General features: G+C 46.0%; 55 protein-coding genes. 25 read left to right on the top strand and 30 right to left on the bottom strand.

The window, feature by feature from the left end:
- The coding region (gene rplF, locus B7L70_RS02870) for a 50S ribosomal protein L6 (protein ID WP_081226397.1) at positions 1 to 414 on the top strand (414 nt) is incomplete at its 5' end.
- Positions 415 to 417: 3 nt separating this feature from the next.
- Here rplF and B7L70_RS02865 read toward each other — a convergent pair.
- Positions 418 to 1,020, bottom strand: coding sequence for a nucleotidyltransferase (locus B7L70_RS02865; protein WP_081226387.1), 603 nt, complete (start codon positions 1,018 to 1,020; stop codon positions 418 to 420).
- 45 nt (positions 1,021 to 1,065) lie between these two features.
- Here B7L70_RS02865 and B7L70_RS02860 point away from each other — a divergent pair, with 45 nt between their 5' ends.
- Complete coding sequence (locus tag B7L70_RS02860; protein WP_081226386.1) at positions 1,066 to 1,485, top strand: hypothetical protein; 420 nt, start codon at positions 1,066 to 1,068, stop codon at positions 1,483 to 1,485.
- Between the two features lie 3 nt (positions 1,486 to 1,488).
- Here B7L70_RS02860 and B7L70_RS02855 read toward each other — a convergent pair whose 3' ends face one another.
- The 3 genes from B7L70_RS02855 to B7L70_RS02845 form a co-directional block, all read right to left on the bottom strand.
- Positions 1,489 to 2,586, bottom strand: coding sequence for a DNA primase (locus B7L70_RS02855; protein WP_081226385.1), 1,098 nt, complete (start codon positions 2,584 to 2,586; stop codon positions 1,489 to 1,491).
- 71 nt (positions 2,587 to 2,657) lie between these two features.
- On the bottom strand, positions 2,658 to 4,187 hold the full coding sequence (locus B7L70_RS02850) for a VWA domain-containing protein (RefSeq protein WP_238376061.1): 1,530 nt from the start codon (positions 4,185 to 4,187) through the stop codon (positions 2,658 to 2,660).
- A gap of 82 nt (positions 4,188 to 4,269) precedes the next feature.
- On the bottom strand, positions 4,270 to 5,271 hold the full coding sequence (locus B7L70_RS02845; protein WP_081226384.1) for a MoxR family ATPase: 1,002 nt from the start codon (positions 5,269 to 5,271) through the stop codon (positions 4,270 to 4,272).
- Positions 5,272 to 5,448: 177 nt separating this feature from the next.
- On the opposite strand from B7L70_RS02845, the gene B7L70_RS02840 reads away from it, so the two are divergent.
- From B7L70_RS02840 to B7L70_RS02830, 3 genes are read left to right on the top strand one after another with little or no spacing between them, the layout of a single operon-like run.
- Positions 5,449 to 5,760, top strand: a complete 312-nt coding sequence (locus tag B7L70_RS02840) for a hypothetical protein (RefSeq protein ID WP_081226395.1) — start codon at positions 5,449 to 5,451, stop codon at positions 5,758 to 5,760.
- A 57-nt stretch (positions 5,761 to 5,817) separates the two neighbouring features.
- Positions 5,818 to 7,140 carry a Clp1/GlmU family protein gene (locus B7L70_RS02835; protein WP_081226383.1) on the top strand — a complete coding sequence of 441 codons (1,323 nt, stop codon included), beginning with the start codon at positions 5,818 to 5,820 and terminating at the stop codon, positions 7,138 to 7,140.
- Between the two features lie 53 nt (positions 7,141 to 7,193).
- Positions 7,194 to 7,472, top strand: a complete 279-nt coding sequence (locus B7L70_RS02830; protein WP_081226382.1) for an ATP cone domain-containing protein — start codon at positions 7,194 to 7,196, stop codon at positions 7,470 to 7,472.
- 31 nt (positions 7,473 to 7,503) lie between these two features.
- Here B7L70_RS02830 and B7L70_RS02825 read toward each other — a convergent pair whose 3' ends face one another.
- A complete protein-coding gene (locus B7L70_RS02825) occupies positions 7,504 to 7,842 on the bottom strand; it encodes a hypothetical protein (RefSeq protein ID WP_081226381.1) in 339 nt (112 codons plus the stop codon).
- Between the two features lie 58 nt (positions 7,843 to 7,900).
- On the opposite strand from B7L70_RS02825, the gene B7L70_RS02820 reads away from it, so the two are divergent.
- Positions 7,901 to 8,473, top strand: coding sequence for an ASCH domain-containing protein (locus B7L70_RS02820; RefSeq protein WP_081226380.1), 573 nt, complete (start codon positions 7,901 to 7,903; stop codon positions 8,471 to 8,473).
- On the opposite strand, the gene ileS is transcribed toward B7L70_RS02820, so the two are convergent.
- Together ileS and surE are read right to left on the bottom strand one after the other, a co-directional pair.
- Positions 8,470 to 11,472 carry an isoleucine--tRNA ligase gene (ileS, locus tag B7L70_RS02815; RefSeq protein WP_081226379.1) on the bottom strand — a complete coding sequence of 1,001 codons (3,003 nt, stop codon included), beginning with the start codon at positions 11,470 to 11,472 and terminating at the stop codon, positions 8,470 to 8,472. The genes B7L70_RS02820 and ileS overlap by 4 nt on opposite strands.
- A 21-nt stretch (positions 11,473 to 11,493) precedes the next feature.
- Positions 11,494 to 12,318: a 5'/3'-nucleotidase SurE gene (gene surE, locus B7L70_RS02810; protein WP_081226378.1), complete on the bottom strand. Its 825-nt coding sequence runs from the start codon at positions 12,316 to 12,318 to the stop codon at positions 11,494 to 11,496.
- Positions 12,319 to 12,397: 79 nt separating this feature from the next.
- On the opposite strand from surE, the gene B7L70_RS02805 reads away from it, so the two are divergent.
- The 3 genes from B7L70_RS02805 (at position 12,398) to B7L70_RS02795 (ending at position 14,510) form a co-directional block, all read left to right on the top strand.
- Positions 12,398 to 12,961 (top strand): exosome complex RNA-binding protein Csl4, encoded by a 564-nt coding sequence (locus B7L70_RS02805; RefSeq protein ID WP_081226377.1) that lies wholly within the window; start codon positions 12,398 to 12,400, stop codon positions 12,959 to 12,961.
- Between the two features lie 255 nt (positions 12,962 to 13,216).
- Entirely contained in the window at positions 13,217 to 13,909 is a 693-nt protein-coding gene (locus tag B7L70_RS02800) for a B3/4 domain-containing protein (protein WP_081226376.1), read from the top strand.
- Positions 13,910 to 13,952: 43 nt separating this feature from the next.
- Positions 13,953 to 14,510 carry a DUF996 domain-containing protein gene (locus B7L70_RS02795; protein ID WP_238376060.1) on the top strand — a complete coding sequence of 186 codons (558 nt, stop codon included), beginning with the start codon at positions 13,953 to 13,955 and terminating at the stop codon, positions 14,508 to 14,510.
- 62 nt (positions 14,511 to 14,572) lie between these two features.
- Here the strand turns inward: B7L70_RS02795 and B7L70_RS02790 are convergent, their stop codons facing one another.
- The 8 genes from B7L70_RS02790 to B7L70_RS02755 form a co-directional block, all read right to left on the bottom strand.
- A complete protein-coding gene (locus B7L70_RS02790) occupies positions 14,573 to 15,898 on the bottom strand; it encodes a cyclic 2,3-diphosphoglycerate synthase (RefSeq protein WP_081226393.1) in 1,326 nt (441 codons plus the stop codon).
- Positions 15,899 to 15,941: 43 nt separating this feature from the next.
- A complete protein-coding gene (locus B7L70_RS02785; RefSeq protein WP_081226375.1) occupies positions 15,942 to 16,340 on the bottom strand; it encodes a hypothetical protein in 399 nt (132 codons plus the stop codon).
- 174 nt (positions 16,341 to 16,514) lie between these two features.
- The gene (locus B7L70_RS02780; protein ID WP_238376059.1) at positions 16,515 to 17,714 is read right to left on the bottom strand and encodes a DNA double-strand break repair nuclease NurA; all 1,200 of its coding nucleotides are present in this window, start codon (positions 17,712 to 17,714) and stop codon (positions 16,515 to 16,517) included.
- Positions 17,715 to 18,050: 336 nt separating this feature from the next.
- Positions 18,051 to 18,554 (bottom strand): PaREP1 family protein, encoded by a 504-nt coding sequence (locus B7L70_RS02775; protein WP_202908668.1) that lies wholly within the window; start codon positions 18,552 to 18,554, stop codon positions 18,051 to 18,053.
- A 98-nt stretch (positions 18,555 to 18,652) separates the two neighbouring features.
- Positions 18,653 to 19,930: an NADH-quinone oxidoreductase subunit D gene (locus tag B7L70_RS02770; RefSeq protein ID WP_081226390.1), complete on the bottom strand. Its 1,278-nt coding sequence runs from the start codon at positions 19,928 to 19,930 to the stop codon at positions 18,653 to 18,655.
- Positions 19,930 to 21,144: an NADH-quinone oxidoreductase subunit NuoB gene (gene nuoB, locus B7L70_RS02765; protein WP_081226374.1), complete on the bottom strand. Its 1,215-nt coding sequence runs from the start codon at positions 21,142 to 21,144 to the stop codon at positions 19,930 to 19,932. Before nuoB ends, B7L70_RS02770 begins: the two co-directional genes overlap by 1 nt.
- Before the next feature lie 6 nt (positions 21,145 to 21,150).
- Positions 21,151 to 21,570, bottom strand: a complete 420-nt coding sequence (ndhC, locus tag B7L70_RS02760; protein WP_081226373.1) for an NADH-quinone oxidoreductase subunit A — start codon at positions 21,568 to 21,570, stop codon at positions 21,151 to 21,153.
- Between the two features lie 54 nt (positions 21,571 to 21,624).
- On the bottom strand, positions 21,625 to 22,074 hold the full coding sequence (locus B7L70_RS02755) for a RecB-family nuclease (RefSeq protein WP_081226372.1): 450 nt from the start codon (positions 22,072 to 22,074) through the stop codon (positions 21,625 to 21,627).
- A 75-nt stretch (positions 22,075 to 22,149) separates the two neighbouring features.
- Between B7L70_RS02755 and B7L70_RS02750 the strand changes: the two genes are divergently transcribed.
- From B7L70_RS02750 to B7L70_RS02740, 3 genes are all read left to right on the top strand, one after another.
- Positions 22,150 to 23,310, top strand: coding sequence for a CBS domain-containing protein (locus B7L70_RS02750; RefSeq protein ID WP_081226371.1), 1,161 nt, complete (start codon positions 22,150 to 22,152; stop codon positions 23,308 to 23,310).
- 208 nt (positions 23,311 to 23,518) lie between these two features.
- A complete protein-coding gene (locus B7L70_RS02745) occupies positions 23,519 to 23,806 on the top strand; it encodes an RpoL/Rpb11 RNA polymerase subunit family protein (RefSeq protein ID WP_081226370.1) in 288 nt (95 codons plus the stop codon).
- Positions 23,807 to 24,041: 235 nt separating this feature from the next.
- Positions 24,042 to 24,623 carry a hypothetical protein gene (locus B7L70_RS02740; RefSeq protein WP_143701510.1) on the top strand — a complete coding sequence of 194 codons (582 nt, stop codon included), beginning with the start codon at positions 24,042 to 24,044 and terminating at the stop codon, positions 24,621 to 24,623.
- Here the strand turns inward: B7L70_RS02740 and B7L70_RS12960 are convergent.
- Complete coding sequence (locus tag B7L70_RS12960) at positions 24,552 to 24,830, bottom strand: hypothetical protein (protein WP_143701509.1); 279 nt, start codon at positions 24,828 to 24,830, stop codon at positions 24,552 to 24,554. The genes B7L70_RS02740 and B7L70_RS12960 overlap by 72 nt on opposite strands.
- A gap of 83 nt (positions 24,831 to 24,913) precedes the next feature.
- Here B7L70_RS12960 and B7L70_RS02730 point away from each other — a divergent pair, with 83 nt between their 5' ends.
- Complete coding sequence (locus B7L70_RS02730; RefSeq protein ID WP_081226367.1) at positions 24,914 to 25,903, top strand: winged helix-turn-helix transcriptional regulator; 990 nt, start codon at positions 24,914 to 24,916, stop codon at positions 25,901 to 25,903.
- On the opposite strand, the gene B7L70_RS02725 is transcribed toward B7L70_RS02730, so the two are convergent.
- Positions 25,895 to 26,074 carry a hypothetical protein gene (locus B7L70_RS02725; protein WP_081226366.1) on the bottom strand — a complete coding sequence of 60 codons (180 nt, stop codon included), beginning with the start codon at positions 26,072 to 26,074 and terminating at the stop codon, positions 25,895 to 25,897. The two genes, B7L70_RS02730 and B7L70_RS02725, sit on opposite strands and share 9 nt — an antisense overlap.
- Positions 26,075 to 26,203: 129 nt before the next feature.
- Between B7L70_RS02725 and B7L70_RS02720 the strand changes: the two genes are divergently transcribed.
- From B7L70_RS02720 to acnA, 3 genes are read left to right on the top strand one after another with little or no spacing between them, the layout of a single operon-like run.
- Positions 26,204 to 26,857 carry a hypothetical protein gene (locus B7L70_RS02720; RefSeq protein WP_238376057.1) on the top strand — a complete coding sequence of 218 codons (654 nt, stop codon included), beginning with the start codon at positions 26,204 to 26,206 and terminating at the stop codon, positions 26,855 to 26,857.
- A gap of 41 nt (positions 26,858 to 26,898) precedes the next feature.
- Complete coding sequence (locus B7L70_RS02715; RefSeq protein ID WP_081226364.1) at positions 26,899 to 28,344, top strand: hypothetical protein; 1,446 nt, start codon at positions 26,899 to 26,901, stop codon at positions 28,342 to 28,344.
- Between the two features lie 53 nt (positions 28,345 to 28,397).
- Positions 28,398 to 31,118 carry an aconitate hydratase AcnA gene (gene acnA / locus B7L70_RS02710; protein WP_101940214.1) on the top strand — a complete coding sequence of 907 codons (2,721 nt, stop codon included), beginning with the start codon at positions 28,398 to 28,400 and terminating at the stop codon, positions 31,116 to 31,118.
- A 32-nt stretch (positions 31,119 to 31,150) separates the two neighbouring features.
- On the opposite strand, the gene tpiA is transcribed toward acnA, so the two are convergent.
- Positions 31,151 to 31,822 (bottom strand): triose-phosphate isomerase, encoded by a 672-nt coding sequence (tpiA, locus tag B7L70_RS02705; protein WP_081226363.1) that lies wholly within the window; start codon positions 31,820 to 31,822, stop codon positions 31,151 to 31,153.
- Between the two features lie 139 nt (positions 31,823 to 31,961).
- On the opposite strand from tpiA, the gene B7L70_RS02700 reads away from it, so the two are divergent.
- The 3 genes from B7L70_RS02700 (at position 31,962) to B7L70_RS02690 (ending at position 34,364) form a co-directional block, all read left to right on the top strand.
- Positions 31,962 to 32,345 carry a hypothetical protein gene (locus B7L70_RS02700; protein ID WP_143701508.1) on the top strand — a complete coding sequence of 128 codons (384 nt, stop codon included), beginning with the start codon at positions 31,962 to 31,964 and terminating at the stop codon, positions 32,343 to 32,345.
- A gap of 202 nt (positions 32,346 to 32,547) precedes the next feature.
- Positions 32,548 to 33,855: a M48 family metalloprotease gene (locus B7L70_RS02695; protein WP_162009077.1), complete on the top strand. Its 1,308-nt coding sequence runs from the start codon at positions 32,548 to 32,550 to the stop codon at positions 33,853 to 33,855.
- Positions 33,846 to 34,364, top strand: a complete 519-nt coding sequence (locus B7L70_RS02690) for a hypothetical protein (protein ID WP_081226360.1) — start codon at positions 33,846 to 33,848, stop codon at positions 34,362 to 34,364. Before B7L70_RS02695 ends, B7L70_RS02690 begins: the two co-directional genes overlap by 10 nt.
- Here B7L70_RS02690 and B7L70_RS02685 read toward each other — a convergent pair.
- Together B7L70_RS02685 and B7L70_RS02680 are read right to left on the bottom strand one after the other, a co-directional pair.
- Positions 34,359 to 35,216, bottom strand: a complete 858-nt coding sequence (locus B7L70_RS02685; RefSeq protein ID WP_081226359.1) for a metallophosphoesterase family protein — start codon at positions 35,214 to 35,216, stop codon at positions 34,359 to 34,361. The two genes, B7L70_RS02690 and B7L70_RS02685, sit on opposite strands and share 6 nt — an antisense overlap.
- A gap of 43 nt (positions 35,217 to 35,259) precedes the next feature.
- On the bottom strand, positions 35,260 to 35,985 hold the full coding sequence (locus B7L70_RS02680) for a P-loop NTPase (protein ID WP_081226358.1): 726 nt from the start codon (positions 35,983 to 35,985) through the stop codon (positions 35,260 to 35,262).
- A 98-nt stretch (positions 35,986 to 36,083) separates the two neighbouring features.
- On the opposite strand from B7L70_RS02680, the gene B7L70_RS02675 reads away from it, so the two are divergent.
- A complete protein-coding gene (locus B7L70_RS02675) occupies positions 36,084 to 36,614 on the top strand; it encodes a PaREP1 family protein (protein WP_081226357.1) in 531 nt (176 codons plus the stop codon).
- A gap of 72 nt (positions 36,615 to 36,686) precedes the next feature.
- Complete coding sequence (locus B7L70_RS02670; protein ID WP_081226356.1) at positions 36,687 to 38,144, top strand: DUF402 domain-containing protein; 1,458 nt, start codon at positions 36,687 to 36,689, stop codon at positions 38,142 to 38,144.
- Here B7L70_RS02670 and B7L70_RS02665 read toward each other — a convergent pair.
- Entirely contained in the window at positions 38,141 to 38,824 is a 684-nt protein-coding gene (locus B7L70_RS02665) for a translation initiation factor IF-6 (protein WP_081226355.1), read from the bottom strand. The two genes, B7L70_RS02670 and B7L70_RS02665, sit on opposite strands and share 4 nt — an antisense overlap.
- Before the next feature lie 106 nt (positions 38,825 to 38,930).
- On the opposite strand from B7L70_RS02665, the gene B7L70_RS02660 reads away from it, so the two are divergent.
- The gene (locus B7L70_RS02660) at positions 38,931 to 40,031 is read left to right on the top strand and encodes an ATP-binding protein (protein ID WP_081226354.1); all 1,101 of its coding nucleotides are present in this window, start codon (positions 38,931 to 38,933) and stop codon (positions 40,029 to 40,031) included.
- Here B7L70_RS02660 and B7L70_RS02655 read toward each other — a convergent pair.
- From B7L70_RS02655 to B7L70_RS02625, 7 genes are all read right to left on the bottom strand, one after another.
- Positions 40,006 to 40,290, bottom strand: coding sequence for a hypothetical protein (locus B7L70_RS02655; RefSeq protein ID WP_081226353.1), 285 nt, complete (start codon positions 40,288 to 40,290; stop codon positions 40,006 to 40,008). The two genes, B7L70_RS02660 and B7L70_RS02655, sit on opposite strands and share 26 nt — an antisense overlap.
- A gap of 71 nt (positions 40,291 to 40,361) precedes the next feature.
- Positions 40,362 to 41,417 (bottom strand): energy-coupling factor transporter transmembrane protein EcfT, encoded by a 1,056-nt coding sequence (locus B7L70_RS02650; RefSeq protein WP_081226352.1) that lies wholly within the window; start codon positions 41,415 to 41,417, stop codon positions 40,362 to 40,364.
- Positions 41,407 to 43,065: an ABC transporter ATP-binding protein gene (locus tag B7L70_RS02645; protein ID WP_081226351.1), complete on the bottom strand. Its 1,659-nt coding sequence runs from the start codon at positions 43,063 to 43,065 to the stop codon at positions 41,407 to 41,409. The genes B7L70_RS02650 and B7L70_RS02645 overlap by 11 nt, the downstream gene beginning before the upstream one ends.
- Before the next feature lie 8 nt (positions 43,066 to 43,073).
- The gene (locus tag B7L70_RS02640; protein ID WP_081226350.1) at positions 43,074 to 43,841 is read right to left on the bottom strand and encodes a hypothetical protein; all 768 of its coding nucleotides are present in this window, start codon (positions 43,839 to 43,841) and stop codon (positions 43,074 to 43,076) included.
- Positions 43,842 to 43,972: 131 nt separating this feature from the next.
- Positions 43,973 to 45,520, bottom strand: coding sequence for a radical SAM protein (locus B7L70_RS02635; RefSeq protein WP_081226349.1), 1,548 nt, complete (start codon positions 45,518 to 45,520; stop codon positions 43,973 to 43,975).
- A gap of 2 nt (positions 45,521 to 45,522) precedes the next feature.
- Positions 45,523 to 46,197, bottom strand: a complete 675-nt coding sequence (locus B7L70_RS02630) for a hypothetical protein (RefSeq protein ID WP_081226348.1) — start codon at positions 46,195 to 46,197, stop codon at positions 45,523 to 45,525.
- 58 nt (positions 46,198 to 46,255) lie between these two features.
- Positions 46,256 to 47,074, bottom strand: coding sequence for a tRNA pseudouridine(38-40) synthase TruA (locus tag B7L70_RS02625; RefSeq protein WP_081226347.1), 819 nt, complete (start codon positions 47,072 to 47,074; stop codon positions 46,256 to 46,258).
- A gap of 199 nt (positions 47,075 to 47,273) precedes the next feature.
- On the opposite strand from B7L70_RS02625, the gene B7L70_RS02620 reads away from it, so the two are divergent.
- The gene (locus tag B7L70_RS02620; RefSeq protein WP_081226388.1) at positions 47,274 to 47,633 is read left to right on the top strand and encodes an Sjogren's syndrome/scleroderma autoantigen 1 family protein; all 360 of its coding nucleotides are present in this window, start codon (positions 47,274 to 47,276) and stop codon (positions 47,631 to 47,633) included.
- A 41-nt stretch (positions 47,634 to 47,674) separates the two neighbouring features.
- Here the strand turns inward: B7L70_RS02620 and B7L70_RS02615 are convergent, their stop codons facing one another.
- Positions 47,675 to 48,691 carry a single-stranded DNA-binding protein gene (locus B7L70_RS02615; protein ID WP_238376055.1) on the bottom strand — a complete coding sequence of 339 codons (1,017 nt, stop codon included), beginning with the start codon at positions 48,689 to 48,691 and terminating at the stop codon, positions 47,675 to 47,677.
- Between the two features lie 216 nt (positions 48,692 to 48,907).
- Positions 48,908 to 49,330 (bottom strand): hypothetical protein, encoded by a 423-nt coding sequence (locus tag B7L70_RS02610; RefSeq protein WP_081226345.1) that lies wholly within the window; start codon positions 49,328 to 49,330, stop codon positions 48,908 to 48,910.
- A gap of 664 nt (positions 49,331 to 49,994) precedes the next feature.
- Between B7L70_RS02610 and B7L70_RS02605 the strand changes: the two genes are divergently transcribed.
- Positions 49,995 to 51,188: an MFS transporter gene (locus B7L70_RS02605; RefSeq protein WP_081226344.1), complete on the top strand. Its 1,194-nt coding sequence runs from the start codon at positions 49,995 to 49,997 to the stop codon at positions 51,186 to 51,188.
- 4 nt (positions 51,189 to 51,192) lie between these two features.
- The coding region (locus B7L70_RS02600; RefSeq protein ID WP_238376054.1) for a PfkB family carbohydrate kinase at positions 51,193 to 51,396 on the top strand (204 nt) is incomplete at its 3' end.

Below are 51,396 nucleotides of genomic sequence, written 5' to 3'. Positions count from 1 at the left end.
ATTATTGAGTCGTACATGGCAGGTAGGGAGGAGAGGGCTGTTGTTGGTACTGTGGCTGGGCATATAAGGAATATGATACTTGGCGTGACTAGGGGTTGGAGGTATAAGTTGAAGATTGTGTTTTCCCACTTTCCAATGAATGTTAAGGTTCAGGGTAATCAGTTGGTGATTGAGAATTTCATGGGTAGGAGGTCGAAGATTGTGCTCGAGATACCCAAGGGCATTAAGGTTAGTGCTACTAAGGATGACGTGGTGGTTGAGGGGATTGATAGGGAGTTGGTTAGCCAGTTTGCCGCGAGGATTGAGGAGGCTACTACGTTGAGGGGTGAGGAGAGGATTAGCCCTCATGGTCGTGAGGGTGGACCGGGCGTCCTAGACGGCATTTATGTATACGCTGTGGAGCACATGAAATAGGTTTCACTCAAGGTATATTCCGGACTTCTCGAGCCTTCTTTCTATTGAATTCTTATCATCTGGGTAGTAATTAATCGCCCTAACTAGGTAATTCTTGTCGATATTGATTTTACTATCTGGATCTGCCAGTATCTCCGCTACACGGGATAGGAATTCATCACCCTCCTCACTTGCCTCCCTCGCCTTTAACACTAATAGGTCCTCGAGCCTTATGCTCCTAACCTCCAGGTTATCTATGCTCACTTTCACGGCGTTTATCAGCATCTCCTCTGGTATGTATAGGTCGAGTATGTTCTCCATCAAGTCAACCCTAATTACGTGGGCATTCACGAGTAATTCGTAATACATCATACCACTCATGTCCGTACCCACATCCCAATCATTCTCCCTAGCGATCTCCTCGAACAGTTCAGGCTCCATTATTGTGGATTTGTTTGTTATGAATAGGTCTATGTCGTGAATATTCCAATCAATACCGTATAATAACGGTAGTATTGCACTACCTATCAGCACAAAATCGATATCCCTCTTTTTAAATTCAGAACCAACCTTAATCAAAACCCTCTTTATTAATTCCACAGTCTCCCTTGATTGTCCATCCCCCATGCGTAGACTTTAAAAGATAATCCAAATTTAAGTGTTTTTGCCAGTATGTCGGGTCTAGCATTTAAGGCTGTGGGTATAAGGTATGATTACCTACACGCAGAACGACTACAACTAATACCACAACAAACTCCCATAACCTTCAACGTAAACCTAGTCATAGGCCCAAACGCGTTAGTCAGGGGTGATGTTGTTGAAATACCGTTCTCGTTAGCCGCCAGCTCAAACCCATCGCTTGTGAACATTTCAATTAGAGGCGCATTGGTAATCCAGGGTGATGCCAAACAGATTGAGGATATTGCCAAGTCAATAAACTCAGGTAAGCCGCCCCAGTTTGTCCAAGTGATGATTGGTCAATACGTATTCTTCGAGGTTAACCTACTCCTTAAGGAGCTTGGTATACCACCAGCCATGCCCATTACTCCCCAACCACAGCAGAGGCAGGGTGAGGGAATAATGTATGCCTAAACCTCATCCTTGGGTGCCCTGCACTGACTGCATCCTGAGCGCCTTGATTGTATAGTTTAATGGGTTCTTCACGCCACAACCCAGGTTTGTTGGGCACAGCCCTAGGCTATTCATCTCCTGGCATGATGGTGGCATGTAGAATTTATGACCACCCCTAAGCCCAGCAATGTGCTCCACCTGATACCTGGTCTTCTTCTCATCAAAATCAGCCACAGTCCTGAAGAGACCAACAACCTCCTCGACACAATCCTCCATAGGTCTGCCCTCGATATCATGGCACTTCCTGAGCATGTACGCAGCCAACGCAAACCTAGCTTGGTGGCTAGGGTTCCCTCCCGATTTTATCTCATTAATTATTGCTTCAATACATGGTGGTGTAAGACCCCTTATTTGCACCTTAACCTTACTGGTAACCCCCATCCTATACTCCCTAAGCTCCCTCATGCCACCCAATGCATCGACTAATGATTTAGTCTCGTCTACATTCTCGAACGCCTTATTTATGAGTTCAAGGACCCTTCTCTCCACAGCCTCCTCAACAAGCCTTACCAGGTCTTTATACGTAGCCAGGACCCAACCCTTTAGTAAGTACCTGTTGACTAACTTCCAGTAAGGGTCATTCCTTGGCATGAACTTCAGGTAGCTCCATACCCTAACACCTACATCGTAGGCTAGGGCAAGCCTTTCATCATAGATATCCAAATCCCTAAGCCTAACAGCCTCTATACCAAATTCCCTAGCTATATACATCATGCAATCCGGATCCTCAAGCAATAACTTCCCCGAGAACCTTTTACTTTCAACATCAGCGAACCTCCTCCATAACGACTTATCCAGGTGTGCAGCTAATGCTATGGCTATGTAATGGGCAACCAATTCATCCTCACCTAAATCCACGTCGTCACTTATCGTATTCCTCATTATAGCCTCGCTCAATATCTCATAGGCCCTCCTGAGCAATTGCATACCCACTGGCGTGGTTGGTAAATCGTTTATGTATAATCCCCTCTCGCTGGTTATCTCCTTAAACCTATTGAGCCCCTCCTTACTGAATGGGTATTTCACCACGAAACTTACATAGTCGCTAAAGCATCTAAGCATTTAATCCACCACTACCATATTGACATAACAGTATATAAAGTAATTACGGTGAGTGTTTCAATAATATGCACCTACATACTGTGCAGTTTATCCATAATGAGCGCCTTGCCCAGGTCATGAATACTACTTATCTTTATGAACAATCCACCACCAATCTTCGACAGCCTCATGAGTAGCTCATCATCACTATTTTCTCCAATTGCTATTGTGGATATTGTCGTACCACCCCTCCTCAACCTAACAGCCTCCTTAATGCACATGCTGGAGTTGACTGTCCTACCGTCGGTCACGCAAATCACGTGCTTCGAACTACTCCTCGATCTAGTGAGAACCTCCCTAGACCTCTCAAGTGCGTTTGCCAGGTTCGTACCACCGCCGGCATATACGTACTTGAGCATGTAATTCATTTGCTGCCAATACCTCCTAACCTGGTGTAGGCTCCAGAGTACGTCAGCCCTGAAGTTGAATAATACCATGGCAAGCCTATCGTTCGTCTTTGATAGGAACTCTATGTATTGTGCCACGGCGTCCTTGGCTATCTCTATCTTGGGCATGCCATTGCTTAGTTCTCTCATGCTACCTGACACGTCTAAGCATAGCACAATATCTATCGTTTTAACATTTGCGTATTCCTTAACCACTATGTCCTTGTTTGTGAATAACTTGTGCATCATGGTTTTCCTACTAAGATTCATGGCTGTCTTCTGGAGGTCTACGTCGAAGTAGTTATCACCGATCTTGTACTCCCTAACACTTACCACGTAGGTTGGGTACTTATCAATATCTGTAAACCTCACAATCTTAACCTGCCCCATGCCACTCATGGCATTCCTAACGACATTCCTAAGGGCCTCGAAAACCCTCTCGCCCTCTCTACTCCTCCTGATGTCCGTGGGTAATAATCCATAGTTCCTTAAATACGGCTCCATCTTCTTAAGTACTTGTACCTTCTCGACTATGTTTGCATATGGATCTATGAACATATTTATTAATTGTGCCAGGTTTAGGAAGTTGACTGTACCAACGCCACCGTACAATATCTCATATATTGTCGATATTATTGAGTCGAGCCTCGCGTCCTTATTACGCTCATCAACATTCGCAACCAAGGTTTTACCGATGGTTAGGTCTTGGCTTTCTTCGGCACTAAGGTCAGAACCAAAACCACCACCAATACTACCACTTGTGTTCTCGGTCTCATCATTATTACCCCTCTCTACATTTTCAAAATTGTCGCTGGCGCCCACGTTAAAGCCCGAGACCTGCTGATCTAATGACTCAGGCCCAACCTCACTTTGCCTAGTCTCCAGGTCCTCAAATGCCCTCTCAAATGCCTCTTCCAGTACCCTCTTTTTATCCTCTGGATTTGTGGTTTCTACCGATAGGTAAAGATTTTCAATACCGACCCTGACCACGGTCTCCTTGAACTTGTCATAATCAACGCCTCCCTCAAGCATTATCCTCATCATTATATCATTAACGGCAGATTCAAAGCTCCTAACGGACCCTGGTCTAATGACCCTAGAATCTTCCTGTAAATATGCATATACCTTGCTAAGAACCCTAACTACTATATACCCAGGGTCAATGTTTATGCTCAAGCCCTAACCCCAGGTATAAATGGTGATTGCCACATTAAATAGCTTACTCATGTTGTTAAAATTAATTATTTAGCGAGCAAGGTCATTTCCTTGAATACCTCCTATACATCATCATTGCCTCATCAAACTTACGTACTAGGTAGTCCCTCTTTTCCGTCTCGTTTGCAAAGTTTCCACGTATTACATTAACCATGTTACTGATTATCTCCCTCTTCAGGTCGTTGAGTGTTACCTCCCTACCCTCAAGCCACGCCCTAGACATTGCCGTCGTTATGGCGAATATCGCAGACCTTATACTCGGTCCAACCTCAATATTGCTGTCCTGGGTTACTAACGTCATGAATGTGGCTGTAACGTCAGTAAGGGCATCCGGCGCCTTGAGCCCCAGGTGCTCCATGTACATACTACTCTTCCAGGAGAGTATCGTCTTGAGTAGGTCCTTGTCTGGGTATGGTATCTCCACAACCTTCATCCTATCAGCCAAGGCCTCACTAAGTTCGTAGACACCCGAGTACTCCGCAGGATTTGATGTGGCTATTACCAGGAAATCGCTCCTAATCCTGAACCCCCTAATGAATACGTAGTGCTCCTGAAGTACCTGGAGTAGTGCGGCTTGGCTGTATGGGTTCAACCTATTTATCTCATCGAGTATCAATATGCCGCCATGAGCCATGACCAAGGGGCCGGGTATATAGGCCAGGGGGTGATCGAGACCTGCTTGTAGTGCTACGGCTATGTCTATATCGCCGGTTAATTCCGTAGCCGTCATGTGGCTGTGGCAGGCAACCTCTATGTATGGCGGCTCACTTATATGGAGGATCTCGGCCAAGGTCTCCGCTAAGGTGGTCTTGCCAATACCCACAGGCCCCATTATTAATACGTGCCTACCAACAGCAAGGCTGCTTAATATGTCCATTGCTATGTCGTTCAACCCCTTAAGCTCCCTCTCAAGATCGCTCAATATCTTCTTAATGCCCTTCGTCCTTATTGCATCCGCAACGACCTTACTAACGTTAACCTCTTCTCTCTTAACCAGGTCTGAGAGGTGTGGCAATAATGCCATTAAGTCCTTACCTGTTGCCATTCAGTACACGTAAGTTATTGAGCTTTAAATTTTTAATGTTTCAACCATTTTAATCCAAACACGCAAATACCCACAAAGCAACCAATGAACTTGCAGTATTACCAAAATCCCATGAGGAGAAAGGTATTAATAACCTAACCACAACCACGTGCTAGTTATTTCAGATAGGTGGTTTTGGTGAAGTATGGCTACTCGGATGAGGAGGACTTAAACGAGTACGAATTAAAGCGAGAAATCAAGGACCCCAAACAACGATGGGTTATTAGGATAATTAGATCAATGAAAGACTACTACAAGAAATGCCCATACTACGATATAAGGTCTGGCGAATGCTTCATTAAGTTCAACGTGGAGGACAATAAATGCCCAAGGGATGGCAAATACGAGGGATGCCCCATACTTGAGGAGTTCCTTGCTGAGAGGTATGAAGAACTTAAGAAGAAGGGTAGACCGATACCTTACGATTTTAGGGACCTTGCCATATTTTAACATAGCTCACTTATTGAGTAAGCAAGCTTAAATATCTACGTTAGGTAATGCAATAATGTGGAGATAATCACCGTCGAACCTAACGAGCTATTAACCATAGATGGACCAGCGAGCGTTAGGGTAATTGAGGGCAGGTTCTACGTGCTAGGGGTTGATTACGGACCTGGCAATGCTTTTACCGTAATGAGGGGTAGGAGGGTAGTTGCAAAGTCACTTGAGAGGGGTAAGGTAGAGATTATAGTGGGGCCGGAGGGCAATTTCGAGAAGGTAGGTAAATCAAGTGATGAGGTAATCGAGATATGGGAAAGGGCACTGAGTGAGGTTTCGTTGAGGAATTCTGTGATTGTGGTATTAGGCGCGATGGATGTTGGAAAAACCACAATAACAACAATACTAACTAATAAGGGTGTCAAGGAGGGGCTAAAGGTCGGTATTATCGATGGCGATCCTGGCCAAAATGATGTAGGCCCACCGACCACGGTTTCTGCGGCAATTGCTAATGGCTTTATAACACACCTAACGCAGTTGAAGGCGCTAAAGTCCATATTTATAGAAACCACAGGTATTGAATATGTCTGGAATTACGCGTTGAGCTCTATTGTGAAGCTCGTTGATTATCTCAAGACAAGGCATTCCGTAGATTTCGTGATCATAAATACGGATGGCTGGATCTCCGGACCTGACGCCATAAAATTCAAGCTTGGGCTTGTGGATCAAGTTGGTGCTAATTATGCAATTGTAATTAAGAGGGAGAATGAGGCAAACGAGTTATTAAGCAAACTAAGTGAGTGGGGTGGAAAAACAATCGTCCTACCATCACCACCAAATGCCAGGGTTAGGGATAGGGATGATAGGAAGATACGCAGGGAGATGGGCTATAGCAAGTACATAATGCCACCCAGGGATTTGACAATAAACCTAAGGGATAAACCAATAATAAACCTGCCATTATTTAGGGGCCTAACCTACGACAGATCCATGCTTAACCTAATAAGAAGGGTTCTAGGCCCAACTATGTACATTGAGCAGTGGGGTGATGTTGCTGTAGCGATTGGTAATGTTAAGGAGTTTCACATGAAGACGCTTAGCAACGTCAACATAGCCGTACTACCAATGAATTGGGAGAGGGGACTTCTTGTCGCCCTTGAGGATAGGGAAAATTACTTACTTACGTTGGGCGTTCTAAAGAGGATTTATTATAATACTGGCAAGGCCGTAATAACGGTATCGAGGAATTTCGATAGGGAAAATGAGGTGAGCCACATAAGGCTTGGTATGATAAGGCTTAATGAGAACTTCGAGGAGGTTGAGAAGGCCCTTTATATAGGTAAGCTTGAATCCATGTTGCAATCACAGGGTATTCCCATTATAAGTAAGTAAAGTAATTTAGCGATGAGGGAAAGATTTTTCAAGTGTAATTTTATTCTAGGATAATGGTTACAAAGGTAGTGAAGAGGGACGGCTCCGAGGAGGACTTCATTATTGAGAAGATCGTTGTTAGTATTCTGAAGACGGGGGCCCCTGTGGATGTTGCAAGGAGGATTGCTAGGAAGGTTGAATGTCAATTTGCAGATGTGGATAGGGTTACCGCGAAGGACTTGACTAAGGCAATATTGACGGAATTGAGGAAGGTTAATGAGGAGTGGTATAGGAATTGGGTTGTTTTCGATAGGGCAGTTAAGCGTAGATTAACGGAGAAGGAATTGGAGTAGATCATCACGATATGATAATAAAAATCAAGGTCTATCTCTTTCTCCTTTCTTTTTCCTTCCTCTCTCTACGATGCTCTACCCTTCTAACTCCCTTCGCAGGTGGCTTTAGACTGTTTTCATAAAACATGTTGAGTATTACGATAGCTATGGTCAGTATTATCATCACGGCTAGTATTGAGGGGATTATGCCTAAGGCGGCAGGTCCTAATGAGCCAGATGCGAATAATTGATTAATGGTTATGAAGCCGCTTGATGATGAGTGTATAAACGTGTAGCCGTACTTAATCAGTACTATGAAGTACGCGGCTAACCCAAGCATTATCCCTGCATACGCAATATTTACGTACTTCACGATATCGGCAAGCCTCATACGAGTACCTCCTTAAATAAAGCCTTTTAAAATACCTCTCTCACCCATAGAGTCGTAGATGCATAGGGTCGTTTACCTAGGTAGGCATTTGATGCTTAAATCAAGGTATATGGATAAGGTTGGTAATGGTAAATTCACAACAATAAGGCTCGGCATAATTAGGCCTAGGTACAGGGAGGTCTTCATCCACAGCGGTGGCATGGTTGTGGCAAAGGCGAGGATAATAGGTACTACGTACAAAAGGGTTAGTGAGCTAACAGATGCCGATGCGGTAATTGATGGGTTCAATAGTAAGGATGAGCTGATTAGGGAGTTGAGAAGGATTTATGGTGATGTGAATAGCAATGATTGGGTTACAATACTGACGCTTGAGGTTGTGAAACTCATTGGCCATAGAGATGATGGGTCTGTGGGGCTTAGTCCCGTTGATATAGCTAGGCTTGCCCTTAGATATAACGTGCCCGTTAATGAGGAGGAGAGGAGGGTACTTACCGAGCTTGTTAATGAGGGTAGTGTTCGTAAGGTTTCGATGAAATTGTTTGGTTCCTTGAGGGGCAGGTATGTGGTTAGGAGGATTGTTAGGAGGGCATTGAAGCATTTAATTAGTATGGGTGTTATTAACACGGGTTAGGTTAATCGTTCAATTCCTATTTGAACCTTAATATCCTCGATATCCCAATCCATGACAAACGCGTTACCACCGCCTTGCCCAATGACTATGTCTGTGGCCCTCACCTCATTGATTATGTAATCCCTAAACTCGCTTATTGCGTTAAGCAGGTCCTCACCCTTGGTGCTTATGTAAACCCTTATTTTCTCATCAACCTTGAGATTCGCCTTAGCCCTCATTGTCTGTATACGCCTAACCACCTCCCTAGCCAATGCCTCGTAGTACAGCCTCCTATCCATAACCTTGCTTAGGCAAATCTCATAATCCTTACCCTGAGCCCTGACATACTCATCCTCATTGCAGGTCCCAAGTTCATTCACAAACAACACCTCCTTGACGTTGGCCAAGTACTCGAGTAACGGCTTAACTTGACTAAATCTCTCCGCATCACTAACCTTAACGATAGCCTTGGCCAGAGGCCACCTGAGTTTAACCTTGATCTTGTTCCTCAACTCGGCAATGTCGGAGAAGACTGCAAATAATGTGTCGAATACGTGCTCCAACTCCTCACTTATGTACTTATCATCCACCTTGGGTAATAGCGAGAAGTGAACACTTTCGGCTTCATCGTTCTCGAACCTCCTCACGAAGGCTTGCCATAGGTATTCCGTTACATGCGGCACCAGGATTGAGCCCATAATCAATGCACCCTTGATCACGTGATAAAGCACGGAGTAGGCTGCGTATTTATCCTCCCTACTCTCCTCAGACCAAACCCTACGCCTAATCAATCTAATATAGCCGTGACTCAAGTCCTCAACCACGAGGTTAACCCACTCCCTAGCGGCCATGTGTAATTCCATGTTATCCATATAATTGATGAACCTACGCAACCTACTATAGAACCTACTGAGTATCCATCTATCCTCAATCAATCCCTTACTTATTAAATCCTCGAGCCTATGCACCTTTGGGTTAAAGTTATCCAGTTCCATGTATGTACTTGCGAACTTAACCACATTCCACAGTATGGATAGTATACTCCTGGCGTCGGATATTTCGTCCGGATCAACCGACATCGTGTCCCAGGGTGCCGACTTAGTCAGTAGGTAGAGCCTTGTTGGATCCGCGCCCCACTTATTGAATAGGTCCTCGGCCCATATCACGTTACCCTTAGACTTGCTCATCTTCTGTCCATACTTATCAACCACGTGTCCACTGATTAGTATGGATTTGTAGGGTGCCTTACCCATCCATAGCACAGATGTCACGAGTAACGAGTAGAACCAACCCCTTGTTTGGTCTATGGCCTCCGTGACCCAATCATAGGGGTATAATTCATCGAATAATTCCTTATTCCTAAGACCGTTGATTCCAGCGATCCACGCCACACCACTGTCCATCCAAACGTCAATCACGAACGGCTCCCTAACCCACTCTCTACAATCCTCAGTCTCTATCTTGACTAGGTCTATCCATGGCCTATGGACAAGCATGTCATCCGGTACGTTTGGTACGAACTTCGCGTATTTCCTCAATTCCTCTAGGGAGCCTATTACTAGGATCTTTCCTGGATCATCCTTACAACGCCATATTGGTAATGGTGTGCCCCAAACCCTACTCCTAGATATCGTCCAATCCCTTGCATTGGCAACCCAATTATCGAACCTATCCCTCAGGAAGTCTGGATATATCTTGACCTTCTTCAACTCCTCAACCAACTTGCCCCTATACTCCGAAACCCTAATGAACCACTGCTTATCAGCCCTGTATATCAATGGTGTACCACACCTCCAGCAGTGTGGGTATGCGTGAACCACAGTACCCGAGTAAAGCAGTAAACCCCTTGCCTTCAAATCCCTAATTACCTCCTGCGACACATCAAGCCAGTACTTACCGCGAAACTCCCCACCTAATTCATTAAATATGCCGTTAATCTCCACAGAATTCGTCACAGGCAAACCATACTTTTTCGCAACCTCAAAATCCTCAGGACCGTGGGCAGGCGCTATATGGACTAAACCAGTGCCCTCCTCAAGCGTTACGAAGTCGGCTAGGACAACGTAATGCGCACCGCTTATGTGTTGTGCGTGTACCGGTACCTTATCCATGTAGATATGGTTATACCTAATGCCAGCCAGTTCAGAACCCTTAACCACCCTAACAATCTCATAATCCTTAATTCCAAATTTCTCCATAAGCTGCGGAACAAGCTTCTCCGCAAGCCATAGATACTCAACTTCATTATTTACCGTCACCTTAACAAGCGCATAATCAAAGTTGGGATTTACGGCAACAGCCTCATTATCTATTAATGTCCAGGGTGTCGTAGTCCAAATAACAAGGTATGTATTGCTTGATCCCTCAACTGGGAATTTCACGAATATTGATGGGTCCTCCCTATCCTCATATCCCTGGTCAACCTCTGCATCACTTAACGCAGTCTCACACCTTGGGCAGAAGGGTAATACCCTGTAGTCCTCAAAGAGTAATCCCTTCTCCCAGGCGTTCTTTAGGAATGCCCATACATGCTCTATATAGTACGCCTTCCTAGTCTCGTAGGCACGATCTAGATCTAGCCAAAGTCCCAATCTTTTTGTGCCAACTTCCTTCCACTTCTCTAAGTAGTAATCCACGAGCGAGTTGCATTCAAGGCTGAACTTCTCGTAACCAACCTTTTCAATGTCCTTCTTAGTCCTTAAGTTCAGCTTCTTCTCAACCTCTATCTCAACAGGTAAGCCCTGCTCATCCCAACCACCCTTAGCCCAAACCCTATAACCAAGTGATTTATGGTACCTAATGACAACGTCCTTGTACGTCCTACCCCTAATATGACCAACATGTGGGAAGCCGTTGGTTGTTGGTGGACCCTCTAGGAATGCGTACAGCCCCTTATCACCGCCGCTTTCATGCCACCTCTTCTCGATATTATTCTCATCCCAAAACCGCCTAACTAACTCCTCAATCCTCCTTACATCGAACTGGACATCCAGTGCGAACTGTGAATCAATAACGGACACCCATCAACGATAATATAAAGACTATTTAAGAGTTTTACGCAATGATAAGGACGTATTGAGCCTCGAGATTAGTTCATTGATTGCATTCTCATCAATCCGTGGCTTAGGTCCTATGGCATTCATGTCCAGCGTCAGTGGTGTCAGGGCTATGTTACCCTCCTTATGCACCACGTACGTATCCGTACCCTCCTCAGGCTCTATTAATGAACCAAAGAGCCAGTAGTACTTACCACCCCTTGGGTCAACCCTCGCATCAACCTGCTCCGCAAACTTCAGCTTTGATGCCCTCACGAGTTTAACCTCAATGTCCTGCTTTACCTTACCTGGGAAATTGAAACTAAGCACATCCACACCACCAGGCATACCCCGCTCAATGACGAACCTCGCAGACTCCCTAACCACAACCCTCAACACCTCATCAAGATCCTCATTACCTACCATCTCATCCTCCCTGCTCGCGTCCACGGAGTAGGCAATTGCTGGGACACCTAGTAGTGCAGCCTGGAATGCGGCACCTAGCGTTCCTGATGATAGAATGACTTGCAACGATGTATTATCACCAATATTGATACCGGATAATACCAGGTCTACCCTATCCATGATCTCGAGCGCAGCCAGGTATATGGTATCCGAGGGCGTGCCCGATGTGGCATACACCCTAAACCCACATAGATCCATTGTGTAAAACCTCAATGGCTTATGCAGGGTTATGCCAAGCCCTGACGCGGACTTAGGCGTTTCTGGAGCTACGACATACACATCACCTAAGTCCTTAACGTAGTCATAGAGCATCCTAAGCCCCGAACTGTAGATCCCATCGTCGTTAGTAACGAGGATCTTAACCACAGGCTACCGTAGGATTTAGGTTTATAAAGGGTTTCATAGACGGAGTTGTTGATAATCACGTGAATGTGGTGATCAAAGCATGAGCGAGGTGGTAGCCCCAGGCGATGTTATTGGTAAAGCAGAGGAATACCTGCCTGGAGAGAACGTTGATGTTGATAAGGACGGTAACTTAATAGCCCAGGTCATGGGCGTGGTCATTAGGGATAATAAGGAGCATGTGATCAGCATAAAGCCGTTGAAAGGTAATGGTTTGTTGAAAATAAACGATATTGTTTATGGTAAGGTTGTGGCAATACCAAACGATAAGGTTGTCATAGTGAGGATATTGGGTGTTGATGATAATGGTAATAAGGTCCTGCTTAAGGATGATATTACTGGAATAGTACCACCATCGCAATTATTAAACGGTAAATCAAGCAACGCAAGCGACCTGGTCGGTATAGGTGACGTAGTTAGGGCTAGGGTAATATCGAGAGGACCACCATACACACTAACCCTAAAGGATGCACAACTCGGTGTTGTACATGCAAGATGCCCTAGATGCGGGCACGAATTAGTGTGGAGGGGTGGTGAAATTCTACGATGCCCCAATTGCGGTGCAACGGTTAGACGTAAAGTCAGCCTGTCTGAGTATTGGGTATAGTACATACAGGGCAAAGCGACTTAATTACCAGAAGACGTATTTATCAGCCGTAATACCACTCCTCACGTGCTCAGGGGTCGAGGTGCTCATCACACAAGCAAGTATTATGTTAAATCTTAAAAGCATTAATTCACTAAGCCTAATCACGTGATGATAACTGGTATTTCTGACTAATGAGGAGTGGCACCAGAGCTGATGGCGAATAAAGAATCGTTGAGAAACACTTAATAAAGAACGCCTTAAGCACCCTCATTAATGAAACTAATTATTGATGGCAAGCTCAGGGGTAAGGTATTCGTTGGTGTTGGCATAGTTCTAGGCGTGAGAAATAGTGAGTACCCAGGGGAATTAATTAAAGTCATAAACTCAATAATTAATGAGGTTAAGGCAAAATACACACTCGATAAGCTTAAGGACGACCCAATAATAAGGCACTACAGGGACTTCTATTGGCACGAACTAGGCATAGACCCAACAAAGCAGAGGCCAGCCCAGGAGGCTTTGTTAAGGAGGGTGCTTAGGGGTGAGGAGCTGCCTAGGATAAACCCGATGGTTGATATTGGGAATATAGCTAGCATTAAGTACCTAGTTCCCATTGGACTATATGACATAGAGAGCTTTGGGGGCAAGGACCTGGTATTTAGGTATGCAAGGGACGGCGAGCAATTCACGCCAATTGGATCACCAAGAAAGACCCTGAGCAACAACCAGATAGTACTCTCCACAATAGACGGCTTAATACTCCACGTATACCCATACAGAGACTCGGAAAACACCAAGGTCAGAGTCGACACGAGGAACGTCCTTATAGTCACCGCGGGAGTACCAGGCGTGGATTACGAAAGACTTCTCAACTCGGCATCATTCATAATGGAGCTAGCAACTAAGTACCTAGGCGGTTCCATCGGCGCTGAACCCATTCTTATTAATGAAGAGACCTCACTTTAAACTAAAAATAAAAAATAAATACTCCCTTAACCTATAAAGGTCAATGAGCGCTCCGATGGGTACAAGCGATGAAATTAAATCTGCAGGCACGCTTGGGCTAGTTGGCGTAATATTGATGCTCGTGGGACTCATACCTCAAGCAGGAATCCTGAGCATTATTGGTTTAATACTCGTTTTAATAGCCCTGAACAAACTTTCCAAGGCCTATAATAATGAGACTATATGGCGTAATGCCTTGTATGGCTTCATAATGGGCATAGTGGGGGCTGTTGTGCTCGTATTTGCAGTGTTCGCCTACCTCATGCCCATGCTGGCACTACACGTCCCACCCATGATTGCCCCGTCCCCATACGGCTTCGGCACTAGTCTCCTAGTGTTCTTCATAGTACTGTTCATAATAGCCTACGTCTTTGCAATACTTGAGTATAGATTCTTCAGGGATGCCTATAGGGAGTTGGCTAGGTCGAGTGGTATTAATGATTTTAATGATGCCGCCAAGTGGTACTGGTATGGCGCTCTCTTATTTATAATACTTGTGGGTGCCATATTAATACTCGTTGGGCATGTATACGCACTACTAGGTTACAATAAGCTAAGGTAGTTTGTTGTTGCCATTGCCATTAAAATTGAAAGGAGATCTGACGATTGGTTAATTAGTTTCAATTACTTAATTCTTGCGCGTTCCAGGAACTCATCAATTAACTGGCTTATTGATGGTCCCTCCAAAACCTTGAGTCTCCATCTTGCCCTAACTATTGGCTTGTCTATCTTAACCACATCCTCAATGTGTGCCGGTGTGCCCATTATCACAACGTCGGCTGGTACCCTCCTTATTGTCTCCTCCAAATCCCTTATCTGCTCAGGCGTGTAACCTAGGCTTGGTAGTACTGGTCCCATGTGTGCGTACTTCATGTAAGTTTCCCTGATTATGCCCACTGCATATGGTTTTGGATCCACGATCTCCGCATTATACTTCTTAGCAGCTATGTAACCTGCAGCATACGGTAGACCACCGTGGGTTACCGTAGGCGCATCCTCTATCACGAGGACCCTCTTACCAGCCACCGCATTTGGGTTTTCTAGGTAGACCTCAAGGTCTGCCTGTGTTATTGATGCCCGTGGATTCACAGCCTTTACATTATTGATTATTGTCCTCACGTTCTCTGGTGTTGAATCCGAAACCTTGGTTATGATCACGGCATCAGCTAGCCTGGTATTCACCTCACCCGGGAAGCTACCAACTTCGTGCCCAGGTCTCCTAGCGTCTGTTACTGTTATTAGATAGTCTGTGTGGTAGAATGGGAAGTCGTTGTTTCCTCCGTCCCAGATTAATACGTCTGCCATGTTCTCGGCTTCGTTTAGTATCATCTCATAATCAACACCGGCAAGGACTGGTACGCCGATTTCCACGTAGTGCTCATACTCCTCCCTCTCCTCAAATGTTATCTTCATGAGATCCTCCTTGGTCCTGAACACTTGCACCATCATTTCGTCAGGATTCATGTAAATCATCGGGTGTCTAATCGATGCAACCTTCAAACCCCTCCTCACCAGCTCCAGCGTCACCTCATGAGATACCGTAGACTTTCCAGCACCCGTCCTAGTTGCAACAACGCCTATCATCGGCTTTGAAGGCTTTATCATGGTGTCCCTAGGCCCTAGTATTTCGAAGGTGGCTCCGTTGGCAAGTACTATGCTTATTATCCTACCAACATCGTTATAGAGTAAATCACTGTATGCCAGAACAACCTCGTCGGCACCAAGATCCCTAATTAAACGTCCCAGGTCTTCCAAGTCCTTAAGCCCAATGAGAGGTACCCCACCTGGTTGATATAGCTCACCCGAACCCTTGACGTATCGTTTACCACCAATACCCGGTATCTGGACCTGGGCTACTGCAACGACCTTATACTCAGGGTTGTGCCTAAAGTATGTATTGAATACGTGGAGGTCACGACCACCCGCACCCAGTATTATAACCCTCCGCAATAGGGACTCACCCAAGATCGGGTATTAATTGCCTATTTAACAATTACTCAATGCCAGGGACAAAGCCCCTTAATTTAACGCCAACATCGTTTGGTAGCGCGATTTCTGTACCATCATTGAAAATGAGGGTCACGGAGTTTATGCTGTTAGTTACGGTCTTAAGCTCATACCACGGGTAAAATATGTCCATGGGCTTTACATAGATGCCCTTCTCGTAAATTACGTATGATGATCCAACACTAAGCAGCTCCCTACCCCACATGTTACCCAACCTCCTATTGATCACCCTATTCAGAACAAAAACCAACACCGCCAACACAAACACGATTAATGGCGCAAAGACAGGTTCGACAAACCTAACACTGACAACCGCTACAACAGCCATACTCAGGAAAACCAAGGTCTTAATCAGCAATCCCCTCAACTTAAATCCAAATTGCATCTAGAATGGCAACAATAAACTTCTTATAAAACTATACTGCATGTTAGAATTCATACCCTTAAGTCCTGGATAAGTACTGCCATTGTGGTCAACAAGGTATCATTCTTGATCCTATTAAACCTGAAATTGAATTAGGGCTTAGGCTTTGTGTTGCTTTCTTGGTTATTTAAGTCGTTATGCTTCGAGCCTCCTGACTAGGTAAGCCTTTTGTGGGTTTGTCAGTTGTAGCATTGTTAGTAATGCGGTGTTTGCTTCCTTTGAGTCCTTAATTATTAGGTTTCTTACGTAATCGAGTATGCTCGGATTTAGCCTCACGTACTCATCAACCCTATCCAGTAAGAATGGGTATCCCGTGTCCGTAGTTTGCGACTCAAGGTAAGCCACCAAGTCCTCGAGCTTTATGGCATTGCCTGGGTTATAGACCTCAAGTTTAACCGCAGGTGCCCCATTGTGTGGTTTATAGAATATCACGTTGACCTCCCTTAAGTGCGACAGTCCTGAGTACACCTCACCGCTGAATACTCTGTCTAGGTTGCTCAAGCCCTCCTCAAGCCTCCTACTCATTAGGCTCCTTACGTCCGGGCAATCCCCGCCCTTACACCTCTTTCTCAATTCACAATCACCATAATTTACTCTAACCCACTGCGGCATTATTTCGCCGTAACTTCCCAACACTACGTACTCGCCGTTATTCAATACGAGACTAGCTATCAACTTATCATTAACTGGTAAACACTTACCCTGCAATATTGATAATAACCTTGACCTGACCCTCTTGACTACGCCCACAATTGGTGTACCTGTTTTACTTGCTAGATTGAGTAATTCCCCGATTACCTTAGTTATATAACTAAGTGCACCACCTTCCACAGGTAGGTTGTAGGGTAATGGGTGTATTGGTATTTCACCATCCAGCATCAAGACATCAATGTTCCTCCTACCCCTAGCCTTATCCCTAAGGAGCTTTATTGCCAACTCCCTCTCCCTGACCTGCGCCCTCCTCGTTATCACTCGCTCAAACTCGCCAACATCCTCGAAAACCACCTCACCAGTAACGTACTTATCATATGAACCGTTTAGATAACCCACATAACCGTAGGAAAGAACCGTGAGAACTCCACCAACAAGCTCTAGGGGCGGTGTTGGGTAGCTCGAGTCTATGGCATAGGCATTAAGAGTCTTCGACGCACCTGATATCCTTCTTACGAAGCCCCTAGTCTCAAGCGCATGTCTCAACTCCTTAACCAAAGCCATGACACGCCCACTAATCCCCTCCTCAATCATCCTCCTCACATCCGACTGTATCGAGAGTATTAGTGGTGGCTCTAGCCAAAACTCGATATCCTCGGGGTTGTACTCGTTTGGTAACACCATAATTACTAACTGCAGGCCAGTATATAAAGTCCTAATGATTAGTGCCCGCCATTACAAGACGGTACCTCCTTTGAATAGATAAGGTTTGGGTTTAGAACTTCTCGTAAAAATCAATGAATTTTCTGTACCACTCTTCATTTTTTCTGGTCACGACATGAAGCTCGAATGGATCATCGAACCTCATTTCCTCCTTGATTTTCGCAGATATCCAGGTCTTGTCCCATGGGGTTTGCCTTATCTGTTATTACCAGGGCATCAACATCACTATTTATTAACACTATAATCTCCATAATCTCCCCTTACCACAGAACCTTTTATTAGCAGCCACAGGAGGAATTAATTACTACCCAAAAGAACCTTCTCAGTCTCCTTAACCATTCTCTCTATGTCTGGTAGTCGTGCCATTACGTCCTCACTGTCTAGTTTTGCTTCGTGGAATCCCCACACGTGTAAGTAATTCACTTCATCCCATACCGCCCTAACCCAATCCCCCAAGTGCTTACTTATCCTGAGCACCGCCTTCTCTAGTTCGGTTACTGTCCACCTACCCCTCTCATTAACCCTGTTCAGGATGCCATCAAACCCATAATGTATCGCCAAGGCCTTAACGACCTCCTCAGCAGCTTTATAAAGCTTCTCGCTAGCCTGGACTGTGTCCTTATCCGCAAGCCCCCTACCTTCCTCAAGATACTTCAAAGCAAGCTCCACGTGGGCTTCTACGGCAATTTTAGGGTCTAGGTTTAGAGATTTTATTAGCAGGTTAATTACTAAGTCCTCAACATCCAATCCTCTTTCCCTTATACTTCTCACCAACGCCTCCGGCAACGTTATACTCTCCACAAAATGGTATAAGCTCGTTAATAACTAAAAACCTTGTATAGCCATGCATTATAAGGTTAGTAAAAATGAGCAGGTTCATTTTGCAGTGTATTGTCCACTTAACGATCGGCTTCGGGTGGGAAGTAGCCGAAGGAGCCGTAGATGGCTGGTACGTCAGCTAGCCTATAACCCTTCAGTGACTCCATGAAGCCCCTAAGTAATAGCCATGATGGTGTCACCATCCTCAACCTATATGGTACGTTACTATGCCCATCCGATACCAACGTGAAGAGCAGTAATCCCCTTGAGGCTTCAGTTAGTGTGGTTACCTCACCGGCACCTGGCGTTAGTCCTGTGTGGGTCTTTGTTAGGAATGTCCTTATGTCCCTGGCCGCCTGCGGTCTATCCTTCGGTGGTATCCTGGATAGTATCTTCTCACTGAGTATTGGTGTGTCTGGTATGTTCTTAACCGCCTGCCTAATTATCTTAATGCTCTGCCTAATCTCCTCAACCCTGACCAGGAACCTTGAGTAGGAGTCGCCCTCATCGGCCACGGGTATATCCCAATCAAACTCGCTATACACCTCGTAAGGCTCCACCTTCCTAACATCGTACTCCACACCAGATGCCCTTAGGAATGGACCCACCAACCCGTACTTGATGGCTTCATCCTTCGATAGTACACCGACCTCCCTGAGCCTGTGTATGGTTACTGGGTTTTTGACGAATATTGACTCCATATCCTTCATCTTCCTCTCGAGGTAGTTCGTTAATTCATAAACGAAATCCAAAACCTCCGGCTTAACATCCCACCTGACACCGCCTGGTATTGTGTAACTGAGCGTTGTTCTTGCGCCTGTTATTCTAATGAAGGCTTCGTTAATCACATCCCTGAGCCCAAAGGCCCACATGTAGCCTGTGGAGTGACCAATGAATACGGAGAGTATGCCCGTATCGTATAGGTGGGTTGCGATCCTACTTAGCTCCGCGAGTATTACCCTGATGTACTGTGCCCTCTTTGGCACATCGAGGTCTGCGAGCTTCTCCACCGCCCTCGAATATCCCAGGTCAAAGTTTGCCGAGTCCTGTATTGTGGGTCTCTCTATGAGTGGCAGTATGTGTATGTAGAGCCTCGTCTCTGCTAGCTTCTCGACACCCCTATGGACGTAGCCCGGGTCCGGTATTGCATCCACTATGTAGTCACCCTTGAGCCTGAGTATTATCCTCATGTGACCACTACCTGGGTGCTGCGGTCCTATGAATACCAGGTATTCATCACTCCTGTACGCCTCCTCCACGTACTCCTTAGGTATTGGCACGAAGTTCTTAACGAACTCCTCAGGTACCTCCATCCCCATCGACAATTCCACATACCTCTCCTCGCTACCCACGCCAATCACCCCGAACCGGATTCCTGCTTTGCTGCATCGGCCTGCGCTGGCTTTGACTGGGGCTGTTGAACCTGTGCTGGTTTCTGCTGTGGCGCTTGCGGCTTCGCTGGCGCAGCTGGTTTGGCTGGAGCCGTTGGTATTGCAACACCTGGGAACTCCCTATCGACTAGGTAGAACTCCCTCACTATTGGTACGTCCTTCCTCAACGGGAACTTAACCGGTGTGTCTGGGTCTAGGAGGAAGTTTCTACCCATCCATGGATTACCCTCAAACCAAACACCGAAGAAGTCATACATCTCCCTCTCCATGTAATCCGCACTGGTCCATACATCAATTAGGCTGGGCACCCTCGGGTTGTCCCTGGGTATCTCGGTCGTTAATGCAACGAGCACCGGCATTAATTCCTTCCTACTGTAGCTGGATACCCAGTACTCAACATAGAACTTATTCTCGTGCGGCACGTCGATTACATTCACCGACTTAACGTGATCAAAACCCAGTTTATACAATGCTTGGGCAGCATCCCTTATCTTATCTGGTGTTACTTCAATGCACACTCTATTGATGTCCGTTACCACAATCCTCTTTGCCGATTCCTTCAGTGCGGGCATTAATTGATTATTAACGTAATCATAACCGAAGGCCCAATCAACCTTCTTCTCGGTACATACCGGTATATGCGGGTTTGGCGTAATCCTATGTGGTGGGTTTGGCGCTGGTTGCTTTGTTGGTGATGGGGTGAGCACCTTGGTTAGGTCTATCGTCCTCGGCTTAACGTTAGCCCTGGCCTCGCCACTCTCTATCTTCCTCTGTACGATCCTTATCATCTGGATCACGGACTCGGGCGTTGGTGGGCACCCAATTGCGTAGGCGTCCACTGGTACGATCTTACTAACGGGAACTGCATGGTAGCTATTCCAGAATATGCCTCCCTCGGCGGCGCAGGAACCCATGGCAATTACGTACTTGGGATCACTCATCTGCTCCCAAATGAACCTCAAAACCCTCGCCATCTTGAAGGTTATGGTACCCTCCACCAGGATTAGGTTTGTCTGTCTCGGTGCATGCCAGGGAAGTGAGCCGAGCCTCTCGGCGTCGTAGGCAGGGTTCCAGGTGTGTGCCATCTCAACTCCGCAGCAGGCTGTGACCAGGTGTATTGGCCAGAGTGAGTATTTCGTGCCCCACTTCTTGTATGGCTCTACTATCTTATCAATTGACATTCAGGTTCACCTACCTGCTCTTCTTAAAAATTCTTTGGGATAAGCCATCTTCAGTGCGTATTTATAACCTACATAAACGCTCGGTAATGCTATTAATAAAATCACAAGTATCATGATCACTATATGTAGGTTATAAATACGCACTGAAGTGGGCATACCAACCACCGCAGCTGATGATAAAATCAGCAAAATGACTATGACAGGCTCCATGCCCAGGAACACCAGCAGGAAGCCAACGTACTGTATTGGGAATACGTACCTAGCCTCACCAACTGGTGGGTTGCCGGCCTCGTACCTCTGCAGCTTAACCACGTTTGGGTTTTTCGCGGCTAGTCTACGGGTTACATATATTATTGCCGCGTCTGTGATTAGGGCTATTACCAGGAGCACGATCATTATGGCTAATGCATCTGTGAATGCCGACATTACGACCAAGGCTACTTGAGATGGCGTATTTTTAAGTAGTAACCCATTTAGCGCTCATTCAATACATGAACCAAGGATTTTATTTAAGGCCAGCGTTAACAATGCGGTACTACCCACGTCCCTACCCAAAACCCTAACCTGCCTACCTAAATTCAATTCACTCGGCATAAATTGCTGATCCGAGGCTTGAACAATAAGTAACACCCTACCATTGAGATCACCCATTATTTCGCCCTTGGTGCTTAGGAAGTATATATGATCGGGCTTTAGTAACTCCACAGCATCCCTAATGTCGGGAAGCACTATTAATGATGCCCCAACCCTCATCACCAACCTAAAGGCCTCTGGAATGCCCTGCTGTGCCGCTGAACCTACGGCCTTGGTGACGACTATAGTCCTCACCCCAAAGCCGAGTGATACCTTTATTGCATCGAGTAATTTCTGTACACTGGCTGGATTGTGTATGACCGGTATTACATTATTTACGGCTTCCTGGCATTCCACGCGTCGCCCATTGCAACAACGGCTTATAAAACTATACCCATTAAATTATTAAAAGGGCTTCATAGTTACACATTGATGAGTCTACCCACTGTTGGTGAATTGATGGATAACGTGATCATTATCGCGAAGCCCAAGGATGTAATTTCAAAGGTTATCTCCGACATGAGGGATTTCAAGGCTTGGATCGTACCTGTGATTAATGATAATGGGAAGTTAGTGGGTGTGTTAAGTTATAGGGAGCTGCTTGAGCGTAGGGTTGGTCTTAAGTCCAAGGTCTCCAGTGTCATGTCACCACCCTATTCCATAAACCAGGACTCGGATTTCGTTAAGGCAATGGGTAAGGTATTAACGTTGAGGGCTAGGGCATTGCCCGTTGTTGACTCGAACATGAACCTGGTCGGTATCCTAACTCGGGAAAAAATGCTTGATTACCTATTGAGGAATCAAAGGTTGCCTAGGGTCTCTGTCTCCTCGGTGATGTCTAAACCGGCAATAACCATCGATGGTAATGAGGCTGTGGCTAGGGCTAAGTGGCTCATGATTAGGCATGGGATAACACGACTACCTGTCCTAGACTCGGGTAAGCTGTATGGTATAGTCAGTATGCGTGATATAGTCGAGAGGCTGTACTACGCATCAATACCAAGGCGTAGTAGGCGTGGTGATGTGGTGGGTACTGAGGATGACATATTAGCGGCGCCCGTTAAGGCTATAGCCACAACCCCCGCCATAACCATAGAAGGTAATAATGAATTGAGTGAGGCTGTCCGCGTGATGCTTGAGAATGGGGTTTCCGGGTTACCGGTTATTTCCGGGGATTCGGTGGTTGGTGTTATCTCTGGTTATGACGTTATTAAGGCTGTGCTTAGGCCGTATGAGGAGGTGCCCATAGAGGCTAGGCTTGTTGATGTTGATGAGGATACTAAGGCTTTGATTGAGAAGGTTGTTAGTAATTACGTCGCTAAGATAAATAGGATGGTGAATGTGATAGACCTAAAGATAAACATTAAGAAGTATGAGAAAGGTGGTGAGAAGAAAAGGAGTAAGTACTCGGTTCACGTGATGCTTAAGGATAATGTAAACACGTACACGGTAAATGAGGTTGATTGGGATCCGGTTAATGCAGTTAGGTACGCGTTCGAAACCCTACTTAAGAGGATCGATAGGGAGATAAATAGGATGAGGGATACGAAAAGGAGGGGCAGATTACGTGGAGGCTCACCAACCGGTGAGTAGTTTTGCAGAGGGTGATGAACGCACCCTTTCATGAACGGTGATTAATTCGCCAACGACTGAGAATTAAAAGGAACAAATCGCTCAGCCGGTACGTGAACTCTTCATTATCCGCTACGGGGGTTCTCATCACTTAAAGGACCTATCTTTATGATACTAATAAAATTTAGGGCTAAAGTTTTTATTTCCAGAAGTTGTACCGTGTGATTTTGTGATTAAAATAAGTGTTGTTAAGGTTGAGGATAACTATCTAGAGGCTGTGGCCCAAGGTGAAACCTACACATTATTCGCACCCTTGGTAGAGTATTTACTCAAGAGGCCTGATGTTGAGTATGCAATGTACGATGTGGACCACCCACTCACGCAGAATGTTAGGTTTAGGATAAAGACTAAGGGTAAGCCTCCACTTGATGTTATTAAGGAAACCGTAAGCGAGATAATGAGGGATATTGAGGATATGGAGAAGGGATTCTTAGGTTACGGCAGGAACTTTTCCTAAAAGCTTAAATACCCCAGGCTGATTTTGATGCTGACCGCCTGCCCGAGGGGAATCCGGTGAAGGGGGTGGTCCAAGACCCAGCCCCGTGGGCACTGAACGTTGATGCTCCGAGCATGGGGGCAAGGCCCGACAAGAGATGAAGGATGATTAGACACGCCGGGATGAAGGGAACGGGGCATTAGGAGCACCCAGCTAATTGGGATGTGTTGATTTTTAGTATATGCGGTGATAACGATTGATCTATGTGTATGGTGATGCACCCCAGTGGTTAATGGAGATAATAAATGAGTTAGGTTACAGCATGGTCAAAATTGACGATTGCGCATCGCAACAACGCGCCATAATTATTGACGCCCATGGGGACTGCCACGCTAGGGGCTCCATAGTGCTGGCACTGATACCACGTAGAGGATCAATAACAATTGATAGACATAATGTAAGGGGTATCTTGAAATCATTAACCACGTTATTAAGCACGATTAATGGTGCAAAGACATTCGAAGATTCATTGTCAATGCTAGGCTTTGTCAGGGCTTTCGTAAATGATTACCTTGGGTTTTCTGAAATAACCGCTGGTAATGTTAGGGTAGAGGTTGGCGGTGTTTACTCAATAGTTGCCCCGGGACAGGGAACTACGTATCGCGTAACCCTGGGTAGAGGTAGTGCGAGGGGTACATTAGTGATTGATGCTAACCTTGGTTGGTTGTTGGAGTTTAGCCGCGATATCTATGTGGCGAGGGGTGATTTAATCCTGGAACTTGTTGCCCTTTCCATGATCTTTAGCGTTAGTATTGAGCTCCCGAACCCTCCTTACTAGGTTCATGGCTGATAATGCTGTGGCTGCACCGTTGAGTATTAGAAACACTAAGTTCCAGTTAATTAATGAGTATATTGTTAGTAAGGCGCTACCTATTAGGTATGGTATTGTTAGTCTTAGCGGTGGTACATCGCCCAGAGCCAGTATCCACCCTACGGCGATTGCTATTAATCCTGCAACACCAATTATTAGTGATTGGAATGTCACGGCTTTATACAGGAATGACCAGGTTATTAATAAGTAATTATTCAAAAAGTTAATATACGGTAACTTCAGTTCAGTTGTGGGTTATGAGGGGGTTGATAGTATCGATGCCTAGCATGATTAATGAGGTTAGGAGTTACCTTGGTGATTATTCATCATTGTTCGATGTGGTTACAGAATTAGATAGTGAGTTGAGTGGTTATGATGTTATTGGTATTGCTGGTACGGATAAGTTCATAATAACGAACCTCCATAAGCTGAACTCCTGGGACGGCCCAATCCTAACAATAGGCTTTGATCTTGGCTTCCTGAACTCTGTTGACTTGCCGAATTTAAATAGGGCTATTTCGGCGGTGGTTAATGGGGATTACGATATTGAGAATATACTGAGACTAGCCGTAAACATTAAAGGCAAGAGATTGCCTGATGCTATTAATGAGGTTGCAATATTCCCAATGAGGAGTGCAATAACACTTGAGTACAGCCTTTACATAAATGATGAGTACCTATGGCACGATGTCGCTGACGGTTTAATAGTGGCTACACCAACGGGTTCCACGGCATACGCCATGTCCGTTGGCGGACCTCTGCTTCATTCAAGGGCTAGGGTTTTCGAGGTCGTCCCTGTCAATAGTACTAACCTGGCGCGCGTGCCTGTTGTGGTACCTGAGGACGCTGTGGTGCGTGTTAGGGATATAGTGTCTAGGTCTAGGGTTGAGGTTATCATAGATGGTAGTGTTAGGTCCCATGTAGGTAATGAGGTTAGGGTTAGTGCTGGAAAGCCACTTAAGCTTGTTAGGGTTGGTGGTGTTTCGAGCACGATTGGTCGTTACGAAAGGAAAGTCAGTCTCATGGCTAACATGGACCTGCCACCTAGCGCTAAGTTCATACTGAAGATCCTGGAGTATGAGGGTCAATTAACCCAGAGGGAGATTGCCGAGAAGACTATGCTTCCGAGCAGAACCGTTAGACACGCGATAAGCGTGCTCATGCGGAGGGGGTTAATAAATAGACAGGTGATTTTGAGGGGCGGTAAGGAGGTTGTTGTGTACTCATTAATACTTACATCACGATAGTAGGGGATTACTCGAAACCTTAATTGCCGTGCATCTAAGATACCGACCTTCATCCCTATTTGATTTATTTAACATTATTACATATGCGACATTATTTCTTACCTTAATACCTATCCTAGGCCATAGCAGTAATTGGGTGTGGGTTACGTACCTCCTTAATTCATTCATCATACATATTAAATACACAACCTGCCACTTAAAAATTGTTTGTAAGGTGCAGAATCTGCACATTTTCCATAGAACAATATTATCATTATGAACCATAAATTTAATAAATTCTATAGTAGTGATGAAGTATTGATGAGTGTTAATGAGGAATCGAGGAAGGATATTAATGAGGAATTGATTGAAGAAGGGCGGGATTTCATAAGGAGAATAATGGAACCCTCACCCGCCATAGTCAGGATTCACTGCTATAATTGTAATTTCGATAGTATCAAGATACCAAACGGTGTCGAGTTTAGGTTTAGATTATTAATGCCATTCATGGCAGCCGTGATTAGGTATAGGCAATCAATCAAAGACTTGCTCATACTCGACTCAAAACCCGTCATAACAGCCATCTACCAATCAAGGGTTAAGGATAAGAAGACGGAGAGACCCGTGGTAATTATCTACGGGGAGATAAACCCAACGAAGAGGATATGGAGGGTCCTAGGTATATACAACCTCGTGCTCAATGATTATAAGGATTCAATAGTTAAGCAATTCAACATAATAACGAAGAAGGAGGTTTGGCACTACCACCAAAGCGTATCCCTAAATGGCAAGACGCAGCACGTGGGCATAGTCATAGCGAACAAGGTCCTCATAAGGTACCTAACCAGGTTCGGTGAGGATGGGGCATCAGTTAAAATGGCATTGCTAACCCCAGATGGCGTACAAATCAGGAGATTACACGTTGACTCTGAGGAGGAAGTTACTGCTGAAGAAAAATCAATGATAGGCGAATGATACAGTAAAATTAAAATATACATGATTACTCATATTGAATAATGATAGGACACAGACTGAGCACCACAGTAATTATTATAACGATAGTGCTCGTACTCGCAATAATCATATCACCATACATAATACCTACACAGCGGAATAATTATGGCTTACGCGTACATGAACCAGTACCCAGGTTGACACCAACTGCATCTCTGGTTGGCGCCTTCGCCTACGTTTCAAACTTCGAACTTGCACATGAACCCTTGACCTACTATGGATGGGAAGTAATCAGTGGTGAGGCATCGATAGTAACCACACCGAACTACTGGGGTGAACCATCGCTGAAGTCAACCGCTGTAAATAATGTCCCACAAATCAATATTGTTAATCCAAATCTAATCGTTAGGGGCGATCAATTCCTATCCTTCCAGGTAGCTATCTACTATGGTTCTGGTGGTAGTGGATTCTTTGGCTTGGTTAATGCGAATTACCAACCCGTGGCAATCGTCGGTGTGGCCAACGGTTATGTATGGGCTGGCCCAAACCTAACTGACTTAAAGCCTGTCGTTTCATTATCGAGCCTATCCAACGCCCTCTATCCGCCTGGCTGGGTCTTCATAATGGTTAACGTGTATAACGCGAGCACGCCATACAATAAGACCGCGGGTTGGGTGATGCAGGTGTTTGTTGATGGAACAGACCAACCACCCTTTGAAGTGAGGGTTCCTGACGCCGGTAATTATTACACCGCAGCAATAATAACCGAGAATGGTACGGTGTACTACACAGACATAATAGTCACGAGTCTCGAGATACCCATATATCTACAGAAGTATAATAACATGGAGGGTTACGGACAGGGTTCTGGATTAATAACGACATTATTACCACCATTTTACAACCTAACGGCTCTCGTATTACTTAGGTATTGGAATACACCACAGGTTGGTATACTGAGCTTCCAAATAAACGCCATGAACTACTACGGAACAACTAGGTCGACCTGTGTTGGATTCTTCCAGATAGGAGTTGACCTGGACCCGAATGGCACAATTGCTCCCTGGTACGTGCCAGGTAAGAACTGCATAGCCCATTACTACTTCAACGAAACCACAATGAACCCGGCAGTACTGCCTGGTGTGCCAACGCCTAACAATACGTTACTTAAGTTGATGATTTACTACAACATGAGTGCTAAGGAGATAGTCTTTGAGATTTATGATTACAACACGAGCGAGTTATGGATACATGAGATACCGTATAGTGGAACGCCATTTTACGGCACGTACACACAGCTGGAGTTTCAATACGCATACACGAAATACCCAATAACTGATTACATATTCAATGGCACAATGTTCGATATTGAGGTTACGTTCCTAAACGGAACAACAGCCACCCTACCCGCAAGCTATATGATACCCTTCGAATTAAGTGCACCACTAACCTGGGACTTAACGTACTATAATGCCAACGCGTCCGGCTACAACCAATTCGCCAAGTAACGCAGAATTTGCATAAGCAAAATAATTAAAAACCATTGACAATCATACAACCCGTGCCTAATACCCTACCTAATCTATGGAACACACTCAGTACGATGGAGGTTGGCGGCGTTAGGGTGCGTTACTACTCATTAAGAGCCCTTGAGAGGGCTGGTTTTGATATTGTGAGGTTTCCGTACACGATTAAGGTGTTTATAGAGAATCTGCTCAGAAACTTCGATGGTCAAGCCATAACCGAGGAAGATATCGAGAACCTGCTACATTGGAACCCAAGTAACCCAGGTACCAAGGAGGTGCCTATCAAGGTTGCCAGGGTCTTGATGCAGGACTACACAGGTGTGCCTGCACTCGTGGATTTAGCTGTTATGAGGGAGATCGTGAGTAAGTACGGTATTGACCCCAAGGTGATAAACCCGCAAGTCCCAACTGACCTAATCATAGACCACAGCGTACAGGCTGATTACTGGGGTAGGCCTGATGCGTTGAGACTAAACATAAAGCTTGAGGTTCAGAGGAACGCGGAGAGGTACGAGTTTCTCAAGTGGGCTCAGAACGCCTTTAAGAACTTCAGGGTCTTCCCGCCAGGCACCGGCATTATCCACCAGGTACACCTTGAGCACATAGCCAGGGTTGTGATGACAGAGGATCTAGGCCCGAGTGAGAAGCTTGCCTACTTCGACACCGTAGTCGGCATGGACTCACACACAACTATGATTAATGGCCTCGGCGTTGTTGGTTGGGGTGTTGGTGGTGTTGAGGCTGAGGCTGCACTGCTCGGCCAACCAATCGCGGTGCTACCGCCACAGGTTGTTGGTGTTAATCTCTATGGTAAACCAAGACCTGGTGTTACAGCGACGGACATAGTCCTCTACATAACGGAGACCTTGAGGAAGTACAATGTTGTTGATAAGTTTGTTGAGTTCTTCGGTGAGGGTGTTAAGGAATTACCTGTGCCTGATAGGGCAACGATAGCCAACATGGCGCCTGAGTATGGCGCAACGACCGGCTTGTTCCCAGTTGATGAGCAGACCCTGGCTTACCTGAGGTTGACTGGTAGGGATGAGTGGTTGATATCCCTTGTCGAGAGATACTACATGGAGCAGGGCATGTTCGGTTCACCAAGGGAGGGTGATATTGAGTATAGCCAAGTGATTGGTATCGACCTATCAGCAATAGAACCAAACCTGGCTGGACCATCACTGCCGTGGCAAAGGAGGGGGTTGAGCGAGGTTCCGAAGAGTATTGAACCTATTATTGAGGATAGAAATAAGAGGAGGAACATAACCGGTAGAAAGAAGGTCATTATAGAGATTGATGGCAAGAAGGCGGAGCTTGAGGATGGCTTCGTTGCCATAGCCGCAATAACAAGCTGCACAAACACAAGCAACCCATACCTACTAATGGCAGCAGGTCTGATAGCCAAGAGGGCTGTTGAGCTTGGCATAGCACCACCACCCTATGTAAAGACCGTGTTAGCCCCCGGTTCGAGGGTTGTTGAGGGGTACCTAAGGAGGTCCGGTTTGCTGCAGTATCTTGAGAAGATAGGCTTCTACATAACTGGCTTTGGGTGTATGGTGTGTATAGGAAACACGGGACCCCTACCCGAGCCTGTTATTAAGGCCATTAGGGAAAATGATGTGATTGCCGCAGCCGTTCTCTCAGGCAATAGGAACTTCGAGAATAGAGTGCACCCGGACGTTAGGGCTAATTACTTGGCATCGCCACCTATGGTTGTGGTATACGCCCTGGCAGGTACGGTAAATAAGGACCTCACAAGGGAACCCGTAGCATACACCAACGATGGGAAACCGGTTTACCTAAAGGATCTATGGCCCAGCGATGAGGAGGCCAGGAAGTATGTTGAGAAGTATGTAACACCTGATGAATTTGTTGAGAAGTACACAAGGATCGGCGACCTAGTGCCTGATGAGTGGAACCAGCTTAAGGCACCAGGTGGTGATCTATATCAGTGGAATCCAAATAATACGTACATAAGGAGACCACCATTCTTTGATGACTTTGACCCTGACAGGCTTGTTGAGGTTAAGGACATAATCGGCGCTAGGGCTTTACTTGTGCTTGGTGATAACATAACAACAGATCACATATCACCTGCCGGCTCAATCCCAGTTGATTCGCCCGCCGGTAAGTACCTATTATCGCTCGGTGTAAAGCCTGAGGAGTTCAACACGTTCGGCACCAGGAGGGGTAATTGGGAGGTTATGGTTAGGGGAGCCTTCTGGAATAAGGGTGTTAGGAATAGGATGGGTGGTAAGGTCCTTGAGGGCGGTTACACGATACACTGGCCCGATGGGCAGGTAATGACGGTGTTCGATGCAGCAATGAAGTATAGGGAGGAGGGCAAGCCCTTAATCATACTGGCTGGCCAAACATATGGTGCCGGTAGCTCGAGGGATTGGGCGGCAAAGGGACCGAAATTGCTAGGCATAAAGGCGGTGATTGCAAAGAGCTTTGAGAGGATTCATAGGAGTAACCTAGTTGAGATGGGGATACTACCGCTCCAATTCATGGAGGGTGAGGGTGTGGATAAGCTCGGCATTACGGGAGACGAGACCTTCGACATTATCGGTCTATCGCAGGGATTAAGGCCTAGGCAGGTTGTTGATCTCGTAGTACACAAGCCGGACGGTGGGGAGGTCAGGACTAAGTTGCTTGTTAGGCTCGATACACCAATGGAGGTGCAGTACTTCCTAAACGGTGGCATACTTCAGTATGTGCTTAGGCAGATAATAAAGCGTGAGCTTAAGAAATAAGTTAAAAAGTAGTTTATTTTCAATTAAAAATCTTATAAAAGTGCCTTCGCAATCTCCATGATCTTAGCCCTCCAATCCCTAGCCCTAACTATTGCACTGGCGACCAACACACCCACCGTCCCAAGCTCAATAGCCCTCCTAACATCATCACCACTCTCAATACCAGCACCGGTAATCACGGGAACATCACCACCAACCTTCTTAACCAACTCAACAGTCTTAACAATGACGTCAGGCTTCTCCCTACTCACAGCCTTACCCGTACCAATCAGCTCAGGCGGCTCAACAGCAACAGCCGTAGGCCCAAGCGCTGCCGCCGCAGCACTTGAGAATGGATCGGGGGCGCAAACTATTGTTTCTAACCCCAGTCCCTTAGCCCTACTCACCAACCACGCTAGGTCATTCAGCAATAACCTATTCTCACTATGGTTGAGTATAACCCCGGAGGCACCGACCTCCTTTATGAACTCAAGCGGCACATGCCCAGTCCTCGCCCCAGGCTCCACGGGGTCGGCGCCCTGCGCAAACGTTGGTATCTCCACGTTCTCAGCCACAAGCCTAAGCTCGGTCATTGGTGGTGCAACGATTATGGAGACGCCGAGCTCCTTAGACACGGCCTCAGCGACCTTAGCCAACTCCAACGCCCTCCTACCAAGTACCTCGGGGTAAACCTTCATGTTTATAACCAGGACCGGGTACTTCACGATACATCTAACCACCCCGGATTAATAACGTTGCCGGTTAAGCAATTAAACCCTCTATACCTAACCCGCATTATCCCAAATCGAACATTTACTCAGAAACCTCAAAAGTCATTATTTTGTCTATTAATCACAATTAATAATGATTAATAATGAGAAAAATTTAAAAAGAAGAAGAAGAAGAACAAACAAAATGATGGGCAGGCTAAAACTAAGCAACGAAACAAAAACCTCACTAATAGCACTAACACTAATAGCAATAACAGCCCTAGCAAACATAGGGCCAAGCTTAATCGCGGCTTTCGCTGCTTTCGGTTGGATTCACATACCTAATCCGTCTGTAGCTGCGTATAGCGGAGTTGGAATCGCCGGCGTTGGAGCGACCCTCTGCATGATTTTTTGTCCTGCTGCGATATCTGGTTCGGCATCTGCTGCTGTAACTGCAGCAGCCGCAGCATCAACAATAGCACTAATTGGTTGTACAGCCGGATTGGCTCTTGTAGGTATAGGTGTAGCAATCGCGTGATTAAAAAATGCGACTAACACAAACTCATTTAAAAATCCTCAATTATATTCTTGGTATATCAGTATTAGTAGTAATTGGATTATTTGTAATAACGGTTATATTAGGGCTTGAGAAAATGCTTTCTAAAACCCTTGGTTATGCAATATTTTATACGGTAATAACATTGATGGTAATAATTATTAGTATTATTATAATTTCTACAATGTATTCTATTAAGCAATCAAAGTCCCAGAAACTAATTATCCAGGGAAGGAGCGGAGTTGCGCAGTCATTAACTCCGGTGAGGTTTTTGCTTGAGGTTGTGTTCGCGGTCGTAACTTCCTTCGTAATATGGATTTTGATTATAATCGATGGGATACCGTTTCTCTTCCACGTGCTCAACCTCTCCCCGCCTAGGGGCGTCTTTGGTGCGTTGGGTCTTACGGTCCTCTTTTTCGCTCTATGGCTGGTTATATATGGGTCCATGGCTTCCTACATCATTGAGCCGATTAGGGGTGCGAAGCCTGGATCCATTACGTATATATATGATGAGGGGGTCTATGGGGGATATGGAGGAAAAGTGATAGAATTTTTCGCGTTATCCCTCAAATCTCCCTACAAGGCCTTAATATTCATTAGAAAGGGCCTTCCCACACCCGTATTCGATCTTGTGAAGGCTCATGAGGAGGCTCATGTCCGTGGGCATCACTCGCTTATTCTTATTTCATCAGTTCCGTTTATATATTCACTTCTCTGGTCATTGTTTATGTCGGGAATACTTACTGCGCCGCCGAGGGGTCCGGTGTTCGTCTTTATAATGTTTAAACTGTTTCTTTTGTTATTAGCGTTGGGTTTCCTATCCATTCCTGTTATGAGGGTGTTTGAGTCTAAGGCTGATGCCGCTACGTATCGAGTGTTTGGTGATAGGGCGTATGATTACTTGGTTCAGGCGTTGAGGTTAGCGTATGGGGATCGTGTGAGGTCTCCTAGGGATGCGCCGTTTATGGATAGGCTTATGCATACTTCGTCTAGGGATGCTGCGAGGACTGGTGATCCTCTTTCGTCCATTGGTTTGTGGGAGTTCCCTGTCGTGTTTTCGTTCCTTGCCGCCGTGCTTGTGTCGATGAGGGCTAGCTCTTTGGCTGTGCTCTCGTTGCTGCTTCCTGCATTTCTTCTTAGTTCGTTAATTGTCATAGTTCTTCTGGGCCTTGTTTTCTTGCCTGTGACGAAGAGGTTTTATGGTGGGACTAGGAGGGGTTATTATAACTTCTCGTTCCTTTTGTCGGGCATTTACACCATCATTAGTTATTTGGGCGCCCTCGCCTTCCCTGACTTTGCCGTTATGGTATTAGTTCTCGTGGTTGGGCTTGCCCTTGCCTTCCTGGTTATTCGCTCTTTCCTGGGTAGGGCGGGCAGTGCCCTGAAGCTCCTCCTTATTACGTACTTGGTTTTTGTTGGTGTTAATGCCCTCATTTTCTCGCTCCTCCTCGTTAGGGTCGTGTTCCTTAGGGGTGTTGTGCCGTGGATTTGAGGAGGTTGTTGATTATTTACGCTGTGTTTTGGGTTGGCATCTTCATTGGGGCTTTGTTGGATTTGTTCCTTGGCTTTGGCTTTGTCTCGGTTAGGCATGTGCGTACTATGCTTCCAATTCCTGATTTTCGGCTTTTCCTGGGCGTGATTATTGTGAATTTCGCGACCTCCATCATTATATTCGTGCTCGGTGTGCTTAGTGTTGTTGTTCAGTTGGTTGCCATCTTGGCTGTGAGCGCCTACGTTGGTGAGCTTGCGTTTAGGGCCGGCCTTGTTGTTGGGCTTGTTGGGATTGCGCCTCACGCTCCATTGGAGCTCCTGGGCTTTAGTTTCATTGCGTATGCTGGCCAGTGCCGTGGGCATGGTTTGCCCTATGCTAGGTATCTTGCTCTTGGTTATGTGTTGCTTCTTGTGGCTGCTGTTGTAGAGTCGACGCTTTCGATCTACGTCCTTCGCCTATACTTAACATCAACGCTTAATCATCGAGCTGGTATATTCTGCGTTTCATAGCCAGTCTATGTCGTAGCCTCCCTCACCGAGTTCCTCCCTAATCCTGGCTAGCACATCCATTGTGCCTAGGTAGGTCATGTCTGTCAGGTAGACCTCCACGTCGTTGAGGCGCTCCCATGTGCGTGCGTAATGAAGTATTGTCTCTACATCGACTAAGTCCTTGGCGAAGATTTCGAACACGTCCATGCCTACGGTTAATGGATTGTATACTGGGAGCACTATCACATTCATTACGCCTTTTACGTCCAGCTCACCATCATAATTATACATATTCTTACCAAAGAACGCCTTATCAGTGCGAACCTTAACAATCACCGGGGCCCTCATTACATAACCCGTTATGTCCTGAATCAATATTGCCGGGTGGGTGTGGCCCATGATTATCACGTCAGAGCTCACGAAATCTTCAAGTCTTGGTTTTGAGTTACCGTGGAGTAATAATAGGTTCTTGCCATCCCTACTCCTCAGTATGAAGCCCCTTGAGTCGATTAGGTAAACATTGGACTTAGCATCACTGCTTAGTATTAGGTCTAGGTTGCCATCATGGTTCCCCCTGACTAGGACAACCTTGTTGAATTTGGCGCTGACCCTGTCAATGAATTCCCTAACCTCCCTGGCACTCTCGACTATGCTCGCTATCTCATGCTTTACATCACCAAGTATTGCTAGGGATGTGGCGCCAACGCCCTCGGCCACCTCAATTATCGACTGGGCTATCCTGACCGACTGGCTCGGTATCCTAACACCCCTCTTACTAAGTTCGACCTCGAGACCGACGTGGGTATCCGCAATCAACAACCACCTCTCCCCATCCTCACCCTCAACAGTAATTCCTCTAAAGCCCTCAGACACGGCAGTTATGGATTATTGAGAGGACTAACTTAAGCATTTTGCGTTACTTCAGTATATCCTTAAGTATGTAAGTCAACGCCTCCTTAACACCAATCCCATAGTGACCACCTCCATCATTAACCCACCTAATCAACCATGGGTCATAATGAACAACACTAGGCTCAACACCAACCAACTTACCAAGGGCACTAACCCATTGCCTACCCAGGGACTCCCTAAACATGTTAAGCAATGGCCTGCCAAGCTCTAACGAGTTCCTCCTAGCGAATTGGGCTAGGTTCTTGACGGCAATTAGTGAGCCTGGATCCTGGGTACCGATTGGGTATACTGTGTCGCAAATACTCAATGCACTACCGAATACTTCATCGACCTCAGGCTCGAATGCTGGGAAATCAACTAGTACGTAATCGACACCAACCCTATCAATTAAGTAATTAATAATCTCACCAAACCCCTCAACCAAACCACCATAACTACTCACGAGGGCTAGATCACCGCGGCCTGATGGCACGAGGTATATGGGTCCATGCTCCGTGGAAACGACGTGAACAACTTCACCAAGCCTTGATGCGTTGATTACATACGTTGCCAGGGTGTGCCTAGGCACCTCACCAAGAAGTATTAGTGATGTGGTTGGGTTGCCAAGGGCTAAATCAACAACGCCAACCCTAATGCCCAATGCCGCCGATGCCCTGGCGGTTAGTATGGTTATCGTGCTCTTACCAACACCACCCTTACCACCACTTGCAATGCACTTAACAGCACTCACGTTTATTATTGTATCAGGCCAATTAATAAGGAACTACATAGATAACCTACGGAATCACGTACACAAGGTTTAAAACCAAGAGATCTGTAAAAATAATTATGTGTGAGGATAGGTTGATTTCTCCGAAAATTGATAGAATGGCTTACGTTAGGGCGAGGACAATGGAGGTACTTAGCGACTTAAATGTTGGTATAAACATGTGGCTAGCCGGTGGCACCAGGAATGCTGCTGGGAAGGTTTTCGGCGCGGTTAAGGCCCTCGTCTCAGCCCTAGTGACGAAGAATCTCGATAAGTTGTCCACGAATGAGTGGTACCTCAAGCGTGGTTATGCCGCACCAACGCACGCGCTCAAGGGGATATCAATAGACTTGGCCAAACTGGGCTACGCAGATATTGAGGACTTGGTCGACAAAGCATTCCTACTTCATGGCTATCAATACAATGGTTTCGACCCGGACTTCTCCGTGTACAAAACAAAAGACGAGGTCTTACACGATATAATCATCGTGACCGAGACCATACTACGTAATGTTAAGGACTGGTTTAAGGATGAGTGGGGCCCAGACCTGGACAGGCTTTACGCAATGGTTGAGTCCGAGTTCAAGAAATTATCATCATCGACTCATTAAATCGGCACTGCTCAATTAACCGCCAGGGCTAATGAGGCTAAAAATAATATTTCTAGCAGCCAATTAATAACAATGCAGTTTAATAATAATATAAAGGTTAGGATTAGGGGCAAGTACGCAACGGCGGTCACAAAGGCAATCCTCGACCTTGGATTTAGCGTTGTTCAGGCCTCGGACGTGATAATGAGTAGGTTTAACCTAGGTGTCGACAATTCGGCTCCCAACGTCACGATAAAGGACTCCGGGAAGGTGCCTGGCGGTTTGGTGTTTATGGGTGATTGTGACGCGGTTAATGAGGCGCTTAGCGGCTTCCTCAGGGTCATTGAGTATAGGGCCCTTGTCTGGAGGTCGGTTGTGCCGCTTCATAGGGTCGTTATGGGGGTAATCAAGGGCGAGACCGGCAATGGCTATGTCGTGGATATGGGCGGTACTGATGCAGAGTTGAGGGGTTTCCCTGGCTATTACAGGGTTGGTGATGTCATCCCTATGTACGTCATGAGGACCAGGGTGCTCCCTAAGGACATAATCATGGTCATGCCTGGGGTTAGGGTTGATACCCACTATGTCAGTATCTTCCCAGGTAGTGGTAATGTCCTCTTTAGTAGTCATATTAAGGATCCGGAGACTAAATCCACGTTGCTTGAGGTTGGTTTGAGGTACGTTAATGGATTGCGTGGTTACAGTATTAAGTGGAGGAGCAGTGCCCAGTTCCTTAATAGGGAGGAGGCTGTTAAGGAAGTCGAGTACGCAGTAAGGGTATTGAACGAGGTTGAGGTTAGGAGTAGGGGTTCCGAACCATACACGGTTTTACAGGATGGTGAATGTATCGTAGAGGTGATCCTCGGTGGTGATGCAAAGATCATCCTCGATAACATGAGGAATAGCGTAATGCCGACAATAATTGGTCACCACACATACAAAACCTTCAGGAGGAACACCGCATTGCTCGATCTAGTCGAAGCACTACTCAGTCATTGTAGTGATAGGGTTGGGTTTAGTAGTGAGTTTATGAGACAGTTAATGAGTGGGAGGTACAGGGTTGGTATTGTGCACATTAGGCCCAATGGCGATGTTCTCAGGCTTGGCGTGGCTGATGTGCTGAGACTCGAGCCTAGCGAGATAGTGCTTGTGCGTAGGTTGAGGGATGGTGGTTACCTGGATGGGCTTGGCATACCAAAGGCCGAGGGTGACCTGGCAATAACCTGCACAAGCCTCGGTAGCAACTACCTCATCCACGTGTATACGGATGGCTCCCTAAGGCCCAAGGGCATCTACGCCAACGTAAACACTCCAGTCGAGTTTACAGGGAGCAACATACTCTATGTCGACCTAGCCGTCGACGTGGTTAAGGCGTGGGACTCCGGTGAGGTTAGGGTTGTTGACTATGATGAGTACATGTCGTATGTGAAGATGGGCATTATACCGCAGAGGATTCAGGATAGGGTTAGCGATGTAATGAGGGAGCTGCAAACCAACATAGGTAAGCTCGGTGAGGACTGCCTGAGGAGGGCTAGGGATTTAATGGGTTAAGTTGTTCCAAAGACCTGCATTATCCTGACTATCTCGAAACCCGTCGTGTCATTACCGACCAAACCACCGTTATCATTTACGACAAGACCTCCTCTGATGAAGCTCCTACCCCTATTCACGGTGCCAACGTCGACGTTTAGGTTGAAGTAATCCCTAACCTTCTTCACATCGTCATCCTTAGCATCAGGGCTTAGTAAAACCCCTCTATCATTAGCGACGGCTATTGAACCCACTAGGTATGTTCCGCAAATCTCGTCAACAACAACCTCCGTGCCTAGGATGTCCCTGATGAGGTTTACGTACTCCCTCTCGATTATTGGCGAGACAACGGTCTTCCTATTGTTGGTTAGCACCAGGTTCGCTATTGCCGTGTACTTCGTCTTAAGAACAGCCACGTTTAAGCCAAGCCTCCTCAACTCATTGACCTCCTCCTCAACCGCTATGCTTGACACCAGCACGCCATTGTCGTTGCCGACCATGAATATGCCGATCAGCGGTGACTTGGCTAGGGAGGCCTTGATGACCTCCGTGCCCAGGGTGTCCCTTATTGTGTTTATAACCTTCTCGGGCGTGTCCATGGGTGCCACAGTTATGGAGTTATTGGCGAATAGGTAAACGCCTATCGTCGATGTCCCGTAAATGCTTATTGGCGCAACCTCAAACCTACGCCTACTACCCATTCCAGAAACCAATGCCAACCTCCCTTTTAAGTTTGAGCAAGATACGGAACGCCCAAGTTAGGCATAAAAACAATTAGGTGGGGGTAAGTTACTTAGGTGGGGGTAATTGATATTCGACCCAAGGCCTAAAGAGAGATTGAGGGACCTCTTCGATAGGGAGGTTGAGATCAATAAGTTCGTGAATGCCCTGAATGATCCCGCGATCGTGGTCCTTGGGCTCAGGAGAACTGGCAAATCATCACTGATAAATGCCGTGCTGAATGACTACGGTTACAGATACATCTACGTCGATACCAGGGTGCTTGAGCAGAAGCCGTATGCTGCCTACCCTGACCTGGTTAGGTTACTCGAGAGGGCGTTTAATGATGCTGTGGGTAGGTTTAATGAGTTGATTGAGGTGTTTAGGCGAATTCGCGGTGTCTCCGTGGCCGGCTTCTCAATAAGCCTGTCCTGGTCACGTAGGAATGGTGTGGATATTGCCGAGGTTTTCGACAAACTGAATGACTGGGCTAGTGATAGGGGGTTGAGGTTCGTGGTTGTGCTTGATGAGGCGCAGGAGTTGGTCAAGGTTAGAGGCGTCAATCTACTGCCCGTGCTGGCCTACGTTTACGATAACCTCAGGAACATAACTATCGTGGCCTCCGGGTCTGAGGTTAGGGTTTTGAGTAGATTCTTGAGGCTTAATGACCCTGAATCTCCATTGTTTGGCAGGTACGTGGCTAGGCTGGAGCTTCTGCCATTCACTAGGGAGCAGGCAGTGGAGTTCCTAAGGAGGAGTTTCGAGGAGGTTGGCGTTTCGTTCAGCGATTACGATAAGGTTTACGATGCTATTGGTGGGATCCCGGGTTGGTTAACGTACTTCGGGTTCACGTACATCAGGGAGGGCCCTGAGGGGGCTATTGATAGGGTTAGGGAGTACGCAATGTCAATACTGCGCAGGGAGTTTTGCAACTTCCTGATGGAGGGTAGGTACGTGAGCAAAGATAGGTATATTAGGGTGATCGAGATGTGTAGGTTTGGTTGTACGTGGAGTGACGTTAAGAGGACCTTGGAGGCTCTCGAGGGTAGGTCTATCAACGATGCCACTGTGAAGTCCATAATCGATTCGTTAATTGACCACTCAATTCTTATCAAGAGGGGTGATACGTATTACCTAGGCGATCCGCTCATTGCCGACGCCCTTAAGGATAACGTATCGTGCACTTAATAGTGGGCCAAACGATTTTGTTGGAACATGTACTTTCTTGTTCATAATTCAATAACATGAACAGGCTCCTTAAAACCAATGGGCACTGAGGTCTCGTGATGGGTAAGTACGCCTTCGTAATACTATCCAACCCTGAGGATCTCTCGGAGACAATAAGGGCCTCACGAACAATGCCTAGGTACACAGACTCAACGGAGCAAAGCAACCTATTGAGCTCCTTAGCGACCTCAAGCTCAACAGCAACAGACCTACGCAACATCCACAAGAAAAGCAGCAACCAAAAATAAAAACCACTCACGACAAGAAGGGGCAAGGCTTGTTCCATTGCCATCATGGGTTGTAGGGCACTGCGCCCATGCCGGGCAGCCCAGATATGTATATACCGGCTGCTAGTAAGGCTATTAGTACGGCTAGTGCTATATAATCCATCCTGGTCATCCTGATGTCCTTATAATACGTCCTCTTCCTAAACGCCCTAAAGGCCCTAATGTCGGCAGCAATGGCTATTTGCCTGGCATCCCTGAGTGTTAGTATTACAATACCAACGAGGGCCATGATAACCACCCTTATTATGAATAACGATTCCCTAATGAACATTATGGGATTCCTACTCCTTGGTCTAAAATCAACACCCCTAGCCCTTAGGGAGTTGAGCACAACCATGGAGTTCTCGAGAACCTTTGGCACAGAACTTACGGCGAGCAATAACGTGAAACCAAGCTCAATGGGTAAACCACTCTTCTCGAGAGATCTAAGTATGTCCGAGGGTGGTGTACTGAATATTAGCAGTAGACCAGAGGCTATGGCTGCCACGGCCCTGAAGGTTATCTGGAGACCATAGATAATGCCCTCCCAGGTAATACCCACTGGGTTACTTACGTAGCCCAGGTATGGAACATAGAAGGAACCACTACCCTGGGTAACACCGAAGATTGCTAGGGATTGTGGAAGCACGTAGAGGAAGGTTACATGGTGAAATATAACCTGTAGGTATGAGTACGGCGCGAACATGGATTCTGTCCAAGCGGTTCCTATGAACGAAGCTAGGATAAGTGGTACAGCTATCCTGAGCTTCTCCCTAATGTTGCTCAATAGTGAGTATAATGCCATGACGGCAATAAACATTATTGCCGAAATCCACCAAATCGTTATTGCGGCAACCGTGGTGATCACTATCGATAATAGAATCTTGACCCTAGGATCTAACCTATATATTACCGATTTACCCTCTATGAACCTAAACAACGACATATAGCCCTGGAAACCTATTAACTTGAATATTAGGTAGATAACGAGGACGGGCCCGTAAAGCAGCATTACTAGGGTTATTGTCCAATTAACGATGGGGTTATAGAGCACCTGCCCAATTATTGGGCTAGGCTGCATGAACCCTCACCCTCCTAATACTTGCTGTGGGCTTATTAATCCTACGTGTAACCTCAAAAACCTGTGGTGGCGATATTCCCCACTCAGGATGCCTATGTGACCCCTCAAAAACAATCTCCGGCGTCCCACTAAATACCACATTGCCATCATACATTACAAAGACCCTATCGCTATACTCACCAACCTGCCTCATGTTGTGCGTAACCATGATGAGTGTCATACCCCTCTCCTCCTTAATGGTCAGTAGCAGGTCCATTAATGATGTACTGGTCTCATTATCGAGACCCCTCGTTGGCTCATCAAGAATTAATATGCGTGGCTCAGCCACAAGGACCGAGGCAACGCTCACCAACCTTCTCTGACCAACAGATAACTTATGCGGGCTTTGGTCTAGTAGATCATTAATACCAAGGTAACCACTTATCCTTTTTACTCTCTCCTCAGCCTCCCTCCCACGAATACCCGCAAGCTTCAGTGTAAATTCAAGCTCGCCCTTAACAGTGCTTGATAGGAGCATTTGGTCTGGATCCTGAAATACATAACCAATCAACCTAGTCCTTTCCTTACCAACGAGCCTTGTTGAGTCATAACCAAGGATTTTTATGGAACCACTGCTTGGTTTGTAGATACCCGCCAATAAATACATTAGTGTTGATTTACCCGATCCATTGGGACCAATTACACTCACAACCTCCCCATCCTTAATGACCAGGTTTACACCCTTCAAAACCTCCTGAACGCCACCTGGGTATGTGAAGTGCACGTTATTTACAAGTATCGCATCTTCGCCAACACCATCATCAACCTTATCAACTACATCAATTCTATTAGCCACGCCCAACTCCATGAACTCATCGACAGAGATTGGGTAATACTCGGCATTCTTATTGATCATCCTATATAACGTGGTTACCTGAGGCTCCTCAATACCAAGCTTTGGTAACTCCTTAGCCACAGCCCTATGTGGCTCATCATCTATGTATATCGTGCCATCCTTAAGACCAATAACCCTATCCACCATGCCGATCACCCTCTCCACCCTATGCTCACTCATTATAATGGTCAATCCTTCCTCATTCAACTTCTTAACAAGACCGAAGATGCTCTCCGCACCCAAAGAGTCTAGCATTGATGTTGGTTCATCAAGGACTAGAATCCTTGGTTTTACAGCGAGAACACCAGCAATAACCAACCTCTGCTTCTCACCGCCACTGAGGAGGAAGGTTGGGTGCCTCATCTTATGGACAAGGTTGACCAAACTCAGTGATTCAACAACCCTACGCCTAATCTCACTGGGGTCCACAGCCCTATTTTCAAGACCGAAGGCTACATCGTCATCCACAATTAACGAGAATATTTGGCTCTCTGGCACTTGGTATACCGTACCGACTATTGTGGCCATCTCATGCACAGGGGTCTTTCTTGGATCACGATCAGCCACGCTTATTGATCCTCTAACCGAGGCACTTATTATGTTGGGTATAACACCATTAATCACATTCAGTAACGTGGATTTCCCAGAACCAGTTCTACCAACCAGTAGTACGAACTCTCCCTCCTCAATCTCGAGGGATATATTCCTGAGAACAGGATTACTGGAACCGAAGTATCGAACAGAAAGATTATTGATTTTAATGATCTTAGCCATAAACCCCCCTATGACAAGACCCTCTTTATGTAGTAAATAAATGGAGACACCACTAACCCAAGGACAGCGCCAGCACCAATACTGGCTATGCTAGTTATCGCCCAGAAGCTCGGTGTAAATGATATACCCAACACAAAGGGTCCCCAAAAGCCCCTCCACCAGAATGGGTAGGCTGCTGATATTGTTATACCGCCAAGTAAGGCGTCAACTATGAATAATGCCTTGGCCGGTTTCAACTCCTCCTCAAGCTCCTCGGCAGAACCACCCTCACCAACCCCTGAACCGGCAGACTTACTGAATACCCCTCGGAATGGCATCATGTAATACTTACTCCTGTAGATCAACCACAGGTCAATTATTGCTGCGTATGCAGTAACCTCATAAATGAACCAGAAGGGTTCGCCACCAAAACCGTAATGTATTATGTCGGAGAGAAGGGTGTATATGACCATGGTTAACCCAGCTGAACCAGGCTTACCAACAAGAGCTGCCGCGAGCATTACCAAGAACGTTTCACCAATTATTGGGTAGTAGAAATACGTGGTTACGGCACCAACCTTTGGAATCAGGGGTGAAATGAAGAAGTTATAGACAATGAGTAATGCCGCCACCAAGGCTATGTACACAAAATCTATGGTCTTAAAATTACCAAAGGGTTTACCCCCTCTAGGTCTCCATGCCCAGGCTAGCAGGGCGAAGTAGAGTAGCGTCCATATAAGTATGATTGGCCAGGGTATTATCGTGTTCAGGTTAAAGTGTACGCCATTCCAAACCATAGATATCAATCTAAGACTATTAGCATCTTTAAAAAAATTTACGTAAGTAGGTTAATTATATTATTTATAACCATATATAATATAGTTAGCTTAGTGAATGCGGTATTATGAATGTTCACTATTACGATACTTTATTTTTCCTGGAAATTCATGCCGACCTCTTTGGCATAATTAATAAGGAGTTCTCTAAGTCTTTGCTCCTCGGCACCAGGTATCCTTATGTGACTCCAGGGTAGCTTCTCATTTAACGGCTTTTGGGTATAGACATACTTAATCAGTAAATCATTGTACTTACCCAGTAGTCTTCTCCAGGACCCTCTGTTCATGCTTGTGAGTGATGCCTCAAAGATTACGTTAGCCACGTCCCTATCCCCCAATGATAGCAACGCTTGTACCTTGGCATCTAATGCATCGTATGCTGAAAATTCAATGTATGCCTGGACATCCCGTAACATCTTAGTTCTCTGTTTGATTATTTCCTCGGTAGCCATTGGTAACCATTGTAGTGGTGTGTGGGGTTTAGGTATCCATGGATTAACCGATAATGAAAACTTCACACCAGCATTCCTTAATCTGAGTAGTAGGTTTATTGTTGATTTGGTATCATCAATTGTCTCACCTGGTAAACCAACCATGAAGTATAGCTTTAAATGAGTGAACCCTAACTCCATGGCTTTTACGGCTAAATCAATAATACGATCATCCGTGAAGCCCTTACCCAACGCCCTTCTCAATCGCTCACTGGATTCTGGCGCAATTGTAAGTACCCTTTGCCCACCATTAGCGATTAATTTCAGGGAATCACCATCAAGCGTATCGATGCGTAGCGAAGGCACGGACACATTGATTTTAAGGTCTTTGGTCAGGAATTCCATTAAATCCCTAAAGCCGGGGTGATCACCCACGGACAACCCTATCAGTGATACCCTATCGATTATACCGTCATTAACATCCCTCCTCACTATTTCCTTAATGTAATTAATATTAGCATACCTAACAGGTCTTTGCGTAAAACTCTCCACACAGAAAAGACAACTTCTTGGGCAGCCTCTCATTACCTCGAGTATTGCTGAACGTCCGAAGATTGGCTCTTCATCACTGGTTCTTAGGCTTATTGCTGTATCGTGGATTAAACCTACTGAGTAGGTTAGGTCCTTCACAAAAACCTTTTCAACGGTGTGCTTGCCGTGTGATGGTACGTAAAAACCAGGCGTATCAATGTACTTACCCAGGTCTTTCCTGTATGAGTGATAGTTATTGAGCAGGCTTGGTATTAGGACCTCCGCGTCACCTATTAGTACTAGGTCCGCAAATGGCGCCATTGGCTCCGGGTTTGCCATTAATGTTGGTCCACCAAGCACAATCAATGGGTCGGTTAGCGATCTCCTCGAGCTCCAGGGATTTATACTGTTGATTTCCATCATCCTGAGTATTCGTGGATAATCCAGTTCATAATGAACTGAGAAAAGGACGATGTCGAAGTCCTTAAGCCGTATCTTTGTCGTGCAACCCATTTCGTCATTTAGGAATACGAAGTCTGGGTAGGCGTCGGGATCCTCATCAACGAGCCTCCCTAGTATGTGTATGGATAATGATTGTAGTGCAATCCTAGCTGGTGCTGGGTATGCTATGGCTACCTTAACCATCCCCTTCCTGTAGGATTTCCTGAACACTATCATTATTATGACATGCCCTGGTAAGGCTGTGGTGAGTTTATTTTAACCTTTAATATGACAAGTGGTTTATTCGTACTGCTTATCTCCATTATTTTCCTCAAAATCCTCATGCGAACTTCCGTCATATCCGTAACCAACACCCTTAGTGCGCCATCCTTGCTGTACTCATTAATTAGGTCATTGAGGGCGCTCCTCACTATGAAGTCGGATACGATATCCAGACTGCACACCTCATTCTGTCTCATTAGTTCAATCATGGTTTCCCTACGTAACTTATCAAGTAACCTCTTTGGGATTTTCTTGATCAGATCCTCAATGCTTTGCGATTCTCCGGTCTCATTACCCTTCTGTTCGCTCTCATTAAAAACCAACCTAACCCTCTGTCTCCACTTAATAACCCACCAATTAAACCACTCATCAACCAACCTAACCACAGAATCCTCATTTCTAATAATTCTCTTGCATAATTCATATGAAGCGTCGTTATTATCTAGGTTAAATAAACCGAACTTATAAAGCAGGTAATACCTGAGATCCTGGTATGCGTAACTCACTAGGAACTCCTGTTCGCCTTGGTCAAGGTCTTCGTCAAGGGATGATATCCGCTGCTGAATCATCGCAACCAGCTTCCTATCTCCAAATCCTTCCCTGCATGCTGTATCGATGTCGAAGTATGCCACAAAACTCCCGAATGTACATTATTTTATATAATATTTAAACATTTGGTCCATGTTATGTTTAGATATGACTAAATAATTTATTTATATCCATAAACTCATGAAGAATTTTTAGAATAACATAGCTACTAGATAGGGTATTATGCAATTTATTATTGAGGTAATTAACGACGTAAGAAACACCGCCAAGATCAACAACCCAATTAGGCTCATTAACACCATAATTAACACCCAGCAACAATAAGCCATAAGGTGGTGCTGGTGGTATTGGCCTCCTTAATTGGGCGTCAATTAAGGATTTAAGCTCATCAATACCCAGCACGCCGAGTCCCACCATCCTTATTGAACTGACTATCTTTCTGATCATCTTGTTCCTAAACCCCCTACCGCTTATTATGAATACTAGGTTGGCGCCATCCCTACTCACTTGAATATCATCTATCCTAACCACGGTTGGCACGCCCTTCTCCCTAACCTGGAAATTCACCAGATCATGCACCCCAATGAATAACTCGGCTGCTTTTCTCATTAACTCTAGGTCCTCATTTAACCAGGAGGTTATGTACATATAGGTCCTGGCTACGGCAGCCCTAGCCCTAAAATCCTCATTAACCCTAGCCCACGCCCAAACCCTGATACCTCCGGGTAACTTTGAATTCAGCATGCCAGGTAATAATTCGTGATTCCCTGAATATTTTATGGAGATCACATTGCCTACGGCGCTAACCCCAGGATCTGTCCTTGACGCCTTACTTAGGGTGCATTCATTAACGAAGTTTTTCACAGCCTTCCTTACATAGTACTCGATGGAGCCAGCACCACCAGTAAATCCGTTAAATAATGTCCCATCATAAAACAATTTGAACGCCAGCACCGTCATTCAGTAATGCATTGTGTTGAGGGATTTAAAATTCAGATACCCCAGGATTCCTCACCGCTCAGCTGGCATGTCAATCGTCATCCAAAATGCAAATACGTATCGCCCTTATAAGTATTTATCTATGTCTACGTCGTTGGGTTTATAAAGTTGGTAGCATTACTCAAGAGCCGTGGGTAGTAGGGACCTTGTTGCCAAGAAGATGGCACAGCTTATTAGGGCTGGGGCCACATTAACAAGCTACACATGCCCAGTTTGCGGAACACCGCTACTCAGGCTTAAGACCGGCGAGTATTACTGTGCTAATTGTGATAAGCCTGTTGTTGTGGTTAGGTCCGATGCTGAGGAGAAGGAGGTCATGATTAGGTATGGCTTGATGGACATTAGGGATACACTGTACGAGAGGCTTGTCATGATAAACAACGAGTTGAAGGATACTAAGGATATAGATAGGATCAATGATCTCGTAAAATCCATGATACTACTACTGGACGCGTATGATAGAGTAACGAAGATAATATCCCAAGGCACTACCGAGGAGACAAAGGCACAGAGGAAGTGAGAATACTGAACAGAAACTGCCTAGGCATTAATGATTGAGGATTAGGAAATTGGAAACCTTAGCAATGCCGCCACACCCCCCATCGGTCTTAGCTTCTCGCCTCCCTCTGTGTTTGACGGTACTATGACCAACCTAGACCTAGTCCTCAACACCATATTCACAAGCGCCTTAATCTCCGTACCAGCCTCCTTGTACGTCTCATCGAGCACCAGGAGCGTATCCACGGCACCGAATTCAAGCGCCCTCCTTACCTCATTAATGCCTACAGCCACATCCCCAGACCCAGTGCCCAGCCTCCTCATGACCTCCTCCACGTACTCCTGCCCAAGGTCTATATTCAACTTCCTAAGCACATCAGCACCCGTTCTCTCGAACTCATAAATGCCAGCCAAACCGCCCTCACCCTGCTCCCGGTAAATAACGGGCACGCCCAGGCCTCCCAATTCACTATCAATGACCTCCTTCGCCATGCTGAGTGTCATGTGGTTACCAACAACGACAATGTGTGTTGGACCCCTGGATTGAAACCACTGCCTAACTTGAACTAGGGCGTTCCTCAACGACCTCCTAAACCTATCCAGTGAATCCTCACCGCCCTTACCACCACCCTGTATCAGGACTGAGCCGAGAATCTCAATACCGAATCTGCGTATTAGGGCTGCCGAAACCTCCTCCATGGATACCGAAACAAGCAACACACTGGCCGAGGCACCACTAAATGCCTCAAGAATCTTATCCACAAACTCCCTATCTATACCGCCGGGTTTAACTAACCTGTACTCAAGACCCTTCATCAACTCCATGGTGTGATGACTACCCCTAGCACCCTCAAACCACTCAGGGACCTCAACAATCACACCCCTAACCCTGAGAGTCCCCCTGAAGGCATGGTACTCGAGAGCCTCAACCCTAAGCCCAACATAGACCCTAACCCTCTCACCCCTGGAACCCTCCTTACCCCTAAACTCCCTAACAGTCCAACCATAAAGCAAATCCCCAGGATCTATCAACAGGTAAGCAACATACAAATCCTCATCAACCTCCAAAACAAAATCCAACCACTCCCTACCAAAAATTAATCCTCACGCGACGCTTGTGATCAGGCCCTATTTTAAACTCTCATTTTCAACTCTTTCCTTCATAAATTTCTGAAGGGAAAAATTGAAAGAAAAATCACAACCACATGCCCCCTTTGGTTATCGCATGCCTTTATTGCCGGTATCAAGCAATTGTTGGACCATGGGTTTTGAACCTCGCTTTAGTGTTGTTTTTACTTACTCCGTAACCGCCCGTCTTAAGGCCTCAATCCTATTGAGCACTGCACTCCTAACCTCCTCCCTAACCCTCTCATCCCCACTCTCCATCAATATCATGGCCAGGTCTTTGATCGCATCCAAGGCCTCCGTCACCGCCTTAACCGCATCCTTTCCACTAAGCCTACCGAGTGATGCAGCCTTGGTTAACGCCGCAACCACATCCCCTAAATACCTCAGCTCCCTATCGACATCAACGGCACCGTGAACAATATACTCGTGAGTCGTAGTAGCATACACATAATCGTATGGGCCCAAATAGCACTTCCTCCCATTGCCATGGTAGGCATAGTAGTAAACATTCGAGCCCTTCTCGTAGGCATAAACAGCCTTGACAGGTAAACCGCACCTAGGGCACACCATCAAGCCACCCAAGCCAACCACCAAAACACCGAAAACAAACTCCTTTATAAACTTTGCTATTTACGTGTAATTTACATATGTAAAATGATAAGAAAATAATAATAAATAAAATAAGGAATAATACAACTAAAAGCAAATAAATAATACACCGTAGACAACGCACGGTTTTCAGAAACTTCTGAAAGCAGAGAAGTGCCGTGCCTGATGTAATTTCTTACTTTCAATCTTTCCCTTCAGAAATTTCTGAAAACCATAAACAAAAACATGTAACCAACATGACTACCCACGTTCAGTTTAGGCACTTTTCCTACTCAGAAAATTTCTGAAAACATCAGGAATTGCATTCAATAGTCAAACTTGTGACGTCTGTCATAATTTCATGCCTTTCAATTATCTCCTTCATAAATTTCTGAAAAGCGCGAGAGGATTGCGCTATATGGTGCATGGCTCGCTATTGAGTATCGTTTCTCCATTTTCACAAATTTGCGAGATCCGTAGGTAGGCATACGGATAACGTGGCCGTTTGCGTTTAGTTCAGGGTATTTTTCTTTCAATTTTTCCCTTCAGAAATTTATGAAGGAAAGAGTTGAAAATGAGGTTATGTTTGGTGTGGCACGATCTTGGTTGTTGTTTGGGTTTTGTTGGGTTTGGTATTTTTTATAAGTAGGTTGTTTATCCTATTTCGATGGTTCGTTGGGGTGTTGTTTTTGTTGTGTTGTCCCTGGGTGCTGCAGTTGAGGCCTTTGTTTATTCTATTGCGTATATTGCCTCTGGTTGGGTTTCTGTTCCTAGGTACCTGGTGGCCCTGCTCTCTGTTTGGCCTCCCCTCTGGTTGTTGGTTGGTGGTGTTGTTTTTGGTCCTTTGGCTGATTTTGTTGGTAGGAGGGGTGCGATGTTTGTTTCATTGGTGTTCTATGTGGTTGGTGCCCTGGGCCTAATCCTAGGCACGGGTTACGTCCTGGTCCTCGCCTTCCTGGCCCTGCTGCTACTGGCGATTGGCGGTGATTACAACACCATACTCACTGCGATGCACGAGTACTTTTCCAGCGATGTTCGTGGTTCCCTGGCCTACTTGGTACTTAACTTCACGAACCTCGGTGGCGCCCTGGCGTCAGCCCTAGCCCTCCTGTCCGTTTCAGTCGCCATACAGAGGCTTGCCCTTGGTATGACGCTTGTGGTTGCCATAATCACGCTCTACATGCTCAGGTCTAGGATACCCGAGTCACCGCTCTGGATCGCCCGTCGCGACACCACTAAGGCGCGCTTGGAGGGTCGTGGCGTGGGTATTGCGCTACCTCCCCTATGGGTCAGGGTTGTCGTGGGTGGTCTCATTGGTTGGTCTTACACGGCTGGCTTCACATTGCTAGCCCTCACCCTGGGCCCATACTACCTCCCAAGCCTCACCAACTGGTTAATCCTCGTATTCTCGTTATCCTCCTTCATCTCCGGGCTACCAATAAGCCTCATTGCGGATAGGGTTGGTAGGAGGCCCACGTTATTGTTGTCGTCCCTTGGCACCGTAGCTACCCTAACGGTCATGAACCTATTCATTAACGCGTTGATTCACGCCCAACCCCTATTTTGGGCCCTCTTCATAGTGTTCTCAGTACTGGTCAACACCTATTTCCTAACTGAGGATGTTTTGAAGTCTGAGTATTGGGTTACCAGGCGTAGGGGCTCATTAACAGCCCTCGTTAGGGTCATCTCGCTGGGTGGTTCAATACCCGTGATCTTCCTATCATCATACCTACCAATAGGCGCTTACCTAATTGTTGATACTGCAATATTTGGCGTTGGGTTAGCCACCTCACTGGCCTGGTACTTAATTGGCGTAGAGACCGGTAAAGGAGTTAGTGTAGAGGCTTGGGACCATGGGTGACTCGGTGGATTTACTTGTAATCTCGGACTGCGTGTTGGACATATACTATATCGTGGATAAACTGCCGATAAGCCCTGGCGACATCTCGATAGCCAGGGAGGTGGCGGTATCACCAGGCGGCGCCTGCAATGTCGCTATTATAGCCAGGAAGCTCGGCCTAAGGGTTTCGGTTGTGGATAGGGTTGGTAATGACTTATTCGGTGACTTA

The organism is Vulcanisaeta sp. EB80 (assembly GCF_002078205.2).
This window is presented reverse-complemented; position numbering and strand designations above follow the sequence as displayed.

Coding starts and splice junctions, on each gene's coding strand:
- B7L70_RS02845 (WP_081226384.1), bottom strand. CDS start 5,271: ATGGCAACAGGTAAGGACTTAATGGCATTATTGCCACACCTCTCAGAC.
- B7L70_RS02855 (WP_081226385.1), bottom strand. CDS start 2,586: ATGCTTAGATGCTTTAGCGACTATGTAAGTTTCGTGGTGAAATACCCA.
- B7L70_RS02670 (WP_081226356.1), top strand. CDS start 36,687: ATGCAGTTTAATAATAATATAAAGGTTAGGATTAGGGGCAAGTACGCA.
- B7L70_RS02695 (WP_162009077.1), top strand. CDS start 32,548: ATGTATTCTATTAAGCAATCAAAGTCCCAGAAACTAATTATCCAGGGA.
- B7L70_RS02830 (WP_081226382.1), top strand. CDS start 7,194: ATGGTTACAAAGGTAGTGAAGAGGGACGGCTCCGAGGAGGACTTCATT.
- B7L70_RS02700 (WP_143701508.1), top strand. CDS start 31,962: ATGATTAATAATGAGAAAAATTTAAAAAGAAGAAGAAGAAGAACAAAC.
- B7L70_RS02605 (WP_081226344.1), top strand. CDS start 49,995: ATGGTTCGTTGGGGTGTTGTTTTTGTTGTGTTGTCCCTGGGTGCTGCA.
- B7L70_RS02675 (WP_081226357.1), top strand. CDS start 36,084: ATGTGTGAGGATAGGTTGATTTCTCCGAAAATTGATAGAATGGCTTAC.
- B7L70_RS02825 (WP_081226381.1), bottom strand. CDS start 7,842: ATGAGGCTTGCCGATATCGTGAAGTACGTAAATATTGCGTATGCAGGG.
- B7L70_RS02785 (WP_081226375.1), bottom strand. CDS start 16,340: ATGCAATTTGGATTTAAGTTGAGGGGATTGCTGATTAAGACCTTGGTT.
- B7L70_RS02780 (WP_238376059.1), bottom strand. CDS start 17,714: ATGGTGTTACCAAACGAGTACAACCCCGAGGATATCGAGTTTTGGCTA.
- B7L70_RS02625 (WP_081226347.1), bottom strand. CDS start 47,074: ATGACGGTGCTGGCGTTCAAATTGTTTTATGATGGGACATTATTTAAC.
- B7L70_RS02820 (WP_081226380.1), top strand. CDS start 7,901: ATGCATAGGGTCGTTTACCTAGGTAGGCATTTGATGCTTAAATCAAGG.
- B7L70_RS02720 (WP_238376057.1), top strand. CDS start 26,204: ATGAGTGTTAATGAGGAATCGAGGAAGGATATTAATGAGGAATTGATT.
- B7L70_RS02800 (WP_081226376.1), top strand. CDS start 13,217: ATGAAACTAATTATTGATGGCAAGCTCAGGGGTAAGGTATTCGTTGGT.
- ndhC (WP_081226373.1), bottom strand. CDS start 21,570: ATGTCGGCATTCACAGATGCATTAGCCATAATGATCGTGCTCCTGGTA.
- B7L70_RS02620 (WP_081226388.1), top strand. CDS start 47,274: ATGGCACAGCTTATTAGGGCTGGGGCCACATTAACAAGCTACACATGC.
- B7L70_RS02635 (WP_081226349.1), bottom strand. CDS start 45,520: ATGATAGTGTTCAGGAAATCCTACAGGAAGGGGATGGTTAAGGTAGCC.
- B7L70_RS02725 (WP_081226366.1), bottom strand. CDS start 26,074: ATGATGAATGAATTAAGGAGGTACGTAACCCACACCCAATTACTGCTA.
- B7L70_RS02715 (WP_081226364.1), top strand. CDS start 26,899: ATGATAGGACACAGACTGAGCACCACAGTAATTATTATAACGATAGTG.
- nuoB (WP_081226374.1), bottom strand. CDS start 21,144: ATGTCAATTGATAAGATAGTAGAGCCATACAAGAAGTGGGGCACGAAA.
- B7L70_RS02640 (WP_081226350.1), bottom strand. CDS start 43,841: ATGGTTTGGAATGGCGTACACTTTAACCTGAACACGATAATACCCTGG.
- B7L70_RS02730 (WP_081226367.1), top strand. CDS start 24,914: ATGAGGGGGTTGATAGTATCGATGCCTAGCATGATTAATGAGGTTAGG.
- B7L70_RS02655 (WP_081226353.1), bottom strand. CDS start 40,290: ATGTTGCGTAGGTCTGTTGCTGTTGAGCTTGAGGTCGCTAAGGAGCTC.
- B7L70_RS02865 (WP_081226387.1), bottom strand. CDS start 1,020: ATGGGGGATGGACAATCAAGGGAGACTGTGGAATTAATAAAGAGGGTT.
- B7L70_RS02645 (WP_081226351.1), bottom strand. CDS start 43,065: ATGGCTAAGATCATTAAAATCAATAATCTTTCTGTTCGATACTTCGGT.
- B7L70_RS02860 (WP_081226386.1), top strand. CDS start 1,066: ATGTCGGGTCTAGCATTTAAGGCTGTGGGTATAAGGTATGATTACCTA.
- B7L70_RS02805 (WP_081226377.1), top strand. CDS start 12,398: ATGAGCGAGGTGGTAGCCCCAGGCGATGTTATTGGTAAAGCAGAGGAA.
- B7L70_RS02665 (WP_081226355.1), bottom strand. CDS start 38,824: ATGGGTAGTAGGCGTAGGTTTGAGGTTGCGCCAATAAGCATTTACGGG.
- B7L70_RS02750 (WP_081226371.1), top strand. CDS start 22,150: ATGAGTCTACCCACTGTTGGTGAATTGATGGATAACGTGATCATTATC.
- B7L70_RS02650 (WP_081226352.1), bottom strand. CDS start 41,417: ATGCAGCCTAGCCCAATAATTGGGCAGGTGCTCTATAACCCCATCGTT.
- B7L70_RS02795 (WP_238376060.1), top strand. CDS start 13,953: ATGAGCGCTCCGATGGGTACAAGCGATGAAATTAAATCTGCAGGCACG.